Source organism: uncultured Ilumatobacter sp. (assembly GCF_963980585.1).
Classification (GTDB): Bacteria; Actinomycetota; Acidimicrobiia; order Acidimicrobiales; family Ilumatobacteraceae; genus Ilumatobacter_A.
The window spans coordinates 1-52,103 of record NZ_CAXCAM010000022.1 but is presented as its reverse complement, the minus strand read 5'-3'; the positions used below and the strand labels follow the sequence as shown (position 1 = coordinate 52,103).

At 62.2% G+C, this 52,103-nt stretch carries 41 protein-coding genes and 2 pseudogenes; 22 read left to right on the top strand and 21 right to left on the bottom strand.

What is annotated here, in order from left to right; all coding sequences use genetic code 11:
- From ACH2DW_RS08905 to ACH2DW_RS08895, 3 genes and pseudogenes are all read right to left on the bottom strand, one after another.
- Window positions 1-210, bottom strand: a pseudogene (locus tag ACH2DW_RS08905) (hypothetical protein); the annotation flags it as partial.
- Window positions 207-2,465, bottom strand: a complete 2,259-nt coding sequence (locus tag ACH2DW_RS08900) for a DUF5682 family protein (RefSeq protein ID WP_394929386.1) — start codon at window positions 2,463-2,465, stop codon at window positions 207-209. The gene ACH2DW_RS08900 and the pseudogene ACH2DW_RS08905, both read right to left, overlap by 4 nt.
- The gene (locus ACH2DW_RS08895) at window positions 2,462-3,568 is read right to left on the bottom strand and encodes an AAA family ATPase (RefSeq protein ID WP_394929385.1); all 1,107 of its coding nucleotides are present in this window, start codon (window positions 3,566-3,568) and stop codon (window positions 2,462-2,464) included. Before ACH2DW_RS08895 ends, ACH2DW_RS08900 begins: the two co-directional genes overlap by 4 nt.
- Window positions 3,569-3,665: 97 nt before the next feature.
- On the opposite strand from ACH2DW_RS08895, the gene ACH2DW_RS08890 reads away from it, so the two are divergent.
- Window positions 3,666-4,049 carry an MmcQ/YjbR family DNA-binding protein gene (locus tag ACH2DW_RS08890; protein ID WP_394929384.1) on the top strand — a complete coding sequence of 128 codons (384 nt, stop codon included), beginning with the start codon at window positions 3,666-3,668 and terminating at the stop codon, window positions 4,047-4,049.
- A gap of 14 nt (window positions 4,050-4,063) precedes the next feature.
- Here ACH2DW_RS08890 and ACH2DW_RS08885 read toward each other — a convergent pair whose 3' ends face one another.
- Complete coding sequence (locus ACH2DW_RS08885) at window positions 4,064-4,864, bottom strand: hypothetical protein (RefSeq protein WP_394929383.1); 801 nt, start codon at window positions 4,862-4,864, stop codon at window positions 4,064-4,066.
- Window positions 4,861-6,339 (bottom strand): SWIM zinc finger family protein, encoded by a 1,479-nt coding sequence (locus ACH2DW_RS08880; RefSeq protein ID WP_394929382.1) that lies wholly within the window; start codon window positions 6,337-6,339, stop codon window positions 4,861-4,863. Before ACH2DW_RS08880 ends, ACH2DW_RS08885 begins: the two co-directional genes overlap by 4 nt.
- A 98-nt stretch (window positions 6,340-6,437) precedes the next feature.
- Here ACH2DW_RS08880 and ACH2DW_RS08875 point away from each other — a divergent pair, with 98 nt between their 5' ends.
- Complete coding sequence (locus ACH2DW_RS08875; RefSeq protein ID WP_394929381.1) at window positions 6,438-7,229, top strand: endonuclease/exonuclease/phosphatase family protein; 792 nt, start codon at window positions 6,438-6,440, stop codon at window positions 7,227-7,229.
- Window positions 7,230-7,292: 63 nt separating this feature from the next.
- Here ACH2DW_RS08875 and lipA read toward each other — a convergent pair whose 3' ends face one another.
- The 4 genes from lipA to ACH2DW_RS08855 all read right to left on the bottom strand — a co-directional run bounded on the left by lipA (window position 7,293) and on the right by ACH2DW_RS08855 (window position 12,425).
- A complete protein-coding gene (gene lipA / locus ACH2DW_RS08870) occupies window positions 7,293-8,972 on the bottom strand; it encodes a lipoyl synthase (protein WP_394929380.1) in 1,680 nt (559 codons plus the stop codon).
- Between the two features lie 9 nt (window positions 8,973-8,981).
- Window positions 8,982-10,391 carry a dihydrolipoamide acetyltransferase family protein gene (locus ACH2DW_RS08865; RefSeq protein ID WP_394929379.1) on the bottom strand — a complete coding sequence of 470 codons (1,410 nt, stop codon included), beginning with the start codon at window positions 10,389-10,391 and terminating at the stop codon, window positions 8,982-8,984.
- A gap of 57 nt (window positions 10,392-10,448) precedes the next feature.
- Complete coding sequence (gene lpdA, locus ACH2DW_RS08860; protein ID WP_394929378.1) at window positions 10,449-11,852, bottom strand: dihydrolipoyl dehydrogenase; 1,404 nt, start codon at window positions 11,850-11,852, stop codon at window positions 10,449-10,451.
- Between the two features lie 147 nt (window positions 11,853-11,999).
- Complete coding sequence (locus ACH2DW_RS08855) at window positions 12,000-12,425, bottom strand: hypothetical protein (RefSeq protein ID WP_394929377.1); 426 nt, start codon at window positions 12,423-12,425, stop codon at window positions 12,000-12,002.
- A 210-nt stretch (window positions 12,426-12,635) separates the two neighbouring features.
- On the opposite strand from ACH2DW_RS08855, the gene ACH2DW_RS08850 reads away from it, so the two are divergent.
- The 6 genes and pseudogenes from ACH2DW_RS08850 (at window position 12,636) to argJ (ending at window position 17,270) form a co-directional block, all read left to right on the top strand.
- The gene (locus ACH2DW_RS08850) at window positions 12,636-12,947 is read left to right on the top strand and encodes a hypothetical protein (RefSeq protein WP_394929376.1); all 312 of its coding nucleotides are present in this window, start codon (window positions 12,636-12,638) and stop codon (window positions 12,945-12,947) included.
- Between the two features lie 15 nt (window positions 12,948-12,962).
- Window positions 12,963-13,238, top strand: a pseudogene (locus ACH2DW_RS08845) (TlpA family protein disulfide reductase); the annotation flags it as partial.
- Between the two features lie 117 nt (window positions 13,239-13,355).
- Window positions 13,356-14,273 carry a TIGR01777 family oxidoreductase gene (locus tag ACH2DW_RS08840; RefSeq protein WP_394929375.1) on the top strand — a complete coding sequence of 306 codons (918 nt, stop codon included), beginning with the start codon at window positions 13,356-13,358 and terminating at the stop codon, window positions 14,271-14,273.
- Complete coding sequence (locus tag ACH2DW_RS08835) at window positions 14,270-15,490, top strand: NAD(P)/FAD-dependent oxidoreductase (protein ID WP_394929374.1); 1,221 nt, start codon at window positions 14,270-14,272, stop codon at window positions 15,488-15,490. Before ACH2DW_RS08840 ends, ACH2DW_RS08835 begins: the two co-directional genes overlap by 4 nt.
- A 64-nt stretch (window positions 15,491-15,554) precedes the next feature.
- The gene (locus ACH2DW_RS08830; RefSeq protein ID WP_394929373.1) at window positions 15,555-16,046 is read left to right on the top strand and encodes a MarR family winged helix-turn-helix transcriptional regulator; all 492 of its coding nucleotides are present in this window, start codon (window positions 15,555-15,557) and stop codon (window positions 16,044-16,046) included.
- 51 nt (window positions 16,047-16,097) lie between these two features.
- The gene (gene argJ, locus ACH2DW_RS08825; protein WP_394929372.1) at window positions 16,098-17,270 is read left to right on the top strand and encodes a bifunctional glutamate N-acetyltransferase/amino-acid acetyltransferase ArgJ; all 1,173 of its coding nucleotides are present in this window, start codon (window positions 16,098-16,100) and stop codon (window positions 17,268-17,270) included.
- Between the two features lie 21 nt (window positions 17,271-17,291).
- Here the strand turns inward: argJ and ACH2DW_RS08820 are convergent, their stop codons facing one another.
- From ACH2DW_RS08820 to ACH2DW_RS08805, 4 genes are all read right to left on the bottom strand, one after another.
- Window positions 17,292-17,570, bottom strand: a complete 279-nt coding sequence (locus ACH2DW_RS08820) for a DUF427 domain-containing protein (protein ID WP_394929371.1) — start codon at window positions 17,568-17,570, stop codon at window positions 17,292-17,294.
- A gap of 139 nt (window positions 17,571-17,709) precedes the next feature.
- Window positions 17,710-18,486: an SDR family NAD(P)-dependent oxidoreductase gene (locus tag ACH2DW_RS08815; RefSeq protein ID WP_394929370.1), complete on the bottom strand. Its 777-nt coding sequence runs from the start codon at window positions 18,484-18,486 to the stop codon at window positions 17,710-17,712.
- 85 nt (window positions 18,487-18,571) lie between these two features.
- Window positions 18,572-21,874, bottom strand: coding sequence for a SpoIID/LytB domain-containing protein (locus ACH2DW_RS08810; RefSeq protein ID WP_394929369.1), 3,303 nt, complete (start codon window positions 21,872-21,874; stop codon window positions 18,572-18,574).
- Between the two features lie 152 nt (window positions 21,875-22,026).
- Window positions 22,027-22,476 (bottom strand): ribonuclease H, encoded by a 450-nt coding sequence (locus ACH2DW_RS08805; protein WP_394929368.1) that lies wholly within the window; start codon window positions 22,474-22,476, stop codon window positions 22,027-22,029.
- 39 nt (window positions 22,477-22,515) lie between these two features.
- Here ACH2DW_RS08805 and ACH2DW_RS08800 point away from each other — a divergent pair, with 39 nt between their 5' ends.
- The 7 genes from ACH2DW_RS08800 to ACH2DW_RS08770 all read left to right on the top strand — a co-directional run bounded on the left by ACH2DW_RS08800 (window position 22,516) and on the right by ACH2DW_RS08770 (window position 31,797).
- Window positions 22,516-23,268, top strand: coding sequence for a hypothetical protein (locus ACH2DW_RS08800; RefSeq protein WP_394929367.1), 753 nt, complete (start codon window positions 22,516-22,518; stop codon window positions 23,266-23,268).
- A gap of 89 nt (window positions 23,269-23,357) precedes the next feature.
- Window positions 23,358-26,084 (top strand): pyruvate dehydrogenase (acetyl-transferring), homodimeric type, encoded by a 2,727-nt coding sequence (aceE, locus tag ACH2DW_RS08795; RefSeq protein ID WP_394929366.1) that lies wholly within the window; start codon window positions 23,358-23,360, stop codon window positions 26,082-26,084.
- Window positions 26,085-26,089: 5 nt separating this feature from the next.
- Window positions 26,090-26,680: an HhH-GPD-type base excision DNA repair protein gene (locus ACH2DW_RS08790; RefSeq protein ID WP_394929365.1), complete on the top strand. Its 591-nt coding sequence runs from the start codon at window positions 26,090-26,092 to the stop codon at window positions 26,678-26,680.
- A 24-nt stretch (window positions 26,681-26,704) separates the two neighbouring features.
- Window positions 26,705-28,015, top strand: coding sequence for a hypothetical protein (locus ACH2DW_RS08785; protein ID WP_394929364.1), 1,311 nt, complete (start codon window positions 26,705-26,707; stop codon window positions 28,013-28,015).
- Between the two features lie 287 nt (window positions 28,016-28,302).
- Window positions 28,303-30,528, top strand: coding sequence for a glycosyltransferase (locus tag ACH2DW_RS08780; protein WP_394929363.1), 2,226 nt, complete (start codon window positions 28,303-28,305; stop codon window positions 30,526-30,528).
- Between the two features lie 10 nt (window positions 30,529-30,538).
- Window positions 30,539-30,922: a hypothetical protein gene (locus ACH2DW_RS08775; RefSeq protein WP_394929362.1), complete on the top strand. Its 384-nt coding sequence runs from the start codon at window positions 30,539-30,541 to the stop codon at window positions 30,920-30,922.
- Between the two features lie 71 nt (window positions 30,923-30,993).
- Entirely contained in the window at window positions 30,994-31,797 is an 804-nt protein-coding gene (locus ACH2DW_RS08770) for a glycosyltransferase (RefSeq protein ID WP_394929361.1), read from the top strand.
- Between the two features lie 92 nt (window positions 31,798-31,889).
- On the opposite strand, the gene ACH2DW_RS08765 is transcribed toward ACH2DW_RS08770, so the two are convergent.
- A complete protein-coding gene (locus ACH2DW_RS08765; protein ID WP_394929360.1) occupies window positions 31,890-33,959 on the bottom strand; it encodes a glycosyltransferase in 2,070 nt (689 codons plus the stop codon).
- A gap of 235 nt (window positions 33,960-34,194) precedes the next feature.
- Between ACH2DW_RS08765 and ACH2DW_RS08760 the strand changes: the two genes are divergently transcribed.
- From ACH2DW_RS08760 to ACH2DW_RS08730, 7 genes are all read left to right on the top strand, one after another.
- A complete protein-coding gene (locus tag ACH2DW_RS08760; protein ID WP_394929359.1) occupies window positions 34,195-34,518 on the top strand; it encodes a hypothetical protein in 324 nt (107 codons plus the stop codon).
- Window positions 34,515-36,227 (top strand): glycosyltransferase, encoded by a 1,713-nt coding sequence (locus ACH2DW_RS08755; protein WP_394929358.1) that lies wholly within the window; start codon window positions 34,515-34,517, stop codon window positions 36,225-36,227. Before ACH2DW_RS08760 ends, ACH2DW_RS08755 begins: the two co-directional genes overlap by 4 nt.
- A 168-nt stretch (window positions 36,228-36,395) precedes the next feature.
- The gene (locus tag ACH2DW_RS08750) at window positions 36,396-37,889 is read left to right on the top strand and encodes a hypothetical protein (protein WP_394929357.1); all 1,494 of its coding nucleotides are present in this window, start codon (window positions 36,396-36,398) and stop codon (window positions 37,887-37,889) included.
- Between the two features lie 53 nt (window positions 37,890-37,942).
- Window positions 37,943-38,740, top strand: coding sequence for an ABC transporter permease (locus tag ACH2DW_RS08745; protein ID WP_394929356.1), 798 nt, complete (start codon window positions 37,943-37,945; stop codon window positions 38,738-38,740).
- Window positions 38,741-38,755: 15 nt separating this feature from the next.
- Window positions 38,756-39,964 carry an ABC transporter ATP-binding protein gene (locus ACH2DW_RS08740; protein ID WP_394929355.1) on the top strand — a complete coding sequence of 403 codons (1,209 nt, stop codon included), beginning with the start codon at window positions 38,756-38,758 and terminating at the stop codon, window positions 39,962-39,964.
- A gap of 57 nt (window positions 39,965-40,021) precedes the next feature.
- Window positions 40,022-41,437: an exopolysaccharide biosynthesis polyprenyl glycosylphosphotransferase gene (locus tag ACH2DW_RS08735; RefSeq protein ID WP_394929354.1), complete on the top strand. Its 1,416-nt coding sequence runs from the start codon at window positions 40,022-40,024 to the stop codon at window positions 41,435-41,437.
- Entirely contained in the window at window positions 41,430-42,509 is a 1,080-nt protein-coding gene (locus tag ACH2DW_RS08730; protein ID WP_394929353.1) for a glycosyltransferase family 2 protein, read from the top strand. The genes ACH2DW_RS08735 and ACH2DW_RS08730 overlap by 8 nt, the downstream gene beginning before the upstream one ends.
- 517 nt (window positions 42,510-43,026) lie before the next feature.
- Here ACH2DW_RS08730 and ACH2DW_RS08725 read toward each other — a convergent pair.
- The 7 genes from ACH2DW_RS08725 to ACH2DW_RS08695 form a co-directional block, all read right to left on the bottom strand.
- A complete protein-coding gene (locus ACH2DW_RS08725; RefSeq protein ID WP_394929352.1) occupies window positions 43,027-43,680 on the bottom strand; it encodes a sulfotransferase family 2 domain-containing protein in 654 nt (217 codons plus the stop codon).
- Window positions 43,677-45,536, bottom strand: a complete 1,860-nt coding sequence (locus ACH2DW_RS08720) for a glycosyltransferase family 2 protein (RefSeq protein ID WP_394929351.1) — start codon at window positions 45,534-45,536, stop codon at window positions 43,677-43,679. The genes ACH2DW_RS08725 and ACH2DW_RS08720 overlap by 4 nt, the downstream gene beginning before the upstream one ends.
- Before the next feature lie 91 nt (window positions 45,537-45,627).
- A complete protein-coding gene (locus tag ACH2DW_RS08715; protein WP_394929350.1) occupies window positions 45,628-46,782 on the bottom strand; it encodes a sulfotransferase in 1,155 nt (384 codons plus the stop codon).
- Window positions 46,783-46,810: 28 nt separating this feature from the next.
- Complete coding sequence (locus ACH2DW_RS08710) at window positions 46,811-47,992, bottom strand: sulfotransferase family protein (protein ID WP_394929349.1); 1,182 nt, start codon at window positions 47,990-47,992, stop codon at window positions 46,811-46,813.
- A 439-nt stretch (window positions 47,993-48,431) separates the two neighbouring features.
- Complete coding sequence (locus tag ACH2DW_RS08705; protein WP_394929348.1) at window positions 48,432-49,214, bottom strand: glycosyltransferase; 783 nt, start codon at window positions 49,212-49,214, stop codon at window positions 48,432-48,434.
- Window positions 49,215-49,311: 97 nt separating this feature from the next.
- A complete protein-coding gene (locus ACH2DW_RS08700) occupies window positions 49,312-50,664 on the bottom strand; it encodes a stealth family protein (RefSeq protein ID WP_394929347.1) in 1,353 nt (450 codons plus the stop codon).
- 376 nt (window positions 50,665-51,040) lie between these two features.
- Window positions 51,041-51,925, bottom strand: coding sequence for a glycosyltransferase family 2 protein (locus ACH2DW_RS08695; protein WP_394929346.1), 885 nt, complete (start codon window positions 51,923-51,925; stop codon window positions 51,041-51,043).
- Window positions 51,926-52,103: the final 178 nt, after the last annotated feature.

Here is a 52,103-nt window from a genome sequence, read left to right as displayed (position 1 = left end):
TTCGCCTTCGCCTTGACCATGACTTTCGCCTTCGCTTGCACCCAAGCCGGTGGCTCCCGGTGCGTCCTGGCTCTCCCGCTCGTCATCAATTCCTTCGGCCGCAGCGCCGAGCACCAGCCGCCAACGTCGACGCCGTTCCGACGCCGAGACCTGCGGAAGCGGCGCCTGCACAACATCCGCACCAGCTGCGCCAGCTGTCGATGAGGTCATGCCGGCACCTCGTCGTGCGCAGCAGTCACATCTGCCGGGGCGAGACCGAGGAGGTGCCGGACCGTACGGAGCGCCTCAGCGGAGCGAACAGGGTCGACGTCGGTACCGAAGCCGACGTCCCGTGCAGCCATCTGCCCCATCAGCAACGTCATCATCTGGCGCCGTTCAGCTGCTTCAAATCCACCAAACGTTCGGCGGAGCAAGACGAGCACTGCATCGAAAGCAACCGGCGTCAACGACGAGAGCCAGCGGTCGACGACGCCGAGCAAGTCAGCGTCGTGGACGAGCACGGTCCCGGAGCCAGCGAGGAATCCCTCGATGAACGCTGCGCCGACGACCGGGGGCGTGCCGGGCGACAGTGCCTGCGACAGGCGGTGTTCGACATCAATCGTCTGCCATGCTCCGCCGTCGTGCAGGAGTCGCGTCGCTCGACCTTGCACAAGGCCGTGGACGTTGCGGGCAGACGCGAGCTGATCAAGCACCGCCGGGAAATCACGCTCCCGGGCTGGGTGACCGAGTACCGCAAGCGCCGATTGCACGCCTGCAAGCCGTTCGACCATCACGACCGCGGCATCGTCATCGAGTTGCCGGCATGCCACGGCAGCACCGGCGAGGATGCGGACGACGATGCCGTCGAACACCGTACGCATCGATGAGGCATCGGTCCCACGGACGTCGCCGTACCGCAGCGCGTTCGCGAGCGGGACGACGGCGTCCATCAGCTCGCCAATATCGGGATCGTTCGCCGCGCGTTCAGCAAGTCGCGCAACGCAGGGCTGCACGGCATCAGACAGATCAGCGAACAGCGCGGCCTCGAGCACACTGATCAACCCGGTGAGATCGCTTGCTTCACGCCCGCGTTCGATGAGCCGCGCCGATGCCGCCGAGGCCACGGTGGTTCCGTAGCCCGATCGCTCGACGAGTCTGATCGACAGCTCGGGTTCCCACGCCACGCGCCAGGTCTCGCGAAACGTGCCTGACGATCCACGCCCTTCCTCTGGGACTCCCCAGGGCACGCCGAGCGCAAGCAGCCGATGGAGCAGGTGCGACTTACGCAACCCGGTCGGCGTCCGCAAATCCACCTCGACGGTCTTCACCGCGGCATCGGGCTTGAGGCGCGCCGTCTTCTGCGCCTTGGCGAGATCACGTGCAAGCGGCACCTGAGGCGCATGTTCGGGAACGGAGCCGAGCGCATCACCGACGACAAGTTCGTTGCGGACCAGGTCGAGGCCGCCCATCACCGAGTCGGCGGCGTCGAGCACCTCGGCCAGGCCTGGGCGCGGCCGACCGCGCATCGCGGCGAGTGAGTCCGCCAGCCGGGTCGCACCGATCAGATGGTCGGGCGATGCAGACAGACCACGGTCGCGCAGCACGCGAGCTGCATCAACGAAGAATCGGGCCACACCGTCTGGTCCGGGGTGATTGAACACGTGCCGGTACCAACCCGGGCTGACCACGCCGGCGCCGTAGCCCGACGCTTGCGTGAGCCGACGGTGCGTCCACGGCACCCAAGCCGCCGCGACCTTGACCTTCGGCAACCCGCGCAGGGTGGCCGTGTCGGTCTTCACCGCGTGCGCAGCGACGTCGAGCGCGGGCACGTGCCAGGCCCCGCAAACCACCGCAATCGATTCGTGCCCGTCTTTGATTGCAGCGCGAATGGCGCGCCGCATGTGGGCCTCACGTCGCTCTTCGCCCATCGAGGTGACCGTGCCGTCGCGCGCTGCGGTCATTGCCTCAGCAACCGATTCGAATGCTGGTGCACCGTCACCGCGATGCTCAATCACGTCCTCCCACCAGCGTTCAGGGTCAGTATCCCCAGCGGCAAGTGCCAGTGCCCGTAGCGGGTCGGGCGGGGCGGCGTCGGCCACCAATTCAGCCGCGGCGTCATCGCCCCCGGCGGCGCCTGCAAACGTGTTTGCCATCGGGAGGTCGATGGCACGCACCTCGATCTCGTTCGTGTTCGCCCAGGCGATGGCCTGCCACTCCGGACTGAACGCAGCGAACGGAGCGAAGAGCGCTCGGGCTGGCTCGGCAACGACATAGCCGAGCAGTGCCACCGGTGGCACGAGGCCGGGGTCGCCGACCCAGCGCAATGCCGACTGGACGTCCGCGGGTGCTTCGACCAGGACGATCGACGGTCGGATCGCGTTCAACGCTGCGACCACTGAGCGAGCAGATCCGGGGCCGTGATGCCGGATCCCCAGCAAATGCACCTTTGTCGTCGCGGTGTCAGTTCTCGTCGCGGTGTCGGTCACGTGTCGAGTTGGCGGCATGCCTCGTAGAAGTCGGCCCACTCCGGCCGTTCGGCGACCACGCCTTCGAGATACTCCCGCCACACCACCTGGTCGTGCACCGGGTCGCTGACCACCGCACCGACGATCCCACCGGCCACGTCGCCGGCCTGCAACGACCCGTCACCGAAGTGCGCGGCCAGCGCCAGACCATTGGTCACCACCGAAATCGCTTCGGCCGTCGACAAGGTGCCGGTCGGCATCTTCAGGCTGGTGCGCTGATCGTCGGTCACGCCCGACCGCAGTTCGCGGAACACCGTGACGACGCGCCGGATCTCATCGGCCGCTGCCGGAACCTCGGGCAACGCGAGTGCGACACCGAGTTCGGCCACGCGTCGGCTGACGATCGAGATCTCTTCCTCCGCCGTTGCGGGCAGAGGCAGGACGACGGTGTTGAACCTTCGGCGGAGTGCGCTCGAGATGTCGTTGACCCCACGATCGCGGTCGTTGGCCGTGGCGATCAGGTTGAATCCGCTGACCGCGGCGATCTCGCTGTCGAGTTCCGGGATGGGCAGCACTTTCTCGGACAGCACGGTGACCAGTGCGTCTTGCACTTCGGGTGGCATCCGAGTGAGTTCCTCGACACGCACGATCGCTCCACGGTCCATCCCGCGATACACGGGTCCCGGGACGAGCGCTTCCTTCGACGGTCCCTCGGCGAGCAGCCGGGCATAGTTCCAGCCATACCGCAACGTTTCTTCTGTGGTGCCTGCGGTGCCTTGGACGAGCAGCGTCGAATCGCCGCTGATCGCCGCTGCGAGATGCTCGCTCACCCAGGTTTTGGCCGTGCCCGGTACACCGAGCAGCAGCAGCGCACGGTCAGTGGCGAGCGTCGCAACGGCGATTTCAATCAGGCGCTGCTGGCCGACGTACTTGGGTGAGATGATCGAGCCGTCGCCGAGTGTTCCGCCGAGGAGGTAGGTCACCACTGCCCACGGCGACAGGTTCCACCCGGGCGGGCGGGCCCGGTCATCGACGGCGGCAAGCGCCGCCAGTTCGTGCGCGAACTGCTGCTCAGCGTGCGGCCGCAGGATGTCGGCAGCCGGCGGGACGTTGGCGATGGTCATCGGCGTTGACGTTACTCAGATGGCGGGCGACGGACGCCCGTCAGAAATGTGGCCAGACTCTTCTCCGATTTCCGAAATCCGCTGCGACAATGAAGTCATGGCGGCCGTGAGCATGCGTGGAGCGAAGAAGCTCCAGGACGAACTTGAGAGCTTTGCGCTCTCCTTGCCCGAGGCATGGTTCGACACGCCCTGGGACGAGAGCCGCGTCACAAAAGTTCGTAAGCAGATTTTTGCCTTCTACGGCAATCAGGACGCGCCGAGCATCGGTGTGCGACTGATCGAGTCTCTCGACGAGGCAATGACCCTGCCCGGCGCCTCCGCGATGTCGTACGGGATGGGCGAAGATGGCTGGACCAACATCCCGATCCCTGGTCTTGACGACGGCGCCACCGACATGCTGCACCGATTCATCGAAGAGAGCTTCCGATCAATCGCTCCAAAAGCGCTGATCGAGCAACTCGACGACGAACTCGCCGACTGATCGCGTCGCCAAACTCAGCGCATCAACTCCTCGAGCATGCGGTGACGAGTGGTGGCGAGATCAACGAGCACGGTGGCCAGCCCGTGGCCAGTCGCCATCGGGTCGACGCTGTTGAGCGCGTCAGCAAGGTCGCGCAACGCGTCCTGGCGAACTCGTGCGATGAGGTTGACCAGCATTGGCTTGTGACTCTGACCGAGTGATCCGGCCTCGATCGACTGCGCGAGCACCGCTCCGGCTTCTGCTCCTGGCCAGTCAAGCATCTCTGCCAATTCGGGCGCGATCGGCAGTTCGGGCAACTCACTCAGCGCCTCGGGGGTGACCGACACCGCTGAGTGTCGGGGTTCGAGGTCGGCCAGATGTCCGACGAGCCAGCGACCGGCGTCACCGGCTCCGACCATCACACGTGTTCGTCGGACCGGGTCGCTGCGATGACGCAGCAACATCGCGGGGAGTAGCTCCGGCGCGATTCGCCAGCCATTGCCGATGAGCGTGAGCATCCACTCGTCTTCGAGCACCGGCCACGACGCTGTGATGTGATGCCAGCGCTCGACCGCTGCGGGAACGCACATCGGTCGAGCGTCGGTGTCCGGCACGACAATTTCGTCGAGGACCGGCCCCGGCACTACCCCGGCACGCCGAACGGCAGTGCACGCTGCAACCTGGGCGAGCATTCGCTCTGAGGGTGACGACCGGGCGGTGTCAGCCACGAGGTCGGCCAAGGGGCCCGGCGGATTCGGCGGATCCCTGCGGTCGGTGCCCAGCAGTGCAACGGTCACGAGTTGCTGCCAATGTTCCTGCATCGACTCGGTTGTCATGCCGCGCTCACGAACGACGTGTTGGCGCGAGGCCCAATGTCAACGGTTCGGTCGGGCAGGTGGATCGACAGCGGGACCACACCATGCGGCGTCCACTCGACGGTGAGATCGACCGGCTTGCCCCCGGACACCGCGAGCAGCATCGCCACCCCGGCGTCAAACGCCCGCGTGCCGAGATCGAGGATCGGCATGCTTCCAGTGGAATCCGCCAACGCCCATGCCTGTCCAGCCCGAGCGAGGCGAGCGTGCACCGTCACCGGGACTCGATCAAGCCACGGCTCAGCCGCCACCATGACACCGACTTCGGCGCACCCGTCAGCGATTGAGCAGGCCGATGCAGCAAACTGCGCTGCGACGCTCGGGTGATCAACTGGATCGTGGTATCTCGTGCCAACCAGTGCGCGTAGCGCTGGCCCGGGATACCGATGCAGGTCCGCACGCAACGACGACCCCACGGGCAACGACGTGTCGAGGCTCTGCTGGTACGCAGCAAACGACAATGCCAAGGCCCATCGTCCAGAGTTCACGCCCCGCAGCCAGTGCCGTCGCACCTCGATGCGGTCTTCGCGCACATCGCTGCGCCCAGCAATCAGCCACTCGTCGGTGTCGGGGACACCTGCAATGACGTCGGCCTGGCGCACTTGCCACCCGACGGTTGTCGCCACCGCGTCGGCGAGTGAGTCGGGCAGCGCTCCGATCCGACGCCCGGCCTGCGCGAGCAGGTGCAGCATCCCGAGCTCAGCGAGCACGTCGTCGTGCCAGTCAGGCGAGGCACCCACGAGCCCGGCAAGTCTCCGGACCCGGTTGGCCAGACTGCCGGCCTGCGCATCGACCAGCCGTGCTGCGAGTTGGTCCCATGTGGCGTATCGAGCGAGCGACGGGTCAGCGAGTCCGGTCCTGATCCGGTCGTCGAGCCATCGGTCGAGTTCGGCCAGCCCGGCGTGCATCCGTGCGACCCGATCGTCACGCGCTGTGTTGCGATCGGGGTCGGGTGGTGGCGTCGGTGGCGCCGGCTGCTCGTCACCGATCACCGCACCGTCGAGGGTTGCGCCCGATCCATCCGTGGCGTCAGGCTTTCCCGTCGCATTCCCACCGCCAGACAGCTCGCCGGCTTCGTTGTCTGCCGCGGCCGCGGCTCGGGACGATGCGGCCCCTCGGCGTTGCATCCACGCTTCGATATGCGACGGCGCGACTGTGTCGGCAATCTGCCCGCGGACCCACAGCAGAAGCAGCGCCAACGCGTGCTTACACGGCGTCTGACGACTCGGGCACGAGCATGCGAAACCGAGGCGTGCATGATCGACCATCGTGTCGTACGGCTCCGCACCGCTGCCCTGAAATGATCCCCACACCCCGGTGCGGTCGGCACCGAGCTGGCTCCAGCGGGTCGGCGTGGCAAGCGACTGAGCAGCTGACATTGCCGATGCTGACGGGGCGACCGACGCGACCTGTTCGACCGACCATGCTGCGCTCACCAATCCGAGAGTACCGCCAACCCATTTCGCTCTCTCGCACTGATGTGGGATGAAAACCGACAGAGGTCTGCCAGGATGAGCGCGTGACCGTGCGCGTGATGACATGGAATCTTTGGTGGCGGTTCGGACCATTCGAGCAACGCCTCGCCGCCATCATCGAGACGATCCGATCCGTTGATCCGGACATCGTCTGCCTCCAGGAGGTGTGGAGCAACGGCGACCGCGACGTTGCAGATGAACTCGCAGCGGCGCTCGGTCTGCACGCCGTGCGGACCGATCCGGTCGTGTGGAATGGTGAATCGTTCGGGAATGCGATCCTTGCCCGCTGGCCGGTCGAACGGATCGCCTCGCTCCCTTTGCCGAACGCAGCTGGCGAACCCGGCCATCGCCGAGTCGTAGCGGCGGAGGTGGCGACGCCGTGGGGCCCGTGGCCCATCGCCTCAACGCATCTCGATCACCGATTCGACGCCTCGGCCTCACGCCAGGGCCAGATCCGTCATCTGCTGGAACTCGGCATCGAGTGGCGAGGCGACCCGACATCGGATCTGCCGGTGATTGTCGGCGCAGACCTCAATGCCGTGCCCGACAGCGACGAGGTGCGGCTGCTCACCGGCCGCAGCCCGGGTGTCGACGGCATCGTGTTCACCGATGTGTGGGAGCAGGTCGGCAATGGACCGGGTCACACATGGCGTGCCGAGAACCCGTACTCGACCGACAGCGCTTGGCCGAACCGTCGTCTCGATTACCTCCTCACGTCGTGGCCGCGGCCAAAGCCGGTCGGGAATCCGACTCGCGTCTGGAATGTGGCGACCAAGCCCCTCGAGGTCGACGGTGTCAGCGTGTGGCCCAGCGATCACTGCGCCGTCGTCGCTGACTTCGTGACACCCTGACACGCAACTCACTGGCGAACGCCGACGGATCTTGCTGGCTGACGGCGCGAGGTCTCCCCCCGTTTACCCTCGCGTCAACGACACCGCGACTGGCTGGGTGACTGCATCTGCAGCCGACTTGGCGTGATAGCTGCTGCGGGTGAGCGGGCTGGCTTCGACGTGGCCGATACCAAAGGACTCGCCGATCTGCTTCCACCGCGTGAACTCGGCGGGTTCGGCGTAGCGGGCAATCGGGAGATGATTCGATGTCGGGCGCAGGTACTGGCCGATGGTGACGATGTCGACGCCCAGGTCGGCGAGGTCAGCAAGCAGGCCGACGATCTCGTCGTCGGTCTCACCGAGCCCCGCCATGAAGCCGGTCTTCGTGACGAGGCCTGCCTTCTTGGCTCGGGCAAGCACGCCAAGCGACCGGGCGTAACCCGCTGACGGGCGGACCGCTCGTTGGAGGCGTGCGACCGTTTCAACATTGTGGTTCATCACGTCAGGACGTGCCGCAAACAACAGATCAAGAGACGCCTCGTCGCCCTTGGCGTCCGAAATCAGGGTCTCGATGTTGGCCGTCGGGCGTCGAAGCCGGATCGCTTCGACGCAGGCCGCGACGTGCGCCATGCCGCCATCGGCGAGGTCGTCGCGAGCGACCATCGTCAGCACGGCATGATCGAGCTGCATCCGATCGATTGCTTCGGCCACACGCTCCGGCTCGTCGCTGGCGGGCAGCATCGGCTTGCGGGTGTCGACCAGGCAGAAGCCACACGCCCGGGTGCACCGCTCCCCCAGCACCATGAACGTCGCCGTACCGTCCGACCAGCAGTCGGAGAGGTTCGGACAGCCGGCGTCCTCACACACGGTGACGAGGTCCAGCGAGCGAATCGTCTTCTTCAGCTCCATGACCTCGGCGCCGAGTTCGACCTTTGGCCGCAACCAGTCGGGCTTGCGTGTCTCGATCGACAAGCCGGCTGCCACGTCGACGCCGGCATCTTCGAGGCGAACTGCGGCACGGTTGGACACAAGTTTGACTTGCTCGCCAGGGCCCTCACCGCGTGAGAACGCGGTGAGGTCGCGCCCGTCGGCAGCGTGTCGCCATGCCACGTCCTGTCGTTCTGCCACGCCGGCAGCCCACCGGTCTGCTGCACAGCGGGCGACAACGGCGACAACCTGTTCCATCGTGACGTCGATGCCTTCTTCGGCGAGCGACGTGACCGGCTTGTCCCCAATGCCGCATGGCACGATGTGTTCGCGCATGAACGCCAGGTCCGTCGCCACGTTGAGCGCAAAACCGTGCATCGTGCGCCCCTTCTTGAGTCGCACCCCGATTGCACAGATCTTGCGTTCCCGTTCGGTGCCGGCATCGAGCCAGACTCCGGCATACCCCTCGAGTCGCCCAGCGTTCGGCACACCGAGTTCGGTGAGCACGTCGATGATCAAGCCTTCGACGCCACAGACGTGGCCGGTAGCCCCGAGCTTGTTGTCGATGTTCAGAATCGGATACCCGACGAGCTGACCGGGGCCGTGATACGTGATGTCGCCACCGCGCTTGGCCGCGACGAGTTCAGCGCCGACCGTCGCAGGCTCACACTTCAGGTTGGTCGCAAGATCAGCGGTGCGGCCGTAGGTGAACACGTGCGGATGTTCGAGCAGCAACAGGTGCTGCCCCGTGCCGTGCTCAAACAGTGAGGTTTGGACGGCCAGCGCCTCGCGGTAGGGCACCGTGCCCAACCAGCGGACGCGCAGCGGATCAGCCATGGCGCACGATCACAGCTCGGTTGACCAGTCCTTGGTCTCGAGAATTTCCTTCACCCGCTTGAGGAATCCAGCGGCGTATGCGCCGTCAAAGGCACGGTGGTCCCAGCTCATGGCGAGGTTGCCGACCGGGTGGATGGCGATCGCTTCGCCGCCGTCCGGCCCCTTCGTGACGACCGGCTTGCGGACGATCGCGTCGGTCGAGATGATGCCGACCTGAGGCTGGTTGATGATCGGCATCGTGAGCACCGAGCCGGCCGAGCCGTTGTTCGACAGCGTGAAGGTGCCACCGGAGATCTCGTCGGGGCTGAGCTTGCGATCGCGAGCACGGTTTGCAAGGTCGGAGATCTCGCTCGCGATGGCACCGAGGCGCTTGCTCTCAGCGTCACGGATGACCGGCGCGAGCAAGCCTTCATAGTCGAGGTCGACGGCAATGCCGAGATCGATGAAGTTGTGCACGACGAGATCGGTGTCGCCCACGCTCGCGTTGAGATGCGGGAACTCACGCAGACCGTCGATGACCGCACGCGAGATGAACGGCAGGTAGGTGAGGCTGAAGCCGTGCTGGGCCTTCCAGTCGGCTTTGACCTTGTTACGGACGACGTCGACATTGGCGAAGTCCACCTCGACCACGCTGAAGGCGTGCGGGCTGACGGCCTTGCTCATCACCATGTGAGCACCGGTGAGCTGGCGGATCTTGGACAGACGGACCGAGCCGTCGCGTTCGCCAGCTGCGACTGCGGGTGCGGCAGGAGCGGGTGCAGCGGCAGCCGGCGCGGCGGGAGGTGGCGCTGCTGCAGCGGGCGCGGAAGGCGGGGGCGTTGCCGGAGCCGGTGCTGCCGCAGCGGTCCCGGTGCTCTTGGCGTCGATGTGATCGAGCACGTCATCGCGAGTGATGCGACCTCCGGGACCCGTTCCGGCAATCGAGTCGGGGTTGAGGCCGTTCTCGTTGACGAGTCGGCGGACGACCGGCGAGAGCAGGCGATTGTCGCCCGCCTGAGCGGTGGTCGACTCTGCGACCGGAGCGGGCGCCGGAGCGGGCGCTGCGGCCGGAGCGGGCGCTGCAGCAGGAGCAGGAGCAGGAGCAGGAGGCGGGGCTGCGACCGGAGCCGCAGCGGGAGCGGGAGCGGGAGCCGGAGCGGCTGCAGCGGCGGGTTCTGCAGCAGGAGCTGCCGGTGCGGCTCCGTCAGCATCTCCGACCACGGCAATCACGGTGCCGACATCGACAGTGTCGCCTTCTTCGACGCGGATCTCGGTCAGCGTGCCCGATACTGGCGACGGCACCTCGGTGTCGACTTTGTCAGTCGACACCTCAAACAACGGCTCATCTTCGGCGACGGTGTCACCGACGCTCTTGAACCACTGTGTGATCGTGCCTTCGGTGACGGTCTCGCCGAGCTGAGGAAGAATGACGTCTGCCATGGGGTGTCCTTACTGAAGTCGTAACTGGTGTCGTGCTGAGGAGTTGGGCCGGCGTGATCAGCCGTTGAAATTGCGACCGGTGAGAGAGAGCACGGTTTCGCCGAACAACTCACTCAAACTCGGATGAGGCTGCAGGAATTCCGCGACGTCGTCGACGGTGGCTTCCCAGTTGACGGCCAGGTAGCCGCCGGACAGTTGCTCGGTGACCCAGGGGCCGACCATATGAACGCCGAGAATCTGGCCAGCGGTGCCATCAGCATTCTTCTTGGCGATGACCTTCACGAGGCCTTCGGTCTCGCCAACGATCTGAGCGCGGCTGTTGAACTTGAACGGATGCTTGCCGACGACGACGTCGTGGCCGGCGTCCTTCGCCTGCTGTTCGCCCGGTCCGGCCCAGGCAACTTCGGGGTGGCAGTAAATGGCCCATGGCACCTTGTCGTACATCACTGGCATCGGTGACTCGCCGAGCAGGTGCTTGATGGTGAGAATCGCCTCGGCGTAGCCGACGTGCGCAAGTTGCGGGGTGTTGATCAAGTCGCCGACGGCGTAGACGCCAGGCTCGCCGGTCTCACAGAACTCGTTGACCTGCACAAAGCCACGCTCGTCAACGACAACGGCAGTGCCCTCGAGACCGAGATGATCGGCCAGCGGTCGGCGGCCCACGGATACGACCACAGCATCGACCTCGACGCTCTCGCCGTCACCGAAGTTGACTTTCGTGCCACCGGAGTCGTTCGGCTCATGTCCATTGACCATGATCCCGGTCTTCAGAGCGATCTTCTTCTTCTTGAACGAGCGCTCGACGACCTTCGCGACGTCCTTGTCGAGGCCCGGCAGGATTTTCGGCGCGCCCTCGAGAATGGTGACTTCGGCACCGAGATCGGCGAACGTGGAAGCGAACTCGCAGCCGATGGCACCGCCACCGATGACCGCGACGCGCGACGGAACGTAGTCGAGGTCAAGCACCTCGTCGCTCGTCATGATGGGGCCACCACGGTCGAAGCCGGGAATGGTGCGTGGTACCGAGCCGGTGGCGAGGATCACGTTGGTCCCCGTGATGATCGCCTTCGAACCGTCGTTCATCGCAACGCCGACGGTGCGACCTGGACCGAGCGAGCCGGTTCCGTTGAACACTTCAACGTTGCGTCCCTTGCACATCGCAGCGATGCCGCCAACGAGACCATCGACGATGCCCTGTTTGCGCGCCTGGGTCCGTGCGAAGTCGACCGTCGCCGGGCCGCCGGAATTGATACCGAATTCTGCCGCATGGTCGACGTGTCGTTTCACCGCGGCGGTCTCAAGGAACGCCTTGGCCGGAATGCAGCCACGGTTGAGGCAGGTGCCACCCAGTGCATCCATTTCAACCAGGGCCACGTTGAGCCCGGCCGATGCTCCGTACAGGGCTGCGGAGTACCCACCTGGGCCCCCACCGATCACTATGACGTCAAACTGATCACTCATCGTCCAGCACGGTAGCGCCATCCTGGCCACCCGTCCCGCGGTACCCGCCGGTAACCAGTGGTCCGGCCACCAGGCACGCGGGAATGGCGGTCGACAGGGGTTGTGCGAGGGGCTGCGCGGCGGGTTCTGCGGTCGTCGCCAAACCGGTCAGCCGAGCCGCCAGGTCGCTTGATCTTCACCACGACGCAAGACCAGGACTCGGCTCGTGCCCTGACTGGCACTGATGTCGAACTCGATGGCGCACTCTTGCACGGCAACGGTGATCTCGGCACAACGACCTGCTGCCGGTGCAGCAATTGGGTCCAGCCGTCGGTCGCCCGTGACGAGACGGAAGCTCTCGATACCGTCGATGTCGTCCACTCCGGAGATTGCCACCGAAACGACGAGCGTGTCGGCGACGACGTCTGATCCATTGACGGTCACGTCGACGTCGCCAACAGTTGTGACCTGCCCGAACGCGAGCGAGGCGCTCGTCGACTCCTGGTTGGACAACTGGAACAGCAGCGCACCACCGGCGAGCAAGATCATCAGTGCTGTCCCGACCGAAAGCAGCAACAGGGTCCGCGTCTTCATCGTCAGAAAGGCTACGGGCCGGATCTGCGGGTGCGAGCGCGCATCCCGCTCGCTGGAGCACGCTGATCGGGATACTGGTCGCCATGGTGACGGCGATGGTGATGGTGACGGTGATGGTGACGGTGACGGTGATCGTGATGACCGCGAAACGTCCGCGAAACCCAGGAGGCACGGGCCGTCACCCACTGGCGCCAGCGTTAGTGTGGCGGCATGAAGTCGACACGGGTGCTTGGCGCCATCGCTGCGGGCAGCCTGCTGTTGACGGCGTGTAGCGGTGGGTCCGCGACCGACTCGGCGACGGAGATCGCGGCCGAGCCAGCAACCGAGGTGCCAGCTGCAGAGGTTCCGGCTGCAGAGGCAACTGGTGATGCAGCAGCCGGCGACGATGCGATATCCGACAGCGATGCGGCCGCCGCCCCCGCCGCGCTGCAGTTCAGCGCTCCACTCGTTGGCGGTGGCGAACTCGATGCCACCACCCTGGCCGGCAAGCCAACGGTCTTCTGGTTCTGGGCTCCCACTTGAAGCACCTGCAATCGTGAAGCCCCCTCGGTCGAGGAGGCAGCAGCAAAGTTCGGTGACTCCGTCAACTTCATCGGAGTCGCATGGACTGGCGACGATGACTCATTCCAGGGGTTCATCGACAAGCACGGTCTGACTTTTCCGCAGATCAGCGATGACCCTGGCGTCATCTACAACCGATTCGACGTGGCGTTCCAACCCGCCATGGCGATCGTGAAGACCGACGGCTCGATCGAATCGGTTGCCGGCGCCGTCAACGGCGCGTTGCTCGATCAAATCATCTCTGAAGCCTGAGCCGTCTCGAGTTCGTCGCGGCATTCCGCGTCTTGCTGATTGGGCTTTGACTCGAGAACACCCGGGATTCGGACTCGCGAGTGGTCTCCAGCGTGAACGGGTCGTACTGTCCTTGGTATGCGCGTTGCAATTACCGGATCCTCAGGCCTTGTCGGAACTGCTCTGATCACCCATCTCGAATCCGTCGGCCACACCCCTGTCCGAGTCGTCCGCCGCGAGGCCGGCGACGACGAGATCAGTTGGTCACCGAACGGCACTGCTGACCAAGAAGCTGCCGTCGCAGACCTCGCCGCCCAGTTGGAGGGGATCGATGCTGTGGTGCACCTTGCAGGTGCTGGAATCGGCGACAAACGCTGGTCGGACGACTACAAGCGAGTCCTCGTCGAAAGTCGAACCAAAGGAACAGCATTGCTCGCCAATGCCATTGCCGTATGCAGCAACGGCCCAAAGGTGCTGCTCTCGGGCTCGGCGGTCGGCGTCTATGGCGCGCGAGGCGACGAAGACCTTGACGAGACTTCGACGCCGGGTACAGGCTTCCTCGCCGACCTCACCGTCGAGTGGGAACAGTGCACCGAGCCTGCAACCGCGGCCGGAGTCCGCGTGGTGTTCCTGCGGACTGGCATCGTGCTCTCGGCCAAGGGCGGCGCGCTGAAGAAGCAGCTGCCGCTGTTCAAGCTCGGCGCAGGCGGCACGATCGGCTCGGGTGAGCAATGGTGGAGTTGGATCTCCATCGACGACGAGGTGCGGGCAATCACCCATCTCCTCACCGGCGACATCGCGGGCCCCGTCAACCTGACCGCACCGCAGCCGACGACGCAGGCAGACTTTGCCAACACGCTGGGCAGCGTGCTCAAGCGTCCGACGTTCCTGCCGACGCCGAAGTTCGGGCCGAAGTTGCTGCTCGGAAGCGAACTGGCGGAGAACCTGCTTTTCACTGGCCAGAAGGTGTTCCCGCAGGTCTTACAGGATGACGCCGGCTTCACATTTGAGCACCCCGACCTCGAAACAGCTCTGCGCGCGGTCCTGGGCCGGTGACTGTCGCCATCATCGGCGCCGGACTGGCCGGCCTCGCCTGTGCCAACGAATTGCATGCCGCCGGAGTGGACGTGACCGTCTACGAGGCGAGTGACGGCGTCGGGGGCAGAGTTCGCAGTGACATCGTCGATGGCTTCACTTTGGATCGCGGATTCCAGGTGGCGTTGACCGCGTATCCCGAGATGCATCGACAGCTCGACATGGAGGCTCTTGACCTCCAGGCTTTCGATCCCGGCGCCCTGGTTTGGCGGAATGGCAAAGGGTCAGTCGTTGCTGATCCGTTCCGGATGCCCCGCTCGACCTTCGCGACCGCGACCGCGCCCATTGGGTCGCTGCTCGACAAGGCGCGCATTGCTCAGTTGCGTCACAGCGTTCGAAGCGTGCACCCGTCGAAGCTGCTGCAGAACGACGACATCACCACACACGATGCGTTGTCCAAGTTCGGCTTCTCCGACCGCATCATTGAGCGATTCTTCACGCCACTGGTCGGCGGCATTCAGCTCGACCCTGATCTTGGCGACAGTCGGCGCATGTTCGACATCATCTTCCGGATGCTTGCTGACGGCGACTCGGTTGTCCCCGCCGCTGGCATGCAGGCAATCCCGGACCAGCTTGCTGCTCGCCTGCCTGCCGAAACCATTCGGCTCGAAACGCCGGTGGCCTCGGCCACTGCCAACTCGGTCACCATCGACGGTGGGGTCCACGTCGAGCATGACGCCGTTGTGGTCGCGACCGAGGGTCCTGCCGCATCAGCACTGCTCGGTCTGCCCACCGTCGCATCGAAGGCAGTCGGATGTGTCTACTTCGCCGCTGACGCGGCGCCGACCGATACCAAGCTCGTCATTCTCGATGGCACGGGTGCCGGCCCAGTCCTCAACGTGGCCGTGATGAGCAACGTTGCGCCAAGCTACGCACCAGCGGGACGCCACCTCATCGCTGCAGCCATGCCCGGCCATGCTGATGGCGACCTGGCGACGGTGGCTCGTCGGCAGCTCCGATCTTGGTGGGGCGCACAGGTCGACACCTGGGACCACATCGACACGTACCGGATCGCCCATGGCCAGCCTGGGCAACAGCCTCCGTTCTCACCCAAGCAAGCGGTTGCGATGACCGACGGCCGCTTCGTCTGCGGTGACCATCGCGATACCGCATCGACGCAAGGGGCACTGTATTCCGGTCGGCGGTGCGCCCAAGCCGTTGCTGAACGGATTGCCTGAGCATCGACGTCACTCGGGACCACGCCGTCGTGTCCCGTGCCGGCCTTCCGATATCCTGGAAGTTGTGAGTACAACGTCTGTGGGTAACTGGTTGACCTCACGTGAGATGGATGCCTGGCGGGCCTACATCGAGGTGCAGGGCGATCTGATCAATGCGATCGAGCGAGACCTCGCCAGCCAGGGCCTCACTCTCGGCGACTACCAGGTCCTCGTATACCTCTCCGAGGCCGAAGAGCAGTCAATGCGGATGTGTGATCTTGCCGACATTCTCCAACTCTCGCCGAGCGGTCTCACTCGACGCCTTGATCGGCTGGTCGCTGACGGATACGTCTCGCGCCAGAGCTCGCCCGCTGACCGTCGCGTGATGATGGGGTCACTGACTGCCACCGGGCGCGAACTGCTCGAGCGGACCGCTCCCCACCATGTGGACAGTGTTCGTCGACGGGTGTTCGATCACCTCGACGCAGATCAAGTTGCGGCCATGGCGTCGATCTTCACGTCGATCGCCAACGGTCTGGCGGCCAGCGAAGCAGAAGCCGTCGACAACGCTGGCTGACGCGGCAAATCATCCGCTGACCATCGCACTCCAACTCGTAGCCTCGGCGCCATGACCGATCTTCCCGCGGGGTTCCGTTCGTACGTCACGAACCTGGGTATCAAGGATGAGACCGACGACTTCGTCGTGATTGCCTGTGATGCTGTCGTGCCGACCGCCGCAGTCTTCACGCAGAGCCGATTCGCCGGACCCAGCGTCACGCTCAGCCGCCGCCACGTCGCCAACGGCATGGCCCAAGCCGTCGTGGTGATCTCGAAGAATGCCAACGTGGCAACAGGCCAACCGGGGATCGACGATGCCGGCACCGTCACTCACATCGTTGCTGAGCGGGTCGGCTGCGATCCCACCGACGTCGTCTTGACGTCGACCGGCGTGATCGGCCGTCGCTATCCGATCGATCGAGTCACCGCAGGCCTCGGCTCGATCCCGCAGCCGCTGCCCGGTACCGATGCCGACGGCCCAGCGCGCGCCATGATGACCACGGACACGGTCCCCAAGCTGGCAACGGCCTCCATTCCATCGACGAGTGGCGAGGCACGCATCATCGGGATGGCAAAGGGCGTCGGCATGATCGAACCCGACATGGCAACACACATCTCGATGCTCTTCACCGACGCCGCAATCAACTCCGCTGATCTCGATGCGATCTTCAGGCGAGTCGTCGATCGCACGTTCAATTGCGTGAGCATCGACACCGACACGTCGACGAGCGATTCATCGATCGTGATGGCGTCGGGCGCAGCAGGAGCCGTCGACCTCGCCGCCTTCGAAACAGCGCTGTTCGATGTCGCCGTTGACCTGACCAAGCAGATTGCCCGTGATGGCGAGGGAGCAAACTCACTGATCGAAGTCGTTGTCGACGGCGCCGTCGATACCGCCCAGGCGAAGCGGGTTGCCAAGGCTGTCGTCAATTCACCGTTGGTGAAGACCGCTGTGCACGGCGGCGACCCCAACTGGGGACGGGTGGCCATGGCCATCGGCAAGTGCAGCGAGCAGCCAGAGGATCGGCGCATCAATCAAGACGCTGTCGTCATCAGGTTCGGATCCGACGAGGTCTATCCGCGCCAGCTTGACGACGCGGCGCTGGCCGAGCTGTCGAGCTACATGTCGGGCGACCACGTGGTGATTCATGTGAGTCTGGGCATCGGCGCAGGGTCTGCCACCGTCTGGGGCTGCGACCTCAGCGATACCTACGTCCGCTTCAACGCCGACTACACCACCTGAGTCGGGCCCACCGGTAGCGGGCTACGCGACGGAGACGACGCTGTAGAAGGCGACGTGATCTTTGATCTCGGCCGCTTTCTCCTTCGGCGCCGGGTAGCACCATGCCGCGTTCGACTGCGTCGCGCCATCGACGGTGATGTCGAAGTAGCTCGCATCGCCCTTCCAGGGGCAGTGCGTCGAGTGATCGGTTGAGGTGAGGTATTCGGACTTCACCGAATCGGCGGGAAAATAGTGGTTGCCTTCGACGACCACCGTGTTGTCCGACTCGGCAAGAACAGTTCCATTCAGCACAGCTTTCATGGACTGATCAACCCTCCAAGCCATCGAGGTGTTCCCGAAAGCGGAAACGATCAGCTCACAGCACCGCTCAGTTACACCTGGTCCCGACCCCGACGAAACTGAGCAGGCAGTCGGCTGGACAGCGAGCAGGCGCCGGATGTCACTTGGGGGGCATGCGGATGCCACCGTCAACGCGAATGGATTCCGCGTTCATGTAGCTGTTGGTGATGCACTCGATGACCATCGAAGCGAGCTGCTCTGGGTCGCCGAGGCGCTTCGGGAAGAGGACGCCCTTTTGCAGGTTCTCTTTGAACGCTTCGCTGTCTTCGCCCTCGCCGTAGATCGGCGTGTCGATGAGGCCCGGTGCAACCGTGTTGACGCGGATGCCCGAGGCGGACAGGTCGCGCGCGATCGGCAGGGTCATGCCAACGACACCGCCCTTCGATGCGGAGTAGCTGGCCTGCCCAATCTGGCCGTCAAACGCTGCGACGGAGGCGATGTTGACAATCGCGCCGCGCTCGCCGTGCTCCATTGGCTCAGTGGTGCTCATCGCCGTAGCGGCGATGCGGATGGCATCGAACGAGCCGATCAGGTTGATGGCGATGACCTTCTTGAATGCGTCGAGATTCGCCGCCGACTCGACCGTGCCATCACGACCAATCGTGCGTTGCGCCCAGCCGATGCCGGCCGAGTTGACGAGCACCCGAACGGGGCCCATCGACTTGGCCATCTCAACGGCCTCGATGATGTCGTCGGTGTTGGTGACGTCGACCTTGGCGAAAGCGCCGCCGATCTCGTCGGCGAGGGCGTTGCCGGCCTCTTCGTTCAGGTCAGCGATGACGACCTTGGCGCCGCGGGCGGCCAACATGCGTGCCGACGCGGCCCCGATGCCCGACGCTCCGCCGGTGACGATTGCACTTGCTCCAGAAATGTCCATACACAGGAAACTATTCCGACAGAGTCGACTGCCAGCAATTCTGGGCCATCGGGCACACCGCAATCAGGTCCGGCCGCTCCGTTACTCAGGTCGGAGCGGGCCCAATTGCGTAGCGGGTGTCGACGAATCGTTCTGGCGTAACAGCGACGTAGCCATCAACCAGCCAACCTGCGATGTCAACGACCATGTGGCTTGCTGAGTGCGTGTAGATACAGATTGAGCCGTCAGGACCAATGGGGGCAATGACCCCGTTGGCAACTGTGGCTCCCGCGACATAGTTGAGGTTCGACGCGACGGGGGGACCACCGTCACAGCCCCACACCGTCAAGTGCCCCGCAGCCAGCGGTTCGGTCGCAACCACGTTGATGATTGCGGCCACAGCGTTCGCCGGGACGGCGACGTTCTGGCCGTTCACCGGGACCGAAATGCCATGGATCGGAACATTGAGCGGCGAATTTGGTTGGACGCGCTGCTGTGGCGCTCCGCGTCCGATGCGCGTGTCGACGATCCGGTACGGATCGGTAGCTGAGAATGCCGGGTTCGTCGGGCCGAACCATCCCTGCAAGTCGATGACCACGTCGCTCGCAACTTTTGAATGGACACACACCTGACCGTTGACGTCCACGGCGGCCACAATGCCGTTGGCAACCGGGTGACCCGCCCGATAGTTGAGGCTCGACGTTTCCTCGCGGTCAACGGCGCAGGGCCACACCGTGAAGAATCCCGCCGCAGCTGCGTTCACCGCGGTGAGATTGATCACGATGCTGCTCACGCCACGTGGGGCCGTTGCGGTCGACCCGTCTGGGCGCGATGCCGTCAGACCGACAACGTCGACGATCAGTGGCGTGGCAGGGCCAAGCCTGCGCTGTGGCGACCTGAGCCCAATGCGCGAGTCCACAATGCGTTCCGGACTCACCGACTCCAGCGCCGAGGCCTTGCCGGAGTCCTCGAACCACCCGGTGACATCAACAATGACGTCGGTCCCGGCAGTCGAAAAGAGGCAGATCTCACCGGCGGAGTCAATCGAGGCGATGACGTTGTTCGCGATGACATCGCCCCCCAACATGTTCAGGTTCGAAGTCTCCTGGCGTTTCGACTCGCAGGGCCATACCGTCAAAACGCTTGGTAGCGACGCTCGCACGCTGGTGACGTTGATGGCGACTGCAGATGCCGTTGATGGCACAGTGACGGTCACCCCGGCTGGTGTCGTCAGTTGTTGACCGACGATTGGGATCCGGATCTGCTTCGGCGGGACGAGGTAGTGGCTCGGTGCAACGCCAAGAATCTCGCCACGTAGCCAGAGGGCGAATTCGGCTTGACCGGTCGTCGTGAGATGCACGCCGTCAGCGAACCAGCGCGCCCGAGCCTCGCCGCTGGCACTCGCTGCGTTCCAGTCCAGAACCGTGAGCGTGGACCATCGGGATTCGGCAGCGGAGAGTTGAGCATTCATCGGGCCATACGTCGAACCCTGCGAAGTTGTTCGAATGTCGGCCATGTTGACCCAGGCAACGCGTGCCACGCCCCGAGCAGTGAGCGCGTTCATCATGGCATCAATGTCCGAGGCAAACGTGCTGGCAATGTCGTTGTAGCCGAGTTCGACGACGACCAGGTCGAGACCCGTCGGCAGCAGAGCCGCCTGTTCGACACCGCTGGTTCCCGGGCAGGACATACGTGTCGTGCATCGGCCCACCCGTGTACTGATCGTCGCGGATGCGAACGTGCCATCGATCAGTCGGTTGAATTCAGAGGTCCCGCCAGCAGCGATGCTCTCCCCCACCGAGTCGCCGATCATCCCGAAGGATTTCAATGTGGTGTTCTCGCGAATGACCCGCACGGTGAAACCCGGCGACGGCAGGTTGAAGCTGCGGCGAAAGTCCCACGCCTGCATCCGTTCGGTATCCCTTGTGCCAGTGAGCACGATGTCGTTGAACCAGATGCCGTCGTAGCTCCGATATTGGCTTTGCGCTGCCTCGGTCATCGCCGCTGAGGTGATTTGCCCGAGGCCGTATCTCGACTCGAGGGTGTCAGCGTCGATGACGCGAGTCCAACGATGGTTCGGGTTGGAAATCGTGTCGTCGCCGATGTCATCGACGGGTGGGAATTCGCCGCCCGCCGTACGTGGACCGTTCGATGCAGAGAACTCGGTCGAAACGATTTGTCCACCCTTGGAATGCCCGCTCGGCCAGCGGCGGACGACATTGGCCGTTGCTGCGGCAGCGGCATCGGTGAGGACATGCTCGACTGATGTGGACGAACCGGACGCAGTTGACCGGCGAGCTGCACCGCCATAAACCTGACACGAGGTTGTATCGCAGGTGGTGGCGTAGCGCGCCGACGAACCGTCGTAGAAGTAGCTGCGTGCCTGCTGCAGTCCGTATGAGCGGGCAGCAACGGCCTGGGCTCGCACAGCGTTGGCACCCGCCCCTCCCCCGGCGTTCGCCCACGAGGCGGAGATTTCCTTCGGCAGCACGCCACGCAGGTAGTCCTCGACCTTGACGTCATTGACGACCCGGTTCCCGGATGACGTGTTCAGTACGTCGATGCTGCCGCGGTAGTGCGTGATCGTCCGATCTCGCGCGCACAGTCCGATTGTCTGATTCGGCGCAATCGAGGACGTGTCGCCGTTGGCGATCGTGAAGCTGAGCGGGTTGCCGGCGCCTGTGGTCGCAGTGCCAAGCAAGGTGAAACCCCCGCCAGAGTCGGCATCGATGATCGACCGAGCTCGAGCTGCGTCCTCAGGGTTCCAGATGCCGTCGACGGTCAGGCTTTGGGCGTCCTGCCAGTCGATCAGGTATCCGCGAGTCTGGTTGCCAAAGTCGCCGTCGACGGCAATGACCGTCGACTGGTACTGCTTGAGGAAGGTCTGAATCTGGGTCACCGCGCCGCTGTCCGGCGAGCCCTTCGCGATCTCCGGCAGGCCGGACGGAACGGTCAGCGTCGACTGGCCAGGGCACGACCGTGCGGTCGATCCGTAGACCCTGAACTCGCCAGGCGTGGACGTCTCCTCCGCGTACATCGCGGCGCGAGTGACGCCCTTCCAGTTGATCGGCGAGCCATAGGACACAACTCCCACGGTTCCGGCCCCATCGAGGCCCGTGAGCCGCACGCGAATGCGTTGCCCCGAGGGCACGGTGCTCGAATCGGTTCCGCCGTAGTAGTGGCTGAGGATCTGATTCCAGTCCCAGCCGTGGTCCACCGCATAGCCGTAGGCGCCCCACTGGCTCATGCCGCGCCCATGTCCGTAGCCCGTACCGTCGACGACAACGGCGATGATGTCGTTCGGAGCAGCGCTCACAGATGGAGTCGGCGAACCGGGCGCACCCAGCGCCAGGGTGCCAGCGACAACCGCGAGCGCCGTGCCCAGTCGACTCCATCTCATCGTACGCATATCACCGAACCGTAATATTCAGAGACGCCGGAACGGCGTCATCTCCATCATCTTGTGATGAGTATCGACATCAGACGCCCCGAGCTTGAGGAGAACCCTCAAGCTCGAGTCAAGGTTCGTAGCTGCGTTGTGAGGCCCTGCACCTGCCGGAGTCAGCGCGGAACTGCTGCGACGGCGAGTGCGTCGACAAGATCGTTCATTCGGTCGCCACTGTGACCCTTCACCCACCGGAACGTGACGTCGCTTGACTTCACGAGCTCGATCAATGGCTTCCAGAGGTCTTCGTTGGCAACTGGTTGCTTCTTGGCATTTTTCCAGCCGTTGCGCTCCCACTTGACCCACCACTTGTCGCGGAAACAGTTGACCACGTAGGTCGAGTCGGACACGATCTCAATCGGGAGCGGGGCGCCGTGTTCGTCGGCCACCGTGGAGTAGGTGCGCAGTGCGTCAATCACTGCGTACACCTCCATCCGCTGGTTCGTTGAGTCTGGGTCACCACCTGACCCGCAGGGTTGTCCTTCTGGTGCCACCGCCCAGCCCCAACCGCCCGGTCCAGGGTTTCCCTGACACGCACCGTCGGTGTATATCTCGAGTCGCTGCATCGATCCAACGCTACGGCGTGCGCCATCAGATCACCGGTGATGCGCAGCGGATTGATGATGGCGAATTGGCCACGGCGGATACTCGTCGCCGTCTCCTGCTTCGTCGCTGCAGCGCTCCTGGCGGGAATCGCACCGCTCAGCGCTGGCCGGCAAGCCGCTGCTGCGCCAGGCCAACCCGACGCCGTGATCGTTGGTGATTCCCTGACCGGCGGAAACGTCGATTACATCAGGCCAACGCTGCGCAACGCGGGGCTGAATGTTCGGGTCGAAGGGCTCAGTGCCCGGCGCATCGCCGTGTCGTTCAACTTCCTGGGACGTCGCGACTCCGGTGTCGCACGGGTGCGGTCACTCAAGGCGGCCGGCGTTGCACCTGCGCTCTGGGTCATCCAATTGGGGACCAACGACTTGGGTGTCGTCAACAACTGCAGGTGCCCTGACCCCGTTGCGTTCGCTGGCAAGATCATCGATCAGCTCCTCGACGAGATCGGTCCTGGTGTTCCAATTGCTTGGGTCACCGTGGCCAACCGCACCCAGTGGGATGCCTCACGCTGGTTCAACACTGCGATCGGAATCAGAGCTGCGCGGGATCCGTACATCGCCCTCATTCGATGGCACGACCTCTCGGCATCACGACCTGACTGGTTTGTCGACCATGTGCACCAGAACTTCACGGGCGTCAAGGTGTTCACACAGATGTATATCGATCGAATCTCGGCGCTCCTCGCCGACCCGCTCGGCCCACGGCCACCAGGCCCGGGGCTCGCAGCCGCCACCCGTCTCGGCCCCACCTGATCGCTCCCAAGCCATCTGCCCAAGTCAGTGTGAACACTTTCGATCACCCGTCGCGTACCGCGCGGTAACCCTGCGACAATGGCACTCGTATGATTTTCGACGGCCACGTACATCAGCTGCCCGATATCGATCCGGTCGAGACCGAGGAATGGCTCGACAGCCTCGATGCCGTCGTCGATGTCCACGGCAAGAACCGAGCGCGGTATCTCCTGTCGCGGCTCATGGAACGGGCCCGGGCCAGTCAGGTCTCGTTCCCGGCCACCGTGTCGACTCCGTACGTCAACACAATCCCGCGCGACGAAGAGCCGTGGTTCCCGGGTGATGAACACATCGAACGACGCATCCGGGCCTTCATCCGATGGAACGCTGCAGCGATGGTCGTCAAGGCCAACAAGGCCGCCGACGGCATCGGCGGCCACCTCTCGACGTTTGCGAGCTCCGCAGCACTGTATGAAATCGGGTTCAATCACTTCTTTCGCGGCAAAGACGATGGCACGCCCGGCGACCACGTGTACTTCCAGGGCCATGCCGCACCCGGTGTCTACGCACGCGCCTTCCTCGAAGGCCGACTGACCGAAGACGATCTGGACCATTTCCGCCGCGAACTCGGCCGGGACGGTCGCGGCCTCAGCTCGTACCCCCACCCGCGATTGATGCCGGACTTTTGGGAATTTCCCACGGTGTCGATGGGCCTCGGCTCGTTGACGGCGCTGTACCAGGCCCGCTACAACCGATACCTGCAAAACCGCGAAATCGATGACACCTCCGGCAGCCGCGTCTGGGCCTTCCTCGGCGACGGCGAGTGCGACGAGCCCGAAACGCTCGGAGCCATTTCGTTGGCCTCTCGCGAGCAGCTCGACAACCTTGTGTTTGTCGTCAACTGCAACCTGCAGCGCCTCGACGGTCCGGTGCGGGGCAATGGCAAGGTCATTCAGGAACTCGAGGCGACCTTCCGTGGTGCGGGGTGGAACGTCATCAAGGTCGTCTGGGGATCGAAGTGGGACGACTTGCTCGCCCAGGACAAAGACGGTGTGCTCCTCAACAAGATGAACACCACCGTCGACGGCGAGTTCCAGCGTTATGCCACCGAGCCGGGTGGATACGCACGCGATCACTTCTTTGGCCCTGACGACCGCCTGCGCCAGATGGTCTCGCACCTGACCGACGACGACATCCGCAACCTGCCGCGCGGTGGCCACGACTACCGCAAGCTCTACGCCGCCTACAAGGCGGCGTCCGACAATCTCGGCTCTGGCCGCCCGACGGTGATCTTGGCCAAAACCGTCAAGGGATGGACACTGGGCGAAGGTTTCGAGGGACGCAACTCGACACACCAGATCAAGAAAATGACCAAGAAACAGATGCTGGAAATGCGTGACCGCCTCCATCTGCAAGATGAGATCCCGGAAGATCAGGTGGACGACAAAAACCCGCCGTACATCAAGCTCGGCCCCGACTCGATCGAATACCAGTACATGATGGAACGTCGTCGTGCCCTCGACGGTTTCGTGCCACAGCGAACGACGCGTGTCCGCAAGCCGATGTCGCTGCCGGATCCATCCGCCTTCAAAGAGATGTGGGCAGGATCCAATGGCCAAGAGGTCTCCACCACCATGGGCTTCACTCGCTTGCTCCGCAGCCTGACGCGTGACGAACACGTCGGCGAACGGATCGTTCCGATCATTCCCGACGAAGCCCGAACCTTCGGTATGGATTCGCTGTTCCGCGAGATCGGCATCTATGCCTCGCAGGGCCAGAAGTACGAACCGGTCGATCACGACCTGTTGCTCTCCTACGCCGAGTCCAAAGACGGCCAGATTCTCGAAGAGGGCATCACTGAAGCTGGCGCCATGTCGAGCTTCATCGCTGCGGGCACCAGCTACGCCACGCGTGGTGTGCCAATGATCCCGTTCTACACGTTCTATTCAATGTTCGGCTTCCAGCGTGTGGGCGACCTCATTTGGCAGGCCGCTGACATGCGCACTCGCGGCTTCCTGATGGGCGCCACCGCAGGCCGCACCACGCTGATGGGTGAAGGCCTCCAGCATCAAGACGGCCACAGCCTCGTGCTCGCCTCGACCGTGCCCGCGGTGCAGGCATACGACCCCGCTTTTGCCTATGAGGTTGGTGCCATTGTCGATGCTGGCATCAAGCGGATGTACGGCGGCGGCATGCCCGACGAGACCGATGTTTTCTATTACATCACCCTGTACAACGAGAACTACGAGATGCCAGAGCTCCCCGACCGCGAGGGCATTGCCGAAGCAATCGTCGAGGGTCTCTACAAATGGGCTGATGCTCCCGATGGCGAGGGCTTCAAGCCGGCAACAATCATGTTCTCCGGGTCCGCTCAGGGCGCTGCCCGCGAAGCGGTCAACGAGCTCGCTGAGCATTACGGGGTCGGGGCCGAACTCTGGTCGGCCACGTCGTACAAGGCGCTGCGCGAGGAGGGACTCTCCGCCGAGCGTCACAATCGGCTGCATCCTTCGGCCGAACAACGTGTGCCTCGAATCACTCAGATCCTCGCCGATGCGCAAGGCCCAATCACGGCCGTCTCGGACTTCATGGTGTCGGTGCCTGAACAGGTGCTTCGTTTCCTCCCGGGTCGAACCTTCATTCCGCTCGGTACGGACGGGATGGGTCGCTCAGACACACGCGAGGCCCTCCGTCGCCACTTCGAGATCGACACCGGCCACGTCGTCGTCGCAGTGCTGTCCGGCTTGTTCCGTGATGGTGCCGTTGACGCCTCCGTCGTCGATGACGCGATCCGGCGTTACGACATCGACCCCGACGCCATCGACCCGTTCATCATCTGACGCTGGTGACCGGAACGCTCTACATCACCGGCGACGCAGCCGCCGACAATTTGCTCAACACTGACGCCAATGCACTGCTGCTGGGCATGTTGCTTGACCAGCAGGTTCCCATGGAATGGGCCTTCGCCGGCCCGTCGACACTGAAAGAACGACTCGGGCACCTCGACCCGGGCAAGATCGCCGCTATGCCCGAGGACGACTTCGTCAGCATCTGCTGTGAGAAGCCAGCGATTCATCGGTTCCCTGGCTCGATGGGCAAGCGAATCCATCAGGTCTGTGCGGTCGTGGCCGACCAGTACGACGGGGACGCAGCAAATCTGTGGACCGGCGTCGATTCCGGCAAGGAGTTGTTCCGACGATTGAAGGCCCTCCCTGGCTACGGCGACGAGAAGTCGAAGATCTTCGTCGCGATCCTTGGCAAGACCCAGGGTGTTGCACCCGAAGGCTGGCGCAATGCGGCCGGCAAATTCGGCGACGACGTCCCCCGCTCGGTCGCCGACATCACCGACGAAGCGTCGCTCGGCAGGGTGCGAGACTGGAAGAAAGCTCAGAAGGCAGCCAAGAAGGACAAGCAAGATAGGCCGCTCACAGACTGACCTCCAGCACTAGCCTGCGACCACATGTTTGCTGGCACCATCGTTGCGTCGAACTACGTCGAGATGGCCCAACTGTTGGGCGAGTCATTCCTTCGCCATCACCCTGCGAGTCGATTCGCCATCTTGGTCATCGACGAGCAAGCCGTCGGCTCCGTCGTCGACGGCATCGAGATACTGCGGTTATCCGACCTCGACCTCACCGCATTTGAGCTCGATCTCATGAAGACCATCTACGACGTGATGGAGCTCAGCACGGCGGTCAAACCGTCGCTGCTACGCACACTGCTCGGTAGCGCTGACACCGTTTGCTACCTCGACCCGGACATCTACGTCTACTCCCCCTTCGACGATGCCATCGCCGCGGTCGACAGCGCCGGCATCGTCCTCACCCCACACGTCCTTCAGCCAGTTCCTCGCGACGGTCTGGCCATCTCCGAACAAGCAGTGATGGAGTCGGGCATGTTCAACCTCGGTTTTATCGCGGTCGGCGCCAGCGCCCTCCCGTTCCTCGACTGGTGGATGGAACGACTACTCACCGACGCCGTGGTCGACCTCGACCGGCATCTGTTCACCGACCAGAAGTGGGTCGACTGGGTTCCGGCGCTTTTCGATCACGCCGTGTCACGGGATCCGGGGATGAACATCGCCTGGTGGAACATCCACGAACGCGACCTTGACCCCGGCGACCAGCACCCGATGGTCGATGGCCGTCCAGTTCGCTTCATCCACTACAGCGGCTACGACCCCGTCGTCCCGGACGTGTTGTCGAAGCACCAAGCCTCCCGGCCCCGGGTACCGCACGCTCTCGGCACGACGATCAGAGAGCTCGCTGACGAGTACGGCCGGGCCCTCATCGCCCGCGGCCACCTTGAACGGCGGACCGGCCCGCATCAGTGGTCTACAACCGCCAACGGGATGGCACTAACCTCGACGATGCGCCGCCTCTGCCGCGAGGCCGCTCTGGACCAGCTCCGCAGCGGAGCGACGGTCGACGAACTCAAGTTGCCCACCGCATTCGGAGCCGACGACAGCGCGTTCCTCCTCTGGTTGAACGAACCAATCGGTGGGTCCGCCGAACATCCGCTGACCCGAATGGAGCGCAGCGTCTGGGAAGAACGCCGCGACCTCCAGAATGCGTTTCCCGATGTCGACGGCTCCGACGCTGCAAACTTCCACATGTGGCTCAGCGTCGAAGACGATGCAATCACCCACCTCGGCGATCTTGCTCCACCTCGCAAACCGCGGGCCGCCGAGCTGACAAGGCCCGACCGTCTGCGGGCGCGGTTCGCTAGTGTGCGCAAGCGCTGGATGCAACTCGTTCGGTCACGGAACTGATTCGGCGTCGCACTCGCTGCGATTATTACCATCGGCGGTCCACACAAGATTCGGGCGCTGGGATACCATCTCCTCATGTCCGTCAGGTCCATCAGGTCCTATCTGTCGTGGATCCTTCGGGGGCCAGCCCGTCTCGAACGCGTTGAGCATTCGGTCGACGAGCTGCGTATCCAGCTCGCCGAATTGAACTTGAAGCAAGATGCCAGCTTGGCTGACATCCGAAATTCCGTGTCAGCCGTGTTGGATGATGTCGACCAGCGGATGACCGGTCGCGACCAACGGTCCAGATGACCTCGGGCGATCGACGTGGCGGGACTGTTGAGGTCATCGTTGCCGTCAACTCAGCCGACGACACCGCTGCAGCATTGGTTCGCGCTGTACGTACGCAGCATCCCGGCTGGATCATTTCAGCGTCGTGGGCTGGCGACCCGCAGCTTCGCCCTGACGCTCCGGCGGGCACTGAATGGGCACGTGATGTACCCGCCGAGATTGACCTGTGCCGCGCCGCCCACGACGATCGGATTTGGCTCGCCGGTCTCACAGCAGCTCGCTCCGTTGTGTCCGACAATGCAAACCCTGTCATTGTGCTCATTGCGGGCGCCATCGCAGTTGCTGGCCCATTGGACGCGCTGGTACCCGCAGCTACGGACGTGCTCGTTGTCATCCCGCGCTCCGTCGGGACCCCGGCAAACGGATTTCCAGACGTCGCAGAATTGTTCGTGGCCGGTTCAGTGTCGTCGTCGGTGGTTGGCTTCGGCGCGAACGCTCTAGCGGCGATCACCTGGCTGCTTGAGGGCTTGGTTGCTGGGAGCGACGTGACATTCGGACGGCGGCTCGATGTGGCGACAACACTCTTCGGGCAACGCCAATGCACCGATCCAACGCTTGGCGCGTCGCCCTGGCGTTGGCCAGATGGCCAAGAGACGGCGCTGATCGATGCCCCTCATTTCGCCGAAGACGGTCCGGCATTGCTGGATCGCACGATTGCAGGTCGGCCCCGCATTTCACTCGCCAATGCCGACCGCCTCGCCGCGGTGCGCGGAGTCGCTGACCAACTGAGCCCTCGGAGCGATGCGCTGACACTGCCCGGAGGGATCGCCATCGACGCCACAATACGCCGCCTCGCCCGACGGCACCCTGGCCACAGCCTGCAGCCATGGACTCAGGCAAAGGAGTTTCGCGACTGGCTCAGCCAGCGATACTGGTGGGCACTGCTCGAATCTCGGCCAGACCTCGCCGCACGTTTCGGTGTCGATGCTGACGTCGATGTAGAGGCTTTCCGAGCATGGGCATTCGGGGCAGCGGGCCGCAACGAAGCGCCCCTCCTCATCGATCCTGCTGGATTGACCAACCCGACTCCCCATCTCAAGGTGACGGGTTGTCGAACGGATGGCATCAACGTCGTCGGGTACCTCGACCGACAGTCCGGTGTCGGCGCCGTCGGGCGCACCATCGTGCAGGTGCTCGCCGAGGCCGGTATTCCGCACTCAGCGATTGCGTACCAGCGAACAGCAAACCCGCTCCTCGACGAACCTCCACGTTGTGACCAACACGTCGAGTTCGCTACGACGCTGGCATGCGTCAACGGCGACCAGATGGCCAACCTGCGCTCCGATCATCCTGAGCTCTTCGGGCCCGGCCGCAGCGTCATTGGCTATTGGTTCTGGGAGCTCTCCACGGTTGCTGGTGGGCCACCTGTCGCCGTCGACACGGTGCAGGAGATCTGGTCGGCAACACGGTTCATGGCCAAAGCCTTCGCCGAACACGGGGTCCCGGTCCGGGTTGCACCGCTGCCACTCGCACGACCCGTCCGATCCAACGTCGCACGCGACTCATTTCTGCCCCTGGCTGAAGCCGATGGCCGCTTCGTGTTCGGCGTCGTCCTCGACCACCTCAGTGTGACGGCGCGCAAGAATCCACTCGGTGCGATCGCTGCTTTCACGCAGGCCTTTGCGGCCGACGAGGGACCCCTGCTGGTCATCAAGACGATCAACGGTGAGCAGCGCTGGCGCGAGCACGAAGAACTGCTCCTCGCCGCGGCCGAGCGGCCAGATATCACTGTGTGGGATGCTCATCTCCCCATTGCCGAACATCTTGCCTTCATCGGACATCTCGATGCACTTGTGTCGCTGCATCGCAGTGAAGGACTTGGCCTCCACCTTGCTGAAGCGATGTGGATGAACGTCCCGGTCATCGCCACCAGATACTCGGGAAATCTTGACTTTATGGATGACGCAAGCGCCTTGTTGGTTGATTCCGAACTCGTCGACGTCGGCGCGGACGGCGGCTGGGCATACCCCGCCGAGGCAACGTGGGCGCGACCGAGCGTCGATCACGCGTCACGCTTGATGCGCCGGCTCGTCGACGAACCGGACCTCGCCGGAAGGATCGGCCGAGCGGCTCACACTCGCATGGAAACGCAGCACCGCCAAGACTCCGCCGCGCTCATCGAGCAGTTGACCACGCTCGGAGCGGGCCATCGACCAGGCGCTGCGATTGACGACGCGGGCTAACGTACGCCAGATGCCAAACACTCGCCTGGCCAGCGCTGCTCGAAGCGTGACGAGTCCCCTGCGGGGCTACCTCAACGAACACTTCGAAGCGGTCAAGGAAGATGGCCGAGAACGTACCAGCCGTCAGACAGCCGAGCTAAGCGGCGCCATTGCGTCCGCCGTTGAAGGCGCACTGCTCCCGAGGATCGACGCCATTCGTGCCGAGGCAACCGTTCTCGCCAGCGAATCGCTCTCAGCGATCACCGCCATACTTGACGATCGGATGCAGCGGGTGACGGCGCTCGAAACGACGATCGCCGAACTCCAGGCGACCAACGATCAACTTCTGGCAATCGTCGCCGAGTTGGTCAAGCGCCCTGATGGCACAGCCGCAACCCTCACTAGACCCGCGTGACGCTGCGTCCGCTCAGGAATGATCCATCAACCAGCCAGCTTGCCGATCACGCACAGGTCGGATCGTTGAGCGTGATCGAACAGGAAGCAGCAGTCGTCCGTGTCACTGACTCTCCCGTTCCTCGCGTCACCTTTCCATGGGTCGAGAGGCCCGAGCTGAGCATTGTGATTGTTGCCTTCGGGACGGGATTGGTTCTTGATCACTGCCTTGACTCGCTCGGCGCGTCCGTCGCCGCAGATGGGATCGCGGCCGAGGTAATTGTTGTCGACAATGATCATCCGCACCGTGGTCATGCCGCAGGCAACCGAGTCGCTATCTCCTCACGAGGGGTCCGCCTGATTCAGCCAACGGCCAATCTTGGGTTTGGTGGCGGCAATAATGCCGGGGCCGCGGCGGCACGCGCTGCGATGCTCGCATTCGTCAATCCCGACGTCATCGTGTCCTCCGGCCAACTGCGCTCGCTCCTCGATGCCGCCCGGTCGAAGCCCGACCTCATCTCGGCGCCGGCGTTGATCTTCCCGGACGGGTCGCTCCAAGAACTGGGCATGAGGATCATCGACGACGGTGATACACGACCGATTCTCCAGGCCGGATCGCATACGCCGGACTACGCCTCGGCTGCGTGCTGGTTCCTCTCGTCGAAATTGTTCTCCAGATTGGGGGGCTTCGACCTTGCGTATCACCCCGCCTACTACGAGGACGTCGACTTCGCCCTACGCGCCGCCGAACTCGGTGGAGGGACCCAGGTCGTTGATTCGGTGCGCGTTGTTCATGAACATCATGGCTCCGCTACATCCCCACCCGATGTTTCCAAGCAGCAACAAGTCTTCCTCAACCGGTGGAAGAGCGTCGTCGCCTCTCGCCCAGCGCAGTGACCCTCAGCGGTACCTTTCCCGTCACCCCAGATCGACGAGCTCAGAATCGGAAATTGTTGCGACAAGGCGCGCAACCGCGCCAACAGTCCAAATCAGTTGGGACCATTTGCGGGTTGCTCGCTGATGCCGAGGGCTCGAGCGTAATTCAGACCGAATGCCTTCTCGGCTGGCTGGCCGTGCATGTGCTCAAGCGCAGCTTCGACGAGTCGCCCGCGAAGGTCCAGGTCATTGACCATGCGGCTCATCCACGTCGCTGCCTGACCGAGATCAGGGTCCGCCCATCGGAATCCGTCGGGATACGCGCCCTCGCCATACTCGACGTCGATCAGTTTCACGTCGACCAGCGCTGCGGTCTCGTCGGACATGAAGTCCAGGTTGCCCGAGTAGCGAGAGGCGATCACCGGGGTTTCCAACCACATCGCTGATGCGAGCTGGAGACCCAGCCCTTCGCCGCGGTGCAACGAGACGAGGCAGTCAGCGGCGGAGATGAGTCCAGTCATTTCATCGTTGCTGATGAAGGAGTCGAAGATCTCAATCTGGTCAGCGATGCCGGATTGCGCCGCGTGGTCCGCGATGCGGGCCAGTGCCTCGGGACGCTGGTCGCCGTTGAGCGTCTTGATGACCAGCCGAACCGTCGAGTCGGTCGGTCCGAATGCCGCAACGAAGGCATCGATGGCGCCGAAGGGATTCTTGCGTTCGACGATGCTGAACAGGTCGAGGGTGACGAGGAAAACGAACTCGCCATTCGGTGCGCAGCGGCGACGCCACGCATCCCGCGCTCCATCGTCGAGTGCGGGGCAGGAGAGGTACATCGGCTGATGCGCAACCGGCGGCCCGCCGGGGACCGAGCGATAGGCGTCCGCAATGAAGGTCGTCGGCGCCCAGATCTCGTCGACGAGCTCGATTCCGGATCGATGCGTCACAGGAACCTCGGCCACTTCCCAAAACCAGTAGCCGACAACCCGGTCCACCGCACGAAGTTTCGGACGCGCTGCCAACGCTCCCGGAAGTTCGGGCGCGGTGACGACCGCAAGCGTCGTCTGTCGAACGATCGTCGACCCCCGGGCACCGTCGTCGGCCTCGACGCGCGGGCTGTTGGAGGTGTCAACGTCGAAGATCGAGACCGCCACGCCTGCAGCGGCGAGTGAACGGTGGAGCTGTCGCACCGCTGTGCCCAGGCCGCTGGCTGAATGGTGGTATCCGAGCAGGTTGACGCCCTCGGTGCGGACGTCGCCCGGTGGGCTCGGGGCGTCCGCATCTCGGTGTCGGGGTCGTCGCGCCTGCGTCCGTTCCCAGAGACGTCGTGGGCCGCCAGCCAGTCCACCGACAAGGGCACGCCAGTGGGCTGCATGTGGGGCGCGGCGAAGCCGCCGCAACGACAGCCAGACGGCTCGAACGATCGTCGGCAGCCGGCCGAAGCGTATGGCGCACCAAACCCGGTTGCGGTCCTGGAGGCGGCGGGTCATCTCGCCCAGGACCGAAGTCGAGGCGCCGCCTTCGTGCCAGGCGATCGAATCGGGAACACACGCGTAACGCTGGCCCAGTTCTCTGCCGCGCAGTGCCAGGTCCACGTCTTCGTAGTAGAGGAAGAAGCGTTCGTCGAACCCCCCAGTGAGATCGAGGAACGCACGGGAGAAGAGCACCGCTCCCCCGGTGAAGATCTCGATGTCGGCGATCCCGTCAAATACCGAACTGTCGGGTTCGCCGTAGCCGATATCGACTCCGGCGCCGTGCCGGTCGAGTGTGACGCCCACGCTGTTCACCAGGGCGACGTCGGCTGCCAACGATGACGCCATCAGCAATTTGGGCTGGGCGACGTTCCATCCTTCTGCCAGCGCGTCGCTCAACCCCTCGATCCAGCCGGGAGCAACGGTGACATCGTCGTTGAGGAGTGCGATCGCCGTTGCGCTGGGGGAAAGACGACGGACTTCGCTGAACCCGTCGTTGGCCGCCGCGCCGTACCCGCGATTCGCTGTACGGATCAATACCGCACCGTACAGATCTTCGAGATCTGCTTCACTCTTGCTTTCCCGCTCACTGTTGTTGATGACGATGACAGGTCCGACACCACCGGCATCGCGCAGTGCCTCCAGGCATCGGCTGAGCCTCTCTGACGGGCCCTCGTGTGTGACGACGACCACCGGAATCAGCGGAGGAGTCACTCGGCGAACCTCGCGATCAGCTGGCCCACGCGCAGCAGTGGTTGCCGTGTTGACTCCCGTGCAGGCGCTTCGGAACGCTGTGCACCCTCGCCATCGCGGGCTGCGACGGGTTCAAACATTGGGCAGAGCGTACTCTCAGAGTGTTTCTGGTTGAGGTTTGCCGACGCCTCTACGGGTCATGACATTGCTGATCGAGCACCGCGAGCCCCAATGGGAGCGAAGATACACTTGAGCTATGCCTGAAGTGGACCAAACAGAGGTGGTCCACGACGTCGAGGCGCTGATTGCGGAGAACAAGCGGTTGCGACGTCTGGTTGGACCACTTGAGCAGAGCTACGACGATCTTCGGACTGAACTTGTTGGGGCGAGCGAGGCAGTCAAGATCGCCGAGCAGGCCAACGGCGAACTGCGTGGGGAGGTCATGGAACTCACCGTCGCTCTCGGCCAGGCGCGACACAACATTGGCAAAGTTCATCGCATCGTGATCCAACGTGCAAGACATATGGTCGGCCGAGTCGTTCGACGAGTCCAGCGCCGACTCGCGACATTCGAGCGATGAAAGAATCGCTCATCGACCCCTTGGTCTCGGTGATCACACCGGTCTTCAATCCCGATCCGGCTCATCTCGCTGCCTGCCTCGAATCGGTTGAGCTCCAGACCGCACACAACGTCGAACACATCATCGTGAACGACGGGTCGACACGTGACGGTGTTGCGGAACTCCTTCGTCGAGCAGCCGACCGGAGCAGCAACATCGTTCTGCATCGACCTGAGCAGGGCGGAATCGTCGCAGCGAGCAATGACGGCCTCGCCGCAGCCACCGGCAAGTTCGTGGCGTTCCTCGATCATGACGACGTCCTCCGCAGCGACGCGATCGCCACGATGCTCGCCGCAGCCAACGACGGCGTGGACGTCGTCTATAGCGACCACGACTTCCTCGACGCGAGCGGCCAACACATCGGGCCGTGCCTCAAACCCCAATGGTCGCCCGAACGACTGCGGAATCAGAACTACATCACCCACTTCGTCATGGCGCGACGGTCGCTCGTCGTCGACCTCGGCGGATTTCGTTCTGGGTTCGACGGCGCCCAGGACCACGACCTCATGCTTCGACTTGGCGAGACCGCCCGACAAATCGCGCATGTCCCCGAGGTGCTCTATCACTGGCGTCAGGCGCCTACCAGTGTCGCGGCCGGCGTCGATGCAAAACCGTGGGCGTTCGATGCCGGTCAGCGCGCTGTGGCCGAGCACTGCGAGCGAATCGGTCTCGACGCAACTGTCAACACGACAGAACACGAGGGCATCTATCGGGTCCAGAACACATTGCCGTCTCCACCTCCGCAGGTCAGTGTCCTCATTCCGACCCGTGGGTCGGCGGGCCATATCTGGGGGATCAGTCGGTGTTTCGTCGTCGAGGCCGTGCGCAGCATTGTCGAACGGTCGACGTACTCCGACCTTGAGTTCGTCGTCATCATCGACGACGACACCCCTCCTGCGGTGATCACCACGCTCCAAGATCTCGTCGGTGAGCGCCTCGTACTGGTCGAGCACCACGGCGAGTTCAACTTCTCGACGAAGATGAACGAGGGAGCCGCCGCTGCATCAGGCGATCTCCTGCTGTTCCTCAACGACGACACTGAGTTGATTGAGCCGGACAGCATCCAGGTACTCGTCGGCCTTGTGACCGGCCCGAGCGAAGGGGCATCGGGCCCTGTCGGCATGGCCGGCTCGAAGCTGCTCTTCGACGACGGCACCATCCAGCACGGTGGTCACGTCTACTTCCACGGGCCCCATCACGCCAGCACCGGCTGGTCGGGCGCCTCGCCCGGCCCACTGCCACTTCGCCCGCTCGCTGTCGCGCGGGAGTGCAGCGGCGTCACCGCCGCTGTGGCCATGATGTCTGCTGAGCTCTTCAACGAGGTCGGCGGGTTTCCCGAAGAGTTACCGCTCAACTACAACGACGTCGACCTGTCATTGCGCATTCGTGCCGCTGGCTATCGGATTATTTGGACACCACATTCACTCTGGTACCACTTTGAGAGCCGGACACGAATCGGCAAGGTGCTGCCAAGAGAGACCGAATACATCGAGCAGCGTTGGGCACACGAGTTGCGCAACGACCCGTACTACAACCCACGACTCTCGCCTCTCTGGTTCGACTGGCTCGAGTGGCCGCTCGATGAGCCAACCTTCGCTGGCCACGGAGCCACCAAACCCGACACGTTCGCGATGGCGGTCCGACGCTCCATCAAGCGCAACAGTTCTTGACGACGGCCCACCGGGCACTCACGGTGCTGGTCATCAGGATCTTCGATGAGCGTGTTCTGATAGGTCGAATCATGACTTGCATTCCCCAGTCCGCCGAACATCGCTCGAGGCCTCAGCCGTGAGTCATTGAGTTCGCGAACGATCCGACCACTGATACGTTGACCACCCGTGGTCCAGTTCTCCTCGAAGCCAGCGGAGCCCGAGGGCGTCCGCGATCTTGGGTCCGATACGGAGTCGGTCGACTCGGCATCATCGGCCGGACCCAACGACGTCTCCAGCGCCACAGAGGCAGATGCCTCCACCCCAGTAGACGGCGAAGATCAGGGCTCACCCCCAGCTCCGATCTGGACGCGAACCGACTGGAAGATCTGCGGATTGTTGCTCGTCGCGTCGCTGCTGTTGGTGGGACTCCATGTCAGGAGTTACGAGACGTTGTCACCGATTGATGAGTTACAGCACATTGACTACGTCATCCGAGCGGGGGACTTCGACATTCCGGTGCGCAACGATCGCATCGGGCAGGAAACCCTCGCCGAGGCGGCGTGCCGGAGCGTTGACGCCCCGGGTTACGTCGGGCCGGCTTGCGGTCTGGCCACTTACGACCCCAACGATTTTCAGGAAAACGGATTCAACACGGCCGCAGCGCAGTTCCCGCCGTACTACCTGACAACAGGAGTGAGCGCCCGGCTCCTCACAGCCGTCGGTCTCTTCGAGAGCAAGGTCACTGCAGCGCGGATGCTCGGCGCCGTGTGGTTGGCAGCTGCGCTTTCGGTGACCTGGTACCTGATGGCGTGCCTGGGCCTCAGCCGCCGATCGCGTGCACCTGTCATCGTGCTCCTGCTGGTCACACCGCTCACGATCTTCCATGCGGGAGCGACCGTGAATGCTGACGTCAGCCTGATGCTGACCGGGGCGTTGGCCATTCTCGCCACCGTGAAGTACGAAGCGGGACGACTGAGGTGGTGGTGGGTTCCACTCGTCTACGTCGGCGTGATCCTTGTCGAAGCGACAAACATCCTTGCGGTAGCGGCGTGTGGGCTGTATCTGATGGTACGCAGGACCCCTGATGCGACGGCGTCGGTGACGCAACGTCTTGCACCGTTGGCGATCCTCCCAGCCGTGCTGCTTTTCCGGCTCGAAGTAGCGGGGCGTCTCCACGCCAGGTTCTTTCCCACAGCGCCAGTCTCCGTGTCGACTGACTCGATGGGCAGTGCACCCATGTTCGTTGTCAATCGAGCTGAAGGAGTGTCGTTCGAGAAGATTGTTGCCAACCTCAGCTCGACGTTCACTCCGGTCAGAAACCCGTACCTGTCTCCCCCGCTTCGCTCGCAGTTGACGATTGCTGGTCTCGAACTCACCAATTGGCTCCTCATCGCATTGCTTTTCAGCGCCGCCGTCATCGTCGTCAGCGGTGCTCGCCTCACCTGGCTGGCACGAATCACCGTGGTCATGCTCCTTACGGCCGGGCCGTTCTACACCTTCTATTTCGCGTACTTCAGCAACCAAGACTTCGCAGCTCCGGCTCGGTTCGCACTGCCGTTGATTCCCTTGATCGCCGTGGCTGCCTCGGCCGCCATCCAGCGCCGCGAGACACTTGTAGTGGTCTGGGGGGTCGCGGTCCTGACTGGACTGAACACCTTGTTCCAGTTGGTGACGGCGTGAGCGACTCGCTGCGAGCGGCCGTTCCTTCATCGGGTGGATAGGGTTCGGCCGACATGTCGCTTCGGTCGGCGGTGGCCCACCGCAATCTTCTTTATCTCCTCACGCTGAAGGAGCTGCGCACGCGTTATCGCGGGTCGATTCTTGGCTGGGCATGGAGTCTGCTGAACCCGATCAGCCAAATGATCATCTTCAGCATCATCTTCCTCAAGGTGTTTGGCGGTGTCCCACCACGCGGTAGTGCCAGCGGCGTCGAGAACTTCCCGCTCTATTTCCTGTCCGGTTTGCTTCCGTTCCAGTTCTTTGCGATCTCAGTTGGGGCGAGTATCGGCTCGGTGCAAGGCGGTGCCAGTCTGATCAAGAAGGTTGCGTTCCCGCATGAACATCTGGTGCTCTCGATCGTGTTCACCCAGTTCGTTACCGTGTGTATCGAATTGTTGGTTCTCTCAGTCACGTTTCTGATCTTCGGGAGCTTCATGTTCCAGTGGTTGATTCCAATGGCGGCGCTGCTGATCCTCATTGCGATCTTCACCACGGGTGTCTCCCTCGCGTTGTCAGCCGCGAACGTGTTCTTCCACGACATCAACTATCTCTGGGGCATCGTTGCTCAGCTGCTGTTCTACGCCAGTCCGATCATTTTTGTCATCGGTCAAGTTCCGAGCCCCTTCGTCAACAAATGGGCAGCGTGGACCCCGACGGGAGCGTTCGTCACTGCGTCGCATGAGATTTTGTACGACAACGTGTTTCCGAGCCTTGCACGCTGGGGATACATCGCTGTTTGTGGCATCGTTGCGTTTGCGTTTGGCGCGTGGATTTTCAACCGACTGTCGCCACGATTTGCTGAAGAGATCTGATGAGGCTGGCCCGAGATGAGTGATCACCGCAGCGCCGGTACGGCCCTCACGGTCGACAACGTGACCAAGACGTTCCGTATCCATCACGAACGGGCATCGTCGCTCAAGCAGTACATCGCTGCCGGGGGCCGCAACCGTTATGAGGAATTCGTCGCGCTGCGCAACGTCTCGTTCAGCGTTGATCAGGGCGAGGCGGTTGGCATCATCGGTCACAATGGATCTGGCAAGTCCACCTTGCTCAAATGCATGGCCAAGATCTATACGCCGAACGAGGGCCGTATTGACGTCCACAAGAAGATGGCGGCGTTGCTGGAGCTCGGCGCTGGGTTCCACCACGAGTTGAGCGGGCGCGACAACGTGTTTCTCAACGCTTCGATTCTGGGCATGGGTCGCAAGGAGATTGCCGCCCGCTTCGACGAGATCGTCGAATTCTCGGGTCTCGGCGATTTCATCGATTCGCCTGTGAAGACCTACTCGTCTGGAATGTACGTGCGGCTCGCGTTCGCCGTTGCGATCAACGTCGACCCTGAGCTGCTGCTCATCGATGAGATCCTTGCGGTCGGCGATGTCGCGTTTCAGAAGAAGTGCATGGAGAAGTTCGTCGACTTTCGCACCCAGGGCCGAACCCTGGTGCTGGTGACCCACGATCCATACACGGTTCGCGAGTTCTGCGACCGGGCAATCTGGCTTGACCACGGCGTCGTCCGTCGAGACGGCGACCCGGCAGACGTCGTCGACGAATACACCGAGACCATGCTGGGCGCCGAGACCACCGATGGCGCCGAAAGCAGCCGTCGCGGTGACGGACGGATCAAGGTGACCCGGACCGAGTTGTTGGTTGGCGGCGTGCCCGTTGACAGATTCCGTAATGGCGACGACGTGACCATTCGGCTGCACTGGGAGGCTGAGCAACCAGTCGCCAAGCCGGTCTTCTCCGTCACGATTGCGAGCCTCGCTGGTGCGACGCTGACTGCCCCGTCGACCCGAGACGTTGACATGGTTCCCGACTCGCTCGTTGGTTCCGGCCACGTTGATGTCCGCTTCGACGCGATTCCATTGGTTGCTTCTCAGTATGTGTTGCACACCGAGATCACGGGATGGGGGCGTCAGCACGTCTACGACCACGTGCAGAACGCCCAGACCTTCGACGTGATCGCTGGCGACACCAAGGAAATCTACGGCCTCGTCACGCTGCATCCGACTTGGTCGGGCTTCGACGAGTGAGTCTGACCGAATTGGCGGCTCTGCCGCTGATGCGGACGCCACTAGCCTGAGCGTGAGATGACCAGCACGTCTCACCCGTCCTCGGCTGGAGCAGCAGCGGCACCTCGCCCCCTGCCCGCGCCGGTCGAGCGTGTGGTCTCATCGGTCGGCCGTCCTGCTTCGTGGCTATGGGAGCGCGGGTTCCGGTTCCTCTCAGTACTTGACGCTGTCGCTCTGTACGCGCTCATGGTCGTCATCAGCTTCGTGCGGTTCGGGTTCTCGTTTGATTGGGACACCTACCCGCTGTCGCACTACTTCATCGGTTTTTCGATCGCGACCGGCATCCATCTGTTCGTCAACTACTTCACTGGGCTGTACGAACGCGAGCCTCGGCTCGGCATCCGTCCATGGTTTCCCCGGGCACTTCTTGCCACTGCCATCGGCGTGGCCGTTCAGGGCCTTGCATTTGTCGCACTCAACCGATACCTGATGCCGCGTCTCAACCTTGCGGCATTCTTGTGCCTCGCCTCATTCGTGCTCGTCGCGAATCGCGGCCTGAGCCGGCGCCTCGCACGACGTCGACAAGGTGCACCCCGGGTAGTGTTGGTCGGGGCGAGTCAGTCACTTGACCTCGCCGCACAGCATCTCGCGGAGAGCGATCGTGACGCACAAGTCGTCGGCCGAGTCGCATCACCCCACTTGCTGACGCAGTCCGTCGTCGACAATGACGCAACCGATGTCCTCCTGCTCGACGTGACCGCGTTCGGGTCGGTGTACCCCGAGCCGCTCAACTCACTCGATGCAGCTGGCGTGGGCTTTCTCCAGCGAGTGAGTGCGCGCGAAACGCTGCTCGGGTTGAAGACGGTACGAGAGGTCGGAGGCATGCCGTTCGTTCCGCTCCGGCTGCACACTGTGCCGACCCATAAGGTCCGCCTGAAACGGATCTTCGACTTGACCATCATCGTGCTGCTCGCACCGATCTGGCTGTCGGTCATGGCGCTCGTTGCGCTGTACGTCCGGGTCCGTGCCGGCGGCCCAGTGCTCTACCGCCAGACTCGTGTCGGGCGTGATGGCAGCACCTTCGAATGCGTGAAGTTCCGAACCATGCACCCTGACGCCGAGGAGGACGGCCGTGCCCGACTCGCCTCGCTCAACGACGATCGCATCGTGCCCGCCCTGGCCTGGATGCGTTCGATGCGCGCCGATGAGATACCCCAGCTCTTCAACGTCCTGCGCGGCGAGATGTCCCTCGTGGGACCGCGACCCGAGCGACCCGAGCTCGTGGCGGAAATCACTCAGCGCGTACCGGGATATATCCGCCGCAACGAACTTCCACCAGGGCTCACGGGGCTGGCGCAGGTCAACGGCCGTTACGACACCGATGCCGAGTACAAGCTCGGCTACGACCTGCAGTACCTGGTGAACTGGTCGCTCGTCCTCGATGCCCAGATTCTCGTCCGGACCGTCTGGGTCGTCTTGAGTCGGCGTGTCTGACTGGCGAAATGACCCTGCCTGGCCCGACGTCGATGTCGTGATGCCGATCCGTAACGAGGCAGACCACCTGGCTACGGCAATCGCTTCGGTCCGGGCACAGGACTACCCAGGGAGCATGCGAATCATTCTGGGCGTCGGGCCGTCGACCGACGGCACCGAGGCGCTGGCGGAATCGATGGCGGCGTCCTCCGTCGATCTCGAAGTGGTCCCGAATCCGTCGGGGAAGACCCCGAGCGCGCTCAACGCGGCGATCCGGTCAGGCTCGGCACCGGTGATCGTCCGCGTCGACGGCCATAGTGAATTGTCGGCTGGGTACCTCCGCCGAGCGGTCGAGATCCTCCGTGACACCGGTGCTGCCAACGTCGGCGGTATCCAACGTCCCGAGCCGACGACTCCATTCGAGCAGGCGGTGGCCGATGCCACCACGTCACTCCTCGGCACAGGCGGAGCGTCGTACCGGGTCGGGTCGGCAGCACGAGCGGTCGACACCGTCTATCTCGGCGTGTTCGACCGTACCGCGGTCGAGGCGGTCGGACTCTTCGACGAAGACCTGATTCGCAATCAGGATTACGAACTGAACATTCGCCTCCGTGACAACGGCGGCACGGTGTGGTTCGACCCGACCCTGTCGGTCGGATACACACCCCGTTCAACGTGGTCAGCGTTGGCTCGCCAGTACTACGAGTACGGATGGTGGAAAGCAGTCGTGCTGCGCAAACACCCGCGATCGCTGAAATTGCGGCAGCTGATTCCACCCGTCGGGATCATCGGTGTGCTCGCCGGGCTCTTGCTCGGGACCCGCTGGCGGCCGGCGTTCGTTATTCCGGTCGCGTACACGGCGGCGATTAGCGGATCGGTTCGGTCGAGTAGGGAACGGCTGCGAGCCCCAACGCTACTTATTGTCATCCATGTAGCGTGGTCGGTGGGCCTCCTGCGGAGTGCTAGTCGGCAGATCGTCCACGGCTCACAGGCGCACCAGTCTGACCGTGCCCCGAGATCTCGCGAGCTTGGCCGCAACGGAGCCAAACCGGACGACGCAACAAAATCGGCGACAGCTAAGACTTCTAAATGAACTGACTCCGCAGACGGTTCCTCCGGGTGTTCTTGCGCAATATCTCTACTGTTGCGGGCGACGGCCCAAAGGCCATGACTTTGGAGGGGCTCCATAGGCGCGTGATGCGAGTACAGGCCGGTGTTCGAACCGATGTCAAAAACGTCAGGCCCGATCCAGCGATTTCGCAAGAAGCCAGCACCGTTACCGCCGCCGTCGACCAACCCTCGAAGTTGACCCTGCGTGGCGAGCTATCGAAGCTTCGCAGTTGACATGGGCATTAGCCATGAGGGGCGCCGCGCCTCCAACCAATGGCCCCACCGCACCGATATTTTGAACTCTCTTTAGATTTATTGGTTGGCGCCAATCTGCGCGCCGGAGCCTCCTTGACGGCAGCAGTCATACACCAAAGGCTCAATCAGGAACGCTGACTCCAGCGTTTCAGCGCTCTGCAAGAAAAGATTTGTCATGGGACGGGAAGAAGGCACTCGTTGCGGAGTAAGGGACGTGAAGAAAGTTCGGCTCTAGCCGACGGTGACTAACCAAATGGCGAACGGTAGTTGAAGCGCTCAACATCGTGCCGATAAAGATCTCTCAAGATTCGGGCTGTCTCGTTATCAAGGTTGTTTAGGAAAGCACCGCCGTCGAGTGAGATATTGATGTGCGGTATTTTGGGTTCACAATCAGCGAGCCCTACGCGGCCCAGGATGTGTTCCACCTCGGCGGCGTACCGCTCGAACCTTCCGATGTGATCGAGCCGCCTACCATCTAACAGGGACGTTTGCGGCATAAAGTGGACGTCTCCCTGGAATAGCCTCGAGGCCCCGAGGTGCTGGACGAACAAGGGGTAACTCTCTGTGACGGATCGAGCCAGACCCAAATCACCCCGAGCAAGGCTCATCACCCGCCTTGCCCCAACGTTGTCGGCGTTGGGGTCACAACCCTTGATTTTGTTGTTCCAAGCCGACCAGGATCGGCTCCACGGGTTGCGGACTATGGTGAAGGCAAAGTGCTCGATATTAAAGACCTTCCTTTCCTGTGGATGACGCGCGCTGAATCGTGTCAAGTAGACATAGTCGTCGATCTCCTCCTCGAAAATTTGGTTTATTGAACGAGTGCCGGTTTTGGCGACTCGGTACCAGACGAAAGAGTGATTACAAGAAAAGGACAATGGGCACGATCGATTTCTCACGACTCGATCCGGACTTTGAAATCGGGTGGTGAGCTAATCAGTCCTAGTTGCTCGAGTGTTCGCCATGACTCGAAATGTCTGGTGGCCTCGTTCATTTCTCCCGTAAGAGTGCCTCCTGACTCGGCGATGGCATCTAGGTAGATCATGTGCCGCCGGCGACTACTTGGGGTACGGCTGTACTCAAGTACATCCGTCTGGAAGTTTGCCGAGTAGTCCCCTGTCAATTTGTAATGCAGCAGCGCACAACTGACATCGGTGACGATCGCTGGAGTGACGATGTGGCTGCTGGCTAACAATCGGATGTTTCTGCCCGCCTTGAACAAAGGGGTCTTCGTCATCCGCGGGGAGGCTGCTTGATGTCGTCGTATCCCGCCGTACGTGTCAACGTACGGGCAATTCATGATGGGGGAGGTCCGGTAGGCCGGGTCGAAATTCGGATACTTGCCCACGAAGTCTGATTCAAATCCGTCCGCATCTAGGACGGCGGAAGTCTCTGCGAACATATCAATCATGAATCCCGCCATAACTTCATGTCCGCGTTCATCCATGTATTCGGTGAGACCACGAAGCCCTAGTTCCTCAATGCCCGGGAATACGAGGGCCTCATCGACGTCGAGGTACATGTTCCAACCTGTCCTCCCGAAGTCAGTCACCAAATTATTGATCCAAACCACGCCTGACCGAGCCCTTGAATAGGACTCGCTAGTGTGAAATACAAAGACATCGGGCTGCTCGAGAAGTAGCTCAACGGTGCCGTCGGTGGAGTTGTTATCGACGATAAAAAAATGATCGACTCCGATTCTGCGGTGGTAGTCGAGGAACCATGGAATCCGCCAGCGTTCGTTGCGGACAACGGAAAAAAGCCGAATGCCGTCAAAGTTTCTGGGGATCTCGACGGGCGAGCAATATGACAATTCTCCCGAAGTAAGAGGACGCAGCTCTCGAACGTGGTGGAAGTCTTCTTGCTTTTCCCAGGTATGGCGAACGTCGTCAATCGATTCTCCTTGGCGGAGAGCAAGCCAAGCTCGAGCCTGGAATACCCAGCGGTGCCGCCAGTCTTCGGGAACTTCTCGCAAAAGTGACTCGACCTCGGACACCGAGTCATTCCGAACGGCCACTCTGATCAGAGTGGAAAGTGTTTGCGAGCGTTGCCTCGGACTCACTCGAGCGAGAGCAGCAACTTCAGTTCGAAGTTCTTTTTCAAAGTCGATCACTGAGTCCACCTCTTGGTACAACAACCGGAGGAGCACACCGCATGTCGCGATGCGCGCTTTCAGGTCATCCGGTTGCTCAGAAGTGCGGTGTCGTAAAGTCCTGAGCAGTCCGTGCCAGTCGAAACGTGCCTCGCACAGCTTGCGATGGAGTCGATCAGGGTTATCTGCGGCGTTTATAGCGGCTTCTGCCTCACTAAACTGGCCCCGTTCGAGCAGAGACTCAATGTGGCGACGCCGAACTCTTGGGTCGTTTGGATAATCGTTGCGGAGGTTGTCGATAATTCGCCTCGCTTCTTCAAAATTCTCGGAACGCTCCAGAACATAAGCACGGGCCATCCGCACCCCCGGACGGTCTGCTTTGGGCTGACTGAGCCCGTCAAGCGCTCCGAAGGCCAGATCCCATTTCTCCCACTGGGCTGCGAGCCGACTCGTCTCGATCGCAATCTTAATTTCGTCCGGAAATCTTGCCAGGGACTGCTGCGCCATTCCAAGAGCGCCTGCTGAATCTCCAACCGAATCAAGTGCCTTAATCCTGCCAAGGAGTGCCGCCGGTTCAGCTCGGTATTGTTCTGCATCTTCCCGCTTGGCCTGATCGGGTTCTGCGAGCGGTCGCCTTCGACGCTCCACGAGGAACGTGCTCAACGGCTGGGCAAGCTGTCTGAGAACCGAAAATAAGAACGCCAATGATGACTCGCGGCCCACAGCGGAGTGCGGTTTCACGCCCCTAAATCGCCTAGAAAGTGACCGCAACATCGGATTGGCTCGGATCGTAGCTATGGGGTTGTGAGAGCACAGCTTCTACTCGATTCTCATCGTACTCTGCACCAAGAAACACAAACAGTTCGCGAAGACGGTGCGACTTTCCAACAACATCTTCATAATGGATTTCGAAACAATTTGAACGTCCAGCGGCGAATGCGCTGAACTGATTATGGACTTCCGAGAGGTGCGCGTGAACCTCACCAGCATCACGATCTCGCCACCAGCCGCTTCCGCTGGTTGCTGCCAAATCCCGCGTGTTGAAGATTACGGCAGCCTCGGGGAAAAGTTCCTGGAGAAAATTAAGATAATCTTCAAAAATATCGCCTAACTCATCATATCTGATTTCTTTAAAACCTAGGCACAAGAGCGAGGCTTCCGAGACCAAATCGCCCAAAAGGATCGCCCTAGCAGCTGGCCTAAGCGCATCCATTAGAGTCGAGTCAGATATTTCGCTGATTCCAAACCACGGCCTATTTGCTGTGAACGCGTTGGCATGGTTTGATCTCATCGACCGCATGTGCTGAACAATCTCGAAGAAGGTTAAGAAGACGTTTCCGTTCTCTCCGCGAACCAACGTTCCGGGAATGCTGTTCAACAAACCCTGTAAAAGCGTGGATCCGCTCCGGCCGTAGGTGACTACAAGAATATGTTTATAGGCAAGCGTCGGGCAATCCGAAACCCTCGAGTTGGTTGTCATCTCTAGATAACGCCGCGCGTCGTCGGAAGATGAAAACTCATCGTATATTTCGCGAGTAAGCTCATCATATAAACCAAGAGCAAAGAGGTTCTTTTGAACTCGACGACGCCAAGCTTTGCCCTCCATATCCCCAAATTCGGCCCTAATCGCCCTCCAGTAGTCCAAAGCCGGCCGGTGCTGACCGGCTTTTTCAGCGCATTCAGCGAGGCCAACCAGTCCCTCGTGGCGATTAGGAAACAGATCTCTGAAAAGCTCAAACCACTCAGCGGCACGTTTTGTGTCGCCCAACTTCAGACGGGTGCGGCCAGCGAGAATCAGCGCTTTAGGAGGCGGTTGTGCCATCTGTGACAATCTCGCTTCAAGAGCCGCGCAACCCTCAACCGTTTTGCCTTCTTTTAACATCTTTCTTGCCGATTTGATTGAGGGCATCCTCTTCTCCTAATTGGCTGCGTTCGTTTCACCGATCCAGCTTTCCTGAAACTTTAGTCAGGGGCACTGTGCTTTCGGGTTGCCCTGGGTTCGCATGCGGATACGGAACGTCTGGCATCGGAACGCCGAGAAACGAGCACAACTCGGCCCAACTTGCGCCCGCTAAGACGTTAAAACGCAGCAGGCGGCTGGCTCGCTCGCCCGAAAAAAAGCCGTCGACTCGTTGGTGGTGTGATTCGAAAGCCTCTCCCCAGGTCTCGAACTTCGAGTACAACGACGCGTTTATCTCTCCCATTAACCCGCCAAATGTTCGCGCTACCGCAAGTCTGCGAAGGCTATCTGGCTTGAGGATTCCCAATTGTTGCCTATAGTGTCGGCGCACCGAGATTTCCCATGTCTCGATGGACCGGGTGGTGAGAATAAATCGAGACGTAGGGAATTGATGAGCAAGAGTCTCGAAATCGGCAGCAATCCCAATGTCCGAGAACGCATCGAAGAGAAACAGATCCGCAGAACGAATCAGATCGCCCGTGAGATGGTTGCGCCAATGCAAATGACTAAAGCCGAGGAGACCGAGTGCCTCATCCATTGAGGATGTGCCGGTTCGGCTCAGTCCGATAACGAAAATCTTTGAGATCCGATGCTGGGGATAACTTGGGTCGCTCCATCGCTGCGCAACCTTCTCGAGTTCGTTGGCAAAAGATTTGTGACGGCGCCCAGATATTGGAGTTGCCGAAAATTCGTTCACAGCGTTGAGGAACCTTTGACGATCGCGGAGAGCTAACAGCACCCTGGCGCGGTTGACTGCGCGAATAGGTTCGGACAGGGTGGCATCAGACGCTGACTCGATGATTTCCAAGAGATGCTCAAACCGCCCACTGCGAAGTCGGATGTTGGGAGATTGCTGCACGTTCAACAGCAAAGCACCGATCAATCCATGGTCGAGTTGATGGCTCCCGACCGCGGCGTTAAGGCAAAAGTCGAGGGCTCTCTCACTCTCGTCTCCATCGACTAGACGTGCCTGGTTCCGAGCAAGTAGCACACGAGGCATCAGAAGGTCTGGAGAAATTTCAATCTCCCGTCGGAGGCACTCCATCACTGTCGCGAAATCACCGATTCGGCGCGCCGATATTCTACGTTTCCTCAGATTGGCAACAACTAAGCCATTGTCGCCGCTCGGGATCTGATCAACTTCTGGTGACCGCGACACCGGCACAAGAATACACGGACCACGCCATAACCGACGACGCGCTTGCCCGAAGAGTGCCGGCACCAGAGTCGAACTCCCGAATGGACTCGCTCTAAGTAGAGCAGTTGGGGTTCGGATAGCATTCGCCAACGTGGCAGCCATAGCTTTTTGAGCGCAATTTTTGCTTGAGTGCGCAATAGATCAGCACTCATAAAACGGCAGAGCGGTTCCGCATTCCTCCCAATTTAGCCTGCCGGATCAATCGTGGGTTCGCCGCGCTTAGGAAATACAACCACCTAACATTTCCTCTCTTTAGCCCCGCACGCCGCAGAGGCGGGGCGTATCTCTCACCGATTTTCGCCGGCGGAAACCTCAATAGAACGGCCCTGGCGAACCTTGATGGGATCCTCTCAATCCACATGCAACGCAACACGCTCAACCGGAAGCGGTGTCTTGCAAGTCACCGGTTGATCTCAGATTCCGGCCAGCCAGACCCAACGGATTCGGTCCCGATCAGGAAATCTTCGTCAGCGAGGCGCCACGTGTTTCCGCCGTCTCGTATCTGAGTGAAATTAAACCGATCTGCCGAAAACGTCGAGATCCCCCGACGGTGGCACCGCGCAATAAAGGCTCGATCCTCGCCGAGTGAGACGTCTGGGAACTCTTGATCACCTACGACGTCGCGATCTATTACGAGAGTCCCACCGGCCAGAGTTGAGCTGTAGCAGAATTCGTGGCTTGGAAACCGGATCACCGTCTCATTGCGGGAACGTAGATGCGCGTAATAGCTGTGTTTGCCGACTACCCCAGCTCCCGCGTATGAGTGGGCGCGCAAAGCATCCGCGAGGAACGCAGACCCGTAGAGGTCATCGTCGTCGAACTTGGCGATGAAACGAGCCCCAGTCATCGACATGCCTTGGTTCAAGCCTTGGCCCAGCGACGTACCCGTCGGTGCATGATCCACACGTGCGTGCGGAAGAGAGGCGAAGGCCTGTTCAACTTCATCATTCACAAAACCAGGGGCGTTCGCCACGAACACGACTTCGATTGCGTTTTCAATCCCGATTTGCCGCTCAACGTTCTTGACGAAATGGTGAAGAAGATGAGGGCGTCTCGATACGCACACGATGGCGACGCTCCCAGATGGAACAGGATTTGCAGAGCGGTAGCGCTCGTGACGTTCGCTCGTGACGTCAGCCCACATTGACGGCGCGTTGCGGCTCTGCTTACCGAAAATCGTCATCGCAGGAACTGCGGAACCTGATCGGCGAATTCGTCGTCGCCCATCGGCGTACCCGCGCCATAGCCGACGTCGGACACCCTCGACGACGCTCACCGCTCTACCCATGCTGTGGCGCCGTCCTTTCCCATGGCGACGGAACCGGGAAGTACGCCTCAAAGAACTCCGAGAGTTTGAGTTCTCGCGCTGAGGCGTCCGTAGCTACATGGGATGTTTCGTTGATACAAAAGGTGTCATAGAAGCGTCCGAGGAGCATCTGCGCGAGATGCCAGCGGAGCCGGGCGGACTCGACGTGTACATAGGCGGCTTCAATCTCGCTGAACACTCCCTTACCAATTGCCATGCCGTAGTGCTGGGCGAATGAAGCTGCAACGCTCAAGTCGGTCGGTGACCGAAATCGGCTGCTGGTGGTCTGCTGAATAACGTCGGGGAATTCCTCATCGATTTCCTCCATGACGCTCCGGCGGAGCGGGTAGGGCGAGTGCAGTGGCTTGTTAGAGACGACACGACCGAATCGCGACGAAAGCAACTCGCGGCCACGCCTGGCTCCGGTGTCGACGGCAAGTGTTTCTGCATCCTCTACTCCGTGAATCCTCGCCCTACTTGAGAAGACCCGCGCCAACCCGTTCGGGGTGAAGAAGTGGTCTGGCTGAACCGGCCGACCGATGAACATGTCGTCGTTGAAATAGATGAAGTGCTCGGACAAGCCATCGATCCGATGTAGTGCGGCTTCGATGGCGTGGGAGTTGAAGGTTGGTAACGCCGATGACGGGAGAATTTCAGTATGGTCAATAATCTTGACCCTCTCGTCCGTGACAAGCCATCTAGGCATCTGTCCGGCGGTCACGATGTATATGTTTCGTGCCCACCCGCAATTCGCCCAAACCGACCGGAGTGAGTATTTCAACTCATCACGACTGTGATACCGAGCGGGATCGAGAGCGGTTTCAGACAGGCTGCGCCGCTCATCGCGGGCGCACAATTCAAACGTTCGCCGCCAGTTCGCGTCGGCGCCGTCGACCCACGTATAGACGATGTCAACGGGGTCGGAAAACCGTTCGAAGCTCTCCCCGACAGGGAAAGCAGTCCGGCCGGGATACTCCCGTCCATCAACGCGCTCAACCGTTCGTGCGGATCTCTCATCGAATCGTTCGGGACCGCGCGTTCCAACAAGTTCCAGTTCGCCGGACGTACCCGGGTCCCAGAATGACAACTCGACCGCTTGTTCAGGTCCAGCCGCAAGGTCACCAGCGGCATCGACGCGGTAAACCCGCCAGGACCTCGAACGCCTTGCGGAACGGCTGACGTCGGCACATTCCAAAGCAACCGTCGAAGTGCGAAGTCCATCAACCCAGTCGAGGTACCACCCAGTTCCGAATTGCGCAGAGGCGAGGGAACGAATCGCTGTGTCCCGCTGATCTAACGGCACTCCGAAATGAAGCGAGTTCCCCATATGTCCCACAATGAAGGGGTCGAGCGAGTCCCGCTGCAACACCTCGATCACACTTGCCGCGAACTCGTGAGTCAAATCCGCATATGGCCGTCGCAACCGCCCAGCTGACCGCAATCGACGGTTACCGTGTCGCACGATCGGGTTGGATTCCAGAGGTGGCCACTCGGGACGATTTGAGCCGAGCGTTGGCCGAATTCGCGCCACACACTGGTCGACGGAGGTCTGAAACTTCAACGCAAGGGTCGATCTGAAGAGATCGAGGACGGAGGGTGGGAGCCGCCGGTCGATGCGGTAGCGCTGCAGTAAGCCTCGCACTCGTGAGCTCTTGCCGCGCATTACGGCGATGTTAGCGCTCATTCTGCAAGAGGCGCCGAGGTCAGATCAGTGGTGGCCTGCCGAGTCGGGTCAGTTTCCAAACCGTCGTCCAGCGAATCGGGCGACGCTTAATCTGTTTACGCCACCCGTCAAACCAGCCGTCTAGGTAGGCGCGTCGGCAAGCTCCACGTGGCGCCCGAATCATTCCGCCGACGAGCCACGTTGATACGTGAACGAACGCGATCGGCCACGGGAGTGTCCGTCGAGCAATCCAAACACGATTTCGTCCCGTCAGGCGCCACCCATCGGAGTGGCGGGAGATATTGGTCTTCGGGTGAGTGACTCGTACATCATCGAGATATTGGATCTTCCAGCCGGCGTCAATCAGCCGCCATGACAGTTCCAATTCCTCGTGCCCGTAGAACAACTCCGTGAAATATCCGCCCACCGAGTCGTAGGCCTCGCGTCGCAGTGCACAGGCGCCACCGAGGAACAACGTCACCTCCCGCGACTGCTTCAGAGGTCGGTCGCCAACTCGCGGGTGGTGTCGACGGGCGGTGTTGCCGTCCTCGTCAGCCAGTCGTAGTGCGACTGCGCCGAGATCTGGATCTGTTGTGAAAGCCTCGACAATGCGTTTATTGGCGCCGAAGCCCACGATCGCGTCGTCGTCCAGAAAGCCGACAACATCGCTGTCGCTTAATTGAATTGCCGCGTGACGGCCGCCAGGGACCCCCAGATTTTCATCGGTCGTCGTGACACGAACGTCAGGCATGTCTGTGACATCGGGGCTGGCGCATCCGTTTGCAAGCACGATTGCTGCGCTCAGAGTGCCCTGGGTGTGGCCAGCGGACTGGGCGACGACGGAATCCAATGCTGCCCGCACTTCGGCGGGCCGATCCCCACGCGTGAGCACAACCCACTGCATTGTCAGGCCCTCCGCAGACATCAAGCCGATTCTAGGGCAGAGCGACGCGTCGCACGCCACAACACCGAGGACCGCTGGGGCGCACGGCAATCAGGGCCCCGTACGCCACCGGTATACTCCGCGACATGTTTGTCGGGCCTGGGCTTCATGGCCCGATGCCGCAAATTCGACCGGAGCGAATGTGATGCGCCTTAGGAAC

Excerpts from the sequence above, each read along its gene's own strand:
- ACH2DW_RS08895 (WP_394929385.1), bottom strand. The coding sequence starts at position 3,568 with ATGACCATCGCCAACGTCCCGCCGGCTGCCGACATCCTGCGGCCGCAC.
- ACH2DW_RS08890 (WP_394929384.1), top strand. The coding sequence starts at position 3,666 with ATGGCGGCCGTGAGCATGCGTGGAGCGAAGAAGCTCCAGGACGAACTT.
- ACH2DW_RS08885 (WP_394929383.1), bottom strand. The coding sequence starts at position 4,864 with ATGACAACCGAGTCGATGCAGGAACATTGGCAGCAACTCGTGACCGTT.
- ACH2DW_RS08875 (WP_394929381.1), top strand. The coding sequence starts at position 6,438 with ATGACATGGAATCTTTGGTGGCGGTTCGGACCATTCGAGCAACGCCTC.
- lipA (WP_394929380.1), bottom strand. The coding sequence starts at position 8,972 with ATGGCTGATCCGCTGCGCGTCCGCTGGTTGGGCACGGTGCCCTACCGC.
- ACH2DW_RS08865 (WP_394929379.1), bottom strand. The coding sequence starts at position 10,391 with ATGGCAGACGTCATTCTTCCTCAGCTCGGCGAGACCGTCACCGAAGGC.
- lpdA (WP_394929378.1), bottom strand. The coding sequence starts at position 11,852 with ATGAGTGATCAGTTTGACGTCATAGTGATCGGTGGGGGCCCAGGTGGG.
- ACH2DW_RS08855 (WP_394929377.1), bottom strand. The coding sequence starts at position 12,425 with ATGAAGACGCGGACCCTGTTGCTGCTTTCGGTCGGGACAGCACTGATG.
- ACH2DW_RS08850 (WP_394929376.1), top strand. The coding sequence starts at position 12,636 with ATGAAGTCGACACGGGTGCTTGGCGCCATCGCTGCGGGCAGCCTGCTG.
- ACH2DW_RS08840 (WP_394929375.1), top strand. The coding sequence starts at position 13,356 with ATGCGCGTTGCAATTACCGGATCCTCAGGCCTTGTCGGAACTGCTCTG.
- argJ (WP_394929372.1), top strand. The coding sequence starts at position 16,098 with ATGACCGATCTTCCCGCGGGGTTCCGTTCGTACGTCACGAACCTGGGT.
- ACH2DW_RS08820 (WP_394929371.1), bottom strand. The coding sequence starts at position 17,570 with ATGAAAGCTGTGCTGAATGGAACTGTTCTTGCCGAGTCGGACAACACG.
- ACH2DW_RS08815 (WP_394929370.1), bottom strand. The coding sequence starts at position 18,486 with ATGGACATTTCTGGAGCAAGTGCAATCGTCACCGGCGGAGCGTCGGGC.
- ACH2DW_RS08810 (WP_394929369.1), bottom strand. The coding sequence starts at position 21,874 with ATGCGTACGATGAGATGGAGTCGACTGGGCACGGCGCTCGCGGTTGTC.
- ACH2DW_RS08805 (WP_394929368.1), bottom strand. The coding sequence starts at position 22,476 with ATGCAGCGACTCGAGATATACACCGACGGTGCGTGTCAGGGAAACCCT.
- ACH2DW_RS08800 (WP_394929367.1), top strand. The coding sequence starts at position 22,516 with ATGCGCAGCGGATTGATGATGGCGAATTGGCCACGGCGGATACTCGTC.
- aceE (WP_394929366.1), top strand. The coding sequence starts at position 23,358 with ATGATTTTCGACGGCCACGTACATCAGCTGCCCGATATCGATCCGGTC.
- ACH2DW_RS08785 (WP_394929364.1), top strand. The coding sequence starts at position 26,705 with ATGTTTGCTGGCACCATCGTTGCGTCGAACTACGTCGAGATGGCCCAA.
- ACH2DW_RS08780 (WP_394929363.1), top strand. The coding sequence starts at position 28,303 with ATGACCTCGGGCGATCGACGTGGCGGGACTGTTGAGGTCATCGTTGCC.
- ACH2DW_RS08775 (WP_394929362.1), top strand. The coding sequence starts at position 30,539 with ATGCCAAACACTCGCCTGGCCAGCGCTGCTCGAAGCGTGACGAGTCCC.
- ACH2DW_RS08760 (WP_394929359.1), top strand. The coding sequence starts at position 34,195 with ATGCCTGAAGTGGACCAAACAGAGGTGGTCCACGACGTCGAGGCGCTG.
- ACH2DW_RS08755 (WP_394929358.1), top strand. The coding sequence starts at position 34,515 with ATGAAAGAATCGCTCATCGACCCCTTGGTCTCGGTGATCACACCGGTC.
- ACH2DW_RS08745 (WP_394929356.1), top strand. The coding sequence starts at position 37,943 with ATGTCGCTTCGGTCGGCGGTGGCCCACCGCAATCTTCTTTATCTCCTC.
- ACH2DW_RS08740 (WP_394929355.1), top strand. The coding sequence starts at position 38,756 with ATGAGTGATCACCGCAGCGCCGGTACGGCCCTCACGGTCGACAACGTG.
- ACH2DW_RS08735 (WP_394929354.1), top strand. The coding sequence starts at position 40,022 with ATGACCAGCACGTCTCACCCGTCCTCGGCTGGAGCAGCAGCGGCACCT.
- ACH2DW_RS08715 (WP_394929350.1), bottom strand. The coding sequence starts at position 46,782 with ATGCCCTCAATCAAATCGGCAAGAAAGATGTTAAAAGAAGGCAAAACG.
- ACH2DW_RS08705 (WP_394929348.1), bottom strand. The coding sequence starts at position 49,214 with ATGACGATTTTCGGTAAGCAGAGCCGCAACGCGCCGTCAATGTGGGCT.
- ACH2DW_RS08700 (WP_394929347.1), bottom strand. The coding sequence starts at position 50,664 with ATGGGGAACTCGCTTCATTTCGGAGTGCCGTTAGATCAGCGGGACACA.
- ACH2DW_RS08695 (WP_394929346.1), bottom strand. The coding sequence starts at position 51,925 with ATGTCTGCGGAGGGCCTGACAATGCAGTGGGTTGTGCTCACGCGTGGG.